This window comes from Calditrichia bacterium (assembly GCA_020634975.1).
In the GTDB taxonomy this organism is placed as follows: Bacteria; Calditrichota; Calditrichia; order RBG-13-44-9; family J075; genus JACKAQ01.
The window spans coordinates 1-57,671 of the sequence record JACKAQ010000005.1; the positions used below are offsets into that span (position 1 = coordinate 1).

Here is a 57,671-nt window from a genome sequence, read left to right on the forward strand (position 1 = left end):
GGGTGGGCAATTCCCCGGTATCACACACAATTGCCGGGGTTGAAGCAAATTTTTTTCGAAAACCCCTAACTTTTTGCTAAACATTCCGCGCCAGCTTCCGAATACTTGATTCACATACACAAATATTATAATCTAACACGGAGGTTTCACCATGGATATTCATCGCTTATTCAAGAACCCGTTTTCGGCTGCGCATATTACCCATCCGAAAATATTCAAGTTTGGTGAGGATCACATTCAGCGATTAAACGCCAACAATGTAGCGGCGGATTTGGCAGATACCATCACTGCCACCACAAACCTGTTCGATGATTTTGCAGCGGCGTTATCGGTTGAAGATAAAAGCTTCATCCGTCAGCAGGCGCTTACCCAAACAATGAACCAGACACTTGTCGATTTCAAAAATGAGATTCGCCGTGAAGAGGGGTTGGTTCGTTCAATCTGGAGCGCCAATTCACCGGTGTATAAAGAGTTCTTTCCGCGCGGGATTACGGAGTATAACACCGCAAAGCTGTCCAATGCAGAAGTGCTGATGTCCCGTTTTGTCGCGACCGCAACGGATTATGTTGCCACATTGGGTCAACCATTTGTGGATAAGTTCACTCAATTGCAAACGACATTCGTAGATGCCCGCAAAGCCCAGTTGCAGCAGTTTGGTGAGGTTGCCGAGGCGAAATCCGCCACCCGCGAAAAGCGGCAGGTGCTGGAAACCCAACTGGTTCAAAACATTTATACATTGGGCATGAAATATCCCGCCAACCCGGATCGTGGCAAGGATTTTTTTGATATGTCCATCCTTCGCCGCCCGAAGCGTGTGAAAAATGAAGCCGGTGAGGTGTAATTGAGGTTCATTGCGAAATTGGGGATTCCTGCCTTCGCGACGAGTGCGCTCCTTCGGAGCAGGAATGACGGTGTAAACAGAAAAGGCAGATCAAACGATCTGCCTTTTTTTATTCGAAAATTGTCAAATGTGTGTTAAACGGAAAAGCCGTTGGCGTGGTAGTGCCCGTTCAGTGTGCCGACGGTGCGGAGCAGCTCCTGCCGGATTTTATCCATATTAAACGGTTTTTTGATGATCCCGTCGATGTGTCCGTTGGTTTTCAAAAATCCGTTGTCGATCTGGTTCCAGCCGGTAACGATAAACACCGGAATCGCCGGGTTAATGTCTTTCAGCTTCGCGGCGAGTTCCACGCCGTTGACGTTCGGCATACTCAAATCGGCAAAAACCACATCGCAGCGGTGTTTCTGGAATTTCAGCACGGCTTCGTGGGCGCTGGCGGCGGTAATCACTTCGCAGCCTTCGTCTTCCAGCATTTCCGCGAGCGTTTCCCGAACGATGCCTTTGTCTTCAACCAGCAGTATCTTGTAGGATAGCGGCTGGAAGAATTCCGGTTTATCGTGTTGCGGCAAAATTTCATCGCCGGCGCAGGGCAGTTCAATCATAAAAATAGCGCCTTTACCGGGCGAAGAATCCACATGAATTGAGCCATGGTGTTTCTGGATGATTTCCCATGCGATGCTCAAACCCAGTCCGTTGCCGCGAGTGCCTTTGGTGGTAAAAAACGGTTCGAATACTTTGTCCTGAACTTCGTGGGGAATACCGCTGCCGGTATCGCTGACGAAAATAACCACTTTGCCGTCTTTTACGGTGGTCTGGATGTTCAGTTTGCCGCCGTGCGGCATGGCGTCCAGCGCATTGTTGATGAGGTTGAGCATCACTTCGCGCAATGTGGTTGCGTCGCCTTTTACCGGTTTGATGCTGCCCAAATCCAGTTTCAGATGATAGTGAATGCCCTGCGATTGCGCTTCTTCCTCAAATCGCGGACGGGCAATTTCTACCACTTCCTGCACCAATGTGTTGATGTTCAGCGTTTGCGCCACATCTTCCGCATCTTTCGCAATTGAGTAGTTTTGGAGTCGCAAAATGCTGTTTGCGCCGTCTTTTGCGGTTTGCAGCAGCAATTCCAGATCGCGCTGGTGCGATGTGCCTTCCAGCTTTTTCTGCAATAACTGGGTTTTACCGATGATCACGCTGAGCAGGTTGTTCAAATTGTGCATGGTGCCGCTGGCCAGTTCGCCGAGCACTTTCATGCGTTCGAGGTGTTTGGTGTAATTCTGGTATTTGCGATTCTGTTCCGCCAGCGCTTTTTTCTCGATCAACTGGGTCATCACGTAAAAAATAAATTGATACATTTGCAGCTCATCCCGGTTAGGCTCGGTTGCGCGTTTGAGCAACACCACCCACGCGCCGAGATAGGCATCGTTCACCACAAACGGGAACAGCAGCAGCGATTTTGCGGATAGTTGATCGAGTTGTTTGCCAAAACTGTCATACAAAAAATGGGCGACATGATGCTGCGGGATAAACAGCGGCGGCGTTTCGTTGAACACGTCGTCTTCCAGTGTTTCCAGCGCGGTTTGCAGCACAATGCCCGCTTCGTTGTAGGCGGGTTTGCCGTATTCTTCGGCGAGCAGCCGCCATTTTTTGGCGCGTTTTGCGCCCATGAACATGGCGGTGTACACCACGTCTTTCTGCTGCAATACGGCGTGTTGCAACTGCGTCAGCACATTTTTGACAGAGTTGCGGGCGTTACCTTTCGGCAACAGACCTTCGAATATTTTGTAATTGTCGCTTTTTTCGAGAATGTAATCGTGCAGATAGATATTTTCGGCGGCAAAGCTCATCATTCCCGCCATGCTGGTGAGAAATTGTTTGTCGTGCAGCCGGAAAAACTGACCGTCGCGATCGTCCCAAATAATCATCGCGCCCAGCGGTTTGCCGCGCACCAGCATCGGCACGCCAATCCAGGCGTGGGCGGGCGTTCCGTTGGCCAGCACACCCAAATCCCGGCAAAAATTGGGGTAATCGTTGGTGAGCACCGCTTGGCGTTTGGTCAATAAATAATGATATAATGTATTTTTCTGAACAAATTCGCCGGTCGGCGCCATGCGCTTTCCGGATTCATCATATTGAAATTTGGCGATGCGCTGAGGATTTTGGGTGAGAATAAATTCGATATGCTGCTCCCGGTACACCTTTCGCAACTCGTTGTAAAAGGTGTTGAGCGCAGATTTGAAATCTTTGCAATTGAACAACGCTTTGCTGAATTGCTCGAAATAGCTTAACAGTGTATCCGAGCCTTCTTTTTGCTTCAGCAAATGGTTGAGCGATGTAAACAGATCATTTTTCATGATACGTCTGCCGTTTCCCTCAAAATTAGATAACTCCGCACTAATAAATAAATTATAGCGCAAATTTCGGGTGAATGCAAGGCATATCTATTCGCCAAATTAAATTGAAATCAGTAGCCGACTGCGCCGCCATCGGGACTGCGGGGATCGGACGCGCCGATGCGCAAGCCGCTTTCCGGATCGATAATGATGCCCATCGCGCGACCCTGCGTGCGATACCAACTGATCTCGTGTCCCATCGCTTCCAGTTTTTCGATGGCATCTGCACCAACGCCCCATTTTTCGATGCGGATGGTTGCCGGCAACCATTGGTGGTGAAACCGCGGTGCGTCGATCGCTTCAAAAATATTCATATCGAAATCGACAACGTTTAAAATGGTCTGCAAAACGGTGTTGATAATGGTGCGTCCGCCCGGACTGCCGGTAACCATAAAATTTTTGCCGTCTTTGGAAACGATGGTCGGGGTCATGCTGGAGAGCATGCGTTTTTCCGGCTGGACGAGGTTGGGATTTGTGCCGATCAATCCGCGGCTGTTGGTTAATCCGGGAACGGGATTAAAATCCCCCATTTCGTTGTTTAGCAGAAAACCGGCACCGTTCAAAACGATGCGCGAGCCGTAATAATATTCCAGCGTGTAGGTGTTGGAAACGGCGTTGCCCTGCGCATCCACCACCGAGTAATGGGTGGTCTCTTCCGATTCGTAATCCCATTCAAAGCTGCTGGAATCGCTGACACTGGCTTTGTCCGCAGCGATGCTTTTGCGCAACTCGTCGGCAAATGCCTGCGAAATGAGTTTGTCCACGGGCATATCCGGGTTGAAATCCGGGTCACCGAGATGCGCGGCACGCTGGTTGAATCCCCGGCGCATTGCTTCGGTTACGGTGTGCACATATTGGGCGGAGTTGTGCCCCATCGATTGCAAATCGTAGCCTTCCAGAATGTTCAGCATGATGCCCAGGGTAATGCCGCCGGAACTGGGCGGGCTCATCGAATGAATGGTGTAGCCGCGATAGTCAACCTCAATCAAATCAAGAAGTTGTGCTTCGTAATCCGCCAGATCCGCTTTGGTGATCATCCCGCCGTTGGCTTTCATTTCGCGCTCAAAAATGTCTGCGGTTTCACCTTTGTAAAATCCGTCCCGACCGTGTTTGGCAATGCGTTTCAGTGTTTTTGCCAAATCCGGCTGTTTCCAGGTATCGCCCATGCGATAATATGTGCCGTCTTTTTTGTAAAATTGTTTTTCGGAGCCGGGATATTTGCGGAAATCATCTTCGAGATTGATGAAATTACGTTCCAGTCCGTAGCTGAGGGTGAAACCTTTTTCCGCCAGTTCGATAGCGGGTTTGATGACATCCTTCAGTTTCATGGTGCCGTATTTTTCCAGAGCGAGGGTTAATCCGGCAACGGTTCCGGGCACGCCAACCGCCAGATAGCCGTCGTGGTTCAACCCGCGAATGAGTTCGCCGTTTTCATCGAGATACATTTTTTCGTGCGCAGCCTTCGGCGCTTTTTCGCGATAATTGACGCCAACGCTGGTGCCGTCTGCCATGCGGATCACCATAAATCCACCGCCGCCAATGTTCCCGGCGCCGGGATTGACCACCGCCAGTGCAAAACCGGTTGCGACGGCTGCATCTATCGCATTACCGCCCTTTTTGAGGATTTCCATTCCCACATTCGATGCGATAGCGTGGGTGGAAACCACCATGCCGTGTTTGGCATAAACCGGCCACTTTTGGGCGAATGCCGGATGGCTGTTCACGGTTATCAGCGCAATAAAAGTGAACGTTATATTTAAATACAATGCCCGATTTTTCATCTTTACTCCTGCGTCGCTATTTTCAATATTTTTTTCAATAAGGATTGTAAACAATCCGGATAAAACAAACAAATGCATTATTAGCTGAAATGCCAATTTTGTGGACAACCCGGGCATCTGAATAAATTTTTACATATTTTTAAATTAAATTCATTTTACCAATTGATGCATTTCACCTTTTGAATGCAAAATTATCCTTATTATTGACCGGATGTTCAGACGATGTGAAATTTTTTGTAAATCAATATCAGATTATAACTTGTATTGATGAAAATGGCGGTTATTTTGGTGGTGTATTTTCGTCGCGGAAAATGACATCAAATGCAAAAAATCGATTAACGGTAGCCAAAAAACATTTCACTTTCGCGAAAATTTATCCTATATTTCGCGCTCATTTCAACAAACAGGTGCAATTTTTAATGACCTCTCGGCTGCAAAAGCACAAACAAATAGTGTCAATGTTGAACTCCCGGCACGATGCACCTTTCCCAGAATCTGAGCAGCCACCGGCAAATGTTGCAGAAAATCCCGCGAATTCTTCATTGTTACGACAGGTTTTTGAATTCCACCGCAGCATGGTTCAAAACCTCAATTCGGGATTGTTGACCATCGATTTGGCAGGTGAAATTATTTTCGCCAACAAAGTTGCTGCCCGGCTATTGGGGCTGGAAGTTAGTGATTTGCTCGGCAAAAAAGTGGTGGATCTGTTCAATAAAAGTGAAGATGGCGAAGCTTTTTTGCGCGAATGCACCCGCCGCGGCCAGCGCATTGACGAGTGGGAAGCGCAGCTGTTTCATCCGCAATATCGGCAAATCACCGTTGGCATCGATGCCGCATATATGGAAGATACGCGCAATAGTTTTCAAGGTATCGTGTTATTATTGCGTAACTTAACAGAAGTAATGGAAATGCGCAATCAGGTGAAGCGCATGGAGCAACTGGCGTTGCTCGGCGAAATGGCAGCCGGTTTGGCGCACGAAGTTCGCAATCCCCTGGCTGGCATTAAAGCCACCGCGCAATTGCTGGAAGAAGATGACGAACTCGACGCGATGAAACGCGAAACGCTGAAACGGCTGATCCGCGAAGTGGACAAAGCCAATCATCGCGTTAGCGAATTTCTGAAATTCGCCAGACCCAATCGCGCAAAAGCGGATTTTCATCAGGTTCGAGAAATTGTGGAAAATACCCTGCACTTTCTCGATGCCAAAATGCAATGGCAAAAAATAACCGCAACAACTGCCGTGCCCGAAACGCTGGCACCGGTTTTTGTGGATAAAACGCAAATTGAACAGGTGCTGCTTAACCTGTTTATCAACGCAATGGACGCCATGCCGAATGGCGGGCAGTTACACATTTCCGCCAAACCGCGGGCGATACGGGCCGGGAAACGGGCCAATCGCCACGGGGTTGTGGCGCAACAGCAGCAAAGTTTCATTGAAATTTCGGTCCGGGATTCCGGCGAGGGAATCGCCAAAGAAAATCTCGGACAAATTTTTCGTCCGTTTTTCACAACCAAAATTACCGGCGTTGGATTGGGATTAGCCATCTGCAGCCGGCTGGTTGAAGAAAATCGCGGTAAAATAGATGTTCTCAGTCACATCGGAAAAGGCACAACGATTATATTAGCGTTGCCGGCTTTTGCAGCCGGCTGATGTGTATCCGGTTGTGGCAGAACAAAAATATAAACGCAGCGCGTGCGCAATCATTCGCCTGCAATGAAAATTGATGCAAAACGAAAGTTTTTCCATGAATCCGGGTAAACGGTTATTGATCGTAGATGATGAAGAAACGCTGACATTCAGTTTGTATCAGGCGTTCATCAAAGCGCCGATCGAATGCGAAGTGCTCACAGCTTCATCCGGCGAAGAAGCGTTGGAAAAAGTTCAGGATAACCCATTTGATCTGGTTATTACCGATTTGGCAATGCCGGGACTCAACGGTTTGGAACTGCTGCGCTGGCTGAAAAAACACCAGCCTGCAACGCAAGTGGTGATCATCACCGCGTACGGAACCGATGAACGCCGGGATGCCGCAATGGAATTGGGCGCCGAAGGATATAAGGAAAAACCATTTGATATTCATGAAATGCGCACAATGGTGATCAACATGCTCAGGGAATAAATGGCTTTAGTTGGAAACCTGAAAGACTTGAAGCTGGCAAATATTATCCAGATCAATTGTATCGAACGTAATACTGCCCGCGTCGTCGTCAGATCAAAAGAATTGAATGGCCTGATTTATTTCGCAGATGGCGGAATTGTTCATGCCGAATACGGATTGTTTATCGGTGAACGCGCCGTGCACGAAATGCTTGCGCTTTCGACCGGTGATTTCAAGGTTGAATCCGATGTGGAAGCGCCGCGCCGCTCTATCCAGCAACCCTGGAATTCTATTGTGCTGGAAGGATTGCGGCTGCTGGATGAAAAACGGGAATTTGGCGAACCGTTGCCGCGGCAACTGCTGGATACCCTTTCGGGAATCAAAAATATCAATAATTTTTTTGTGCTGAATTACAACGGACAAATTATTGAAGGCAGTGCGCAACGACCGATACATCCCATAACGTTGACTTTTGTGTGGTATAAACTGAAGAAAATGCTGAACCTGTTTTATACGGATAAATTTCAATATGTCGCATTAACCAAACCGGACGGCTATTATTTTGTGTTCGAACATCGCCCGAATCTGGTGGTTATCGAAACCAATTTTCATGTGATCATCCCGGATTTTGCGCAGGATATTCGCAAAATCATACAAAAAATGCAAAATGGCAACAAATAACACCGGAGTACGCCAAACACGTGATACGCCAATTTTTTCTACAGGTTATCGAGCAAAAAGGCACCGAAGCCATCGGCATATTCAGTCACGATGGCAAAATGCTCGATAGCTGGCTTGCCTCCGGAAGCAGCGATAACGTGTTGAAAGATTTGGGTGAAACATTTTTACATATTTACAGCGTGCTCAGTCGACCGGATATGGCGGAATTAAAAGAAATCCAGATTTCTTTTGACAAAGGAATGGTGTTTGCGCGCGCGTCCGAACGATTTTATCTGCTGGTTATTCAGCGCCATAATGCCAATCCCAATCTGATTCGCATGGCTGCCAATTGCGGCATTCATGAACTGGAAAATCATCGAAAAGGGCAGCGGATGATTCGCAAATTGCCCGAACAGTCGTTATCAAAAAAACATTTCAACGAACTGGATGAAGTTGAAAAAATTATGCTGGATCATATAATGAGGTAAGCGATGCAGGAAAGCAGATTACAAACGATCGAACCGGATATGGTGTTTGAAATGTCCGTTGAAAAACCGACAGAAACCTTACCTTTAAAAACGTATGAATGGGCGATTATTACCCAATTAAACGGCGAAAAAACGGTTGGGCAAATCGGGGAAATACTATCGCTAACTTCTGAAGAAACAAAAGCTTATTTTGACAGATTGACCGCTTACGGATTGTTGAAGCTGGTCGGTAAACCACTTGAGCAACAACCCATTCCGGCAGAATGGTTTGAGGAGTTGACGTACGAATTAACCCTTGCTGTCGGTCCGGTTGCCGAGTTTATTATTGAAGAATGTTTGATGGAAATGCGACGTTCCCAACGCAATCTCGAACAAAACCTTTTTATTACACTGGTCGATTGGGTCAGCAGGGAAATTTCAAATGAAAACCGGCGATATGAATTTTTGAGAAAATTGATCGGTTTTATCAATCATCATCAACAAGAATTGAAAAGCAGGAAATAAACACAGGGAACGCGCAAATGAAATCGAAAGGTTTTACATCGAGCCTCCGCTTTAAAGTGATGGCATTTATATTGCTTGGCGGATTGGTGCAGTGTGCTGTCATCATGTTTGTCACTTATCGGTATTTTAATGTGACACTCGTGGAGGCGTTGCAGGAACAAGGATTGATTGTCGCAGAAAGCATTGAGGAACAAGCTGCCGCATTAATGATTGAAGAAGATCCGGTCGGATTAACAAAAATTGTAGAAAATTATCGACATCAAAAAAGTAATGAATATATTATAATTGTCGATGCTGATTATAATATAGTCACGGATACCTACGGCGGAGCAGTGCCGGCTGTTTTAAAGCTCAACGAGGTTTATGAAAATTACGACCTGGCGAGCAGGGAACGCTATGAATTAGCCGAAATCGAAATTGCCGGACAGGCAGTTTATGACATCCGGATGCCCATTAAAGAAGGTTTCCTCGGTTTTGTTCGGGTTGGGTTGAAAAAATCCTATGTCAGTTCCCGGGTAAATGAAGCGGTTTTGTATATCGGATTAATAATTGTGGCTGGTATGCTGTTGGCGTCTGTTATTGCATTGTGGGTAATAACCAGCCAGGTTGCCCGCCCGATTGATCAACTGATTACCGCTGCAAAAGAAATCAGTTTGGGTAATTTTAATACGCCGGTTCAGGTGCAGGTGCAAAACGAATTGCAGGAACTGGCAGCCGCAATTGAGCGAATGAAAGAAAGTTTAAAAACCAGCCTCGAACGGCTGAGATCCAGATCGACGATTGGTCGATTTTAATCAACTATCTGGGAGATAGGTCAATGGTACAAGTTAAAAAACTGAAAGATGGCAGTCGCCAGATTATCCTAACGGCAATACAGTTTGATGAAATCACAAAAGTGCTTTCGGAACTGGCGTCAAAAACCAAGGCATCAACCATTTTATTGGCGGATATCAGTGGTCAGTTGATCACCCAGCGTGGCAATACCGACGATATGAACACCCAGATTCTCTCTGCACTTGCCGCCAGCGATTTTGCGGCTACCGCAGAAATGGCTAAATTGGTCGGGGAAGATGCAAAGTTCAAACTGCTATTCCATGAAGGTGAAAAACGAAACGTATATTTGTCCAATGTTGGCGACAATTTTTTTCTGGTTGTTGTTTTCGATGTTAGCGTAACATTAGGTTTGGTAAGGATTTACACCAAAAAGGCGATCCAAAGTCTGTTGAATGTCTTCGAAACAACCGAACCGGGAGAAGATGCTACTACCATTATGGATTCCGATTTCAGCAGTATGCTTGGTGATATGTTGGACGAGTCGTTCAAATAAAAAATGCGAGAAATTTTCGCATCAGTGAAAAAAATTAATACAACTGTAGCAAAAAATACAGGTGTTCAAGGGTTGAGTTTGATCAAACGAACGAGGCAAGCGATCAATGTTTATTAACTGGGCATTACAGGAAATCAATCTCAAAATCGTTTATTACGGTCCGGGGATGAGCGGCAAAACAACGAACCTGGAATATATTCACTCGAAATTAGATCCTTCATTAACGGGTGAATTGGTCACGCTGAAAACCAAAGAAGACCGGACGATTTTTTTTGATTTCATGCAGATTGAAGTCGGTCGGATTAAGGGCAAAAAGCCAAAATTTAATCTGTATACCGTTCCGGGGCAGGTGTATTATGCATCCAGCCGCAAAATTATTTTGAACGGTGTGGATGGCGTGGTATTTGTTGCCGATTCCCAAAAGGATCGTATGGAAGGCAACATCGAAACACTGCTGGATCTGGAAAGCAACCTGATGTCGATGGGCTATTCGCTGGAAACATTTCCGTGGGTAATCCAATACAACAAACGCGATCTGCCAAATACGGAATCGCTGGAATTGCTACAGAAAAAGCTCAACTTTTTTGATGTTCCGTTTTTCGAAGGCGTTGCTATCAAAGGCACCGGCGTTTTCGATACATTAAAATCGATCATCAATCTGGTTGTGCGTCACGTTCAAAAACAGCTTTAAAAAACCGCTGTTACAGCTGCGGAATGGCAGGTTTGCCTGCCATTCCCGATTGTTGTTCTCACCGAACCGGAGGCTCCACACCGCATGTCTCTTCCTTCCCGATTGTTCAAATTAAATAAATCTGTTTACGGTTGGGCAATGTATGATTGGGCAAATTCTGCCTTTGCAACTACCGTTATGGCCGGATTTTTTCCGGTGTTTTTCAAAAATTACTGGAGTTACGGGACGGACCCGAACATCAGTACCGCACAGTTGGGATTGGGCAATTCGCTGGGCGGATTGATCGTTTCGCTGATGGCGCCAATTTTGGGTGCGATTGCCGATCGCGGCGGCATTCGTAAAAAGATGCTCATTTTTTTCGCCTATTTCGGTTCGCTGATGACGGCAGGTCTGTTTCTCGTCGAAAAAGGCGATTGGCAAATGGCTGTGATGGTTTACATCCTGGGTGTGGTCGGCTTCAGCGGTGCCAATATTTTTTACGATTCGCTGCTGTCCGATGTGTCCAACAGTTTCAGCGAGGATTATGTTTCCGGATTCGGATATGCGCTGGGCTATCTCGGCGGCGGCGTGCTGTTCCTCGTTAATGTGCTGATGACGTTAAACCCCGAATCGTTCGGATTACCGGATGCGGCAACGGCGGTTCGCTACTCATTTCTGTCCGTTGCGGTTTGGTGGGCTGGCTTCACTATTTTTACAATCGTATGGGTCAAAGAAAAACCCAAACAGGTGGATAAAAGTCAAAGTGCCGTTCGCGAAGGATTCCGGCAATTGGTGAACACGTTCAAAAAAGTGAATTATTTAAAAACTTTGGGCACTTTTTTGATTGCCTACTGGCTTTACATTGATGGCGTGCATACGATTATCCGAATGGCGGTGGATTATGGCATGTCCATCGGTTTTAAAGATTCCGACCTGATTACTGCGCTGTTGCTTGTGCAGTTTATCGGTTTTCCCGCTGCGATTATTTATGCGAAATTGGGCGAGCGATTTGGTGTCCGGAAATCGTTGCTTTTCGGCATCGTCGCATACATCGGCATTACCATTGCCGGAATGTTGATGAACCAGACCATTCATTTTTATATGATCGCAATTGCTGTCGGTTGCTGTCAGGGGGGGATTCAGGCGCTCAGCCGGTCCTATTTTAACCGGCTCATCCCGCTTTCCCAAGCCGGTGAATTTTTTGGATTTTACAACATGGTTGGCAAATTTGCGGTTATTTTGGGCCCGATTCTCATTGGCGGAGCCGGATTGCTGGTAAAGGCTTTGCTGACGCAGGATGGCATGTCGCCGGAAGAATTGCAGTTTGTCGGGCAGACCGCATCGCGATGGGGATTGGGTGCGGTGATCATCCTTTTTGCGATCGGATTGTTGTTGCTTTCGCGAGTGAATGAAGAACGCGGTCGCGAGGAAATTCAGCAATATCTGGCTGCCCAAAAGTCTGAAAATTAATATTCTTTGAAATAATAAATCTGCTCAACCACCTGTTTTTAATTGAATTATGAATTGTCTTAGAACAAGGCTTCTGCAATTATGTGTTGCGATGCTGTCAATTGTTGGCAGTGTCTGTTTTGCTGTGCAGGAGATTGAAATACCCGAGCATCGCATTCGTATTCGATTTTCTGCAGATGAGCAAGCCACAGCAGAGAACGTGCAAAAGCTGCTCAACCACCATTTGCCGAGGCTTACGGCCTTTTTTGATCAACCGGTAGATTCGATTGTCATCGACCTCGTTTCCGAAGCAGAGGGTTGGGATGAATACCGCGAACGCGGTGCACCGGAATGGGCAAAAGGGCTGTATTTTCCCGCTGAAAAATTGCTGGTTGTAAATCTGACAGATCATTCCACTCCGTTAAACCGGCTGGAAAGTGTCATCATTCATGAGCTGGTTCATGCCTGTTTTTATTCAACTTATGGTGAAAGCCACGCGCCTGTTTGGTTTAACGAAGGTTTGGCAGAATATTTGAGTGGTGGAATTTTTGAAATGGATCCGGTGTTGCTGGCCAATGCCCGGGCTGCCGGCACGTTGCCGGCGTTAGAAGACCTGCAGGATATGCACCGTTTTCCCCGCAACAAAGCGCAACTGGCATATGTACAAAGTCTTTCCGCTGTTCAATTTTTGTTTGAGCAGCTGGGCGATAACCGAGAGCTGTTTTTGCAAACACTGAAAACCCAAAGCTGGACAGTAGCGCTGGCCAAACATCTGAATACGGACGATATCGGTTTTGAAATCGACTGGTACGAGGATGTTAAAAACCGATATCGCTGGTTCGTGATTTTTAACCTCGAAAATTTACTCTGGGCATCGGGCGCACTGTTGATTATTTTGGCATTCTTCTGGAAATTGGTGCGAAACCGACGAAAAATCCGACAATGGGAACGCGAAGCAAAGCGTTTCGAACCACCGGATTCCGAAAATTCTGACCCTCACGTGACTTAGCTCAACATTCAAACCGCCGCCATCTTATTAGTTGACTTTTTGGGTATTGTTTCCTATCCTCAAATGGGGAATAATCTGAACCGTCAGTCGTTAGTGTTCACAACTTAAAAAATGGATTTTTTATTTCTGGAGGTTTTTGCATGCTGAGACGTTATAACCGCACAACAATCTGGGTTCTATCTACAATAGCTATCGCATTGTTTAGCATGGGTTTAAGCTATGGCGCATTTGCCGGAATCCAAAAGGATCTGGAAAAACACATTCGCAAAATGGTGCGTGTTGCGCAATTGTTGCAAATGTATTATGTAGAAGATGTGGAATGGGATTCTGCGGTTGAAGGTGCGGTTAGCGGAATGCTTCAAAAAATGGACCCGCATTCGGTGTATATCTCTCCGGAAAAAGCTCAGGAAAATGAAGAAAATTTTAACGGCGAATACGAAGGTATCGGTATTCAATATGATATTCTGGATGGATACATAACCGTGATTTCCCCGATGCCGGGTTCGCCTTCGGAACGGTCGGGCATCGTTGCCGGTGATCGCATCGTAAAAATAGAAGGCGACAACGCGATTGGCATTTCCCGGGATGAAATCACCCCAAAATTGAAAGGACCGAAAGGCACTTCTGTTCAATTGACGGTGCAGCGTGAAAATGTTGCTGAGCCGCTGGAAATATCGGTAATGCGTGATGTGATTCCGATACACACGGTTTCCGCCAGTTTTATGGTTGACGACTCGACCGGCTATATTTTGGTGAATCGTTTTGCCGCTATCACCGCCAGCGAGGTGGAAGATAGTTTGCGTGTGTTGGAAATACAGGGCATGCGTCGGCTGGTGCTCGATTTGCGGGGAAATTCGGGCGGCTATTTGCACGAATCCGTAAAATTAGCCGGGAAATTTATCGCCGGGCATCAAATGGTTGTTTACACTCAGGGGCGTTCGGAAGGTGTTGATGAGGAGTATTATTCCGACCAATACGGACGACGGGTTGTTCGCGATTATCCACTGGTCGTATTGGTCGATCGCGGTTCCGCATCCGCTTCGGAAATCGTTGCCGGAGCAATCCAGGATTATGACCGAGGGTTGATTGTCGGTGAAAATAGTTTTGGCAAAGGATTGGTTCAAAAAGAATTTCCGCTGGATGACGGTTCCGCTGTTCGTATCACAACTGCAAAATATTACACGCCATCCGGTCGTTGTATTCAGCGCGATTATAAAGGTAAATCTACCGAAGAATATTATGATGAAATTCCCGATTCGAGCTGGTTTACAGAAAATCAATTGAATAGCCGCCCGATGTTTTACACCCAAAAAGGGCGTGCTGTTTATGGCGGCGGCGGCATTCAGCCGGATTTGTTTGTGAAGAATACAAATATTTCCAAATCGCCGGATTTGACCAACCAAATGTTGCAAAAACGCATCTTTTTTGAGATTGCCAATGAATATGTTTATCAGGAAATGCAATCAAAACCGGATTTGGTTACATTTAAAAATAGAACTGAAATTGGGCAGCGCTGGATGCAACGCCTTCAGCAGCACTGTTCCGAAAAAGGGATTGCTGTTACCGATAGCGATTTTAACAAAGACCGAAAGTGGATTCAACTGCGTTTTAAAGCAGAAATTGCCCGCCGTATTTGGGATAATAATGGTTATCACTTCGTCTGGCTCGGTTCGGATTCTCAATTTGCCAAAGCATTACAGTCATTTGATCAGGCTCGCCGGTTAGCTTCGCTAAACTGATGCCAGTGCCACAGATAAACGAAATGTTACGATTCGAATTAATTACGGTAAAACACCCGGCAAATTCGGGTTTACTATTGTTTATTTGATGAATTGAACCTAAATTGCGTCAGTATCGTTAAAAAAACACTGATAAGTTGTTTACAAATACTGTGATAAAAAAAATATTGACTTTTTTCGTGAGAGTCCGTAATATTTGCCAAATTTTGGCTTATTTATAAAAATCAAATGTAGCGAGGAGGCTCATTTTATGGTCGAGTTATATCTACAGGGTGGTGGTTTTATGCACCCGATTCTGGTGATGTGGGTTATTGGTCTTGCGATCGGTATAGCCAAGTTAATTTTGCTCTACAGAGCTGGTGTAAACAGCCGCAAATTTATGGGCGCCGTTCGTCAGGATATCAAGCAGGGCGGAATCCAGGCTGCAATGGAACGCTGCGAAAAAACCCGCGGTCCCGTTGCTTCAATTATGCATGCAGGTCTTAGCCGCGCTAAAGACGGTGTCGAAAGCGCAGAAAAAGCAATTACCAACGCCGGTTCTATCGAAATGGCATTTCTGGAACGCGGTATGATTTGGTTAGGCTTTATTATTGTTGTTGCACCGATGTTGGGCTTTACCGGAACAGTTTGGGGTATGGTTGCAGCATTCGATGCTATTAAAGAAGCCAACGACATTTCGCCGGCAGTTGTTGCGGGCGGTATCTCGCAGGCATTGTTAACAACATTGTTCGGTTTGATTGTGGCTATGACGGTTCAGTTGTTCCACAACCTGGCTACTTCTAAAATTGACAAATTGATCATCGACATGGAAGAAGCATCCGCAGACCTCGTCGATACATTGCTCGACATGCGGAGTTCCAAGTAATATCTGTTAAAATTTTGAGGCAAAAATTATGATTAAGAAACGTCCAAGAGAAGACGTCGAAATTCCTTCCTCATCTATGGCAGATATTGCATTCCTGTTGTTGGTGTTCTTTTTGGTCTGTACTACAATTGATGTGGATAAAGGACTCAGACTTGTCCTTCCGCCCACTGAGGTTGACACACAGGAAATCAACAAAAAGAATATCTCCAACATTCTCATTAATGATGCCGGGCAGGTGTTGTTTGATAATGAAATGGTTCAGGTGCGCGATGTTGAACGAATTGTTCGCCAAAAAATTGCCGACAATCCGTTGTTGATCGTTTCGCTGAAAACCACCCGTGGCACTAAATATGAAGTTTATATTAAAGTGCTCGACCAACTCAAACGCGCCAATGCAACACGGATATCAATTGCAGATCCGGATGAAGCATAACGGTAATACGACGGGAATCTGTTTTCCAGGATCAACATTTCGACGTGGTAAGGAGTATAAATGGCTGTAAATATTCAACGTAAATCAAATATGAAAATTGGCATTCCGACGTCATCAATGCCGGATATTATTTTCCAATTATTGATTTTTTTCATGGTAACCACTGTGTTGCGTCAGTATTCCGGATTGCAAGTCAAATTACCTGATGCAAAAATGATTGAAAAACTGGAAAGTAAACGGAACGTCTCCACCATTTGGGTGGACGACAAAAACCGGATTGTCATTGATGATGTTACGATCAATCAAATGAATGAACTGAGAAATATTGCCTATCAGAAATTGATTGAAAATCCGCGTTTGGTTATGTCTTTGCGGGTGGATAAGCAGGCTGATATGGGAATTATTATCGATGTTCAACAGGAGTTGAGACAAGCCAACACCTTGAAGGTGAACTACTCTGCATTGCAGAGTGCAAACTAAGGGAGCTGTACAATGGCCCATAATAGCTTAATGCACAAAGAACCGGAAGTAGATTTACGGTTGAAATATCCCAAATGGTTTGAATTTGCCATGATTGCCGCTTTGGGATTGACAATCGCAATTTTCTACGCTTTCAAACGGTTCGAAAACCCGGTCGGTCTGCAAAAGACCGTCGATGTTGAAATTCAGGTGGAGCAAATTCCGCCCACACAGCAAATAAAGAAACCACCACCACCGGCCCGTCCCAAGATTCCAATTGAATCTGAAGACGAAGATATCCCGGAAGATTTGACCATTCAAGAAGAAACCTTCGATTTCGAGCAAGAAGTTGAAGATCTTCCGCCGCCTCCTCCGGAAGAAGAAGAACCGATTGTGCCGTTTTATGCGCTATCGGACAAACCGGTCGAAATCAAGCGGGTAAATCCGGTATATCCGGAACTTGCGAAAAAAGCCGGGATCGAAGGCACAGTGGTAGTGAAAGTGCTGGTTAATACGAAAGGTGATGTTGAGCAAGTTGAAATTCTGAAATCTCACCCGTTATTGGACGAATCAGCGATTGAAGCTGCGCGCCAATTCAAATTTAAGCCCGGAAAGCAGCGGGATAAATTTGTAAAAGTTTGGGTGAGCATTCCTTTCAACTTCAAACTCAAATCATAGTTTTTCAAATTCGTGATGTAAAATTGAAAGCTGTGCCGTTTTGGCACAGCTTTTTTTATAATGGTTACCATTGTGGAATGTTGGGAGCATACCATGAAACTAATCTTGTTTGAAGACCTCGGCTATCGCGATCTGTTACCGCTAACTTATTTTCGTCCGGTATGGGATCTGAGATGCGGCGCTTTAACGCTTGCTGAAAAAACTGCCTTTCTTTCAAAATCTCCGCTGTATGGACTATCCAGAACATATTTAATGAAATCCTTTCAAAAAAATGTCAGTGCATTTGACACAATCGGTGATGATGAAACGGCGCTTTTTCTAAACGGGCGTTGGTTGCCGGATGCCGGATCGATTCAAAAAATAGAACAGTTATCTTCAGGGCAAACAATTGTTTATGAAGATTCAGCATTGGCGTTTTGTGCCACCATTGGCGAAGCAAAAAAAGTGCTTTCAGATGATGGAACGGTTGATGTTGCCCGATTGGCGGAGCGTTTTCAACCGCTATCGCATGAAACAATCATGTCTGGCAAGCCAATGCTTTTTCGCTATCCCTGGGATTTAATTCGTTTGAACGCAGAGCAAATCACGTTGGATGCAAAAAATTATGCACAACTGGGAACGGTTGAAGGAACGCTGCGTGCCGGTGTCCACATTTTGGCGCCAGAAAATGTAGCGATCGCCAAAGGTGCAACAATCCAGCCGGGCGTTGTGATCAACGCGGAAAATGGTCCGGTCTGGATTGACGAAGGTGCAACCATTATGGCAAATAGTGTTCTGGTTGGGCCGCTGTATATCGGGAAAAAATCGACGATAAAAATCGCGGCAAAAATTTATGAAAATACCAGCATCGGACCCGTATGCAAGGTTGGCGGCGAGGTTGAAGGTTGCATCATTCACGGCTATTCCAACAAACAACATGACGGTTTTTTGGGTCACGCCTACCTTGCCGAATGGGTGAATTTGGGTGCGGACACCAATAATTCGGATTTGAAAAACAATTACGGGTCGGTCACGGTAAATATCAACGGACATCCGGTGAATACCGGCGAACGGTTTGTGGGATTGATTATGGGCGATCATTCCAAATGCGCGATCAACACAATGTTCAACACCGGAACAGTGGTTGGTGCCTGCTGCAATATTTTTGGCGCGGGCATGCCGCCAAAATTTGTGCCGTCATTTTCGTGGGGCGGTGCGGAAGAATTGGTCGCTTATAAATTTGAAAAAGCGATGGCTGTCGCTAAAATTGTGATGGAACGACGAAATGTAAATTTTACGGCTGAAACTGCATCCGTTTTTGAAACGGTGCAACATTTGGCAAAAGAAATAGAATCAGGGACACTACTTTGAGCTGGAAAATTTCGCCCGTAAAAAGCGGGCAAACAATTGGTTTGTGGACGCCGGCATCTTCCGTGAAGCCGGAGCAGGTGCAAAACGGATTGGCGCAACTCAAAGCGCGTGGTTTTAATTATCGATTGGGTGCGCATGCATTTTCCCACAATGGTATTACGGCGGCTTCGCCGGCGGCGCGGCTGAGTGATTTGCACGGTTTTTTGCGCGATCCGCAAATTTCAGCAATTTGGGCATTGCGCGGCGGTTACGGCACTGCGCAAATGCTCAACCAGATCGATTACGATTTGCTCCAAAAACATCCCAAATTATTGATCGGTTTCAGCGATGTAACGGCACTGGAGTGGGGCATTTTCGCCCAAACCGGAATACCAACGTTCAGTGGATTGACAATAACGACGCAGTTTTCTGATGAAAATCCATATCTGGATACGGCGTTGCGAATGCTCTCCGGTGAGAAAAACGCAATCGACGAATCTGATTTACCCCAAGGCACGCCGGTTATTCACCGCAAAGGCAGCGCGGAAGGGTTGCTGATCGGCGGTACGCTGTCGATGATCTGCTCGTTATACGGCACGCCATATTTCCCGGAATCGGAAAATCTGATTTTGTTTATCGAAGACGTTGACGAACCGCTGTATCGCATCGACCGGCTGCTCTGGCAACTGCATCTCGGCGGATTTTGGGAGCGGGTTTCTGCCGTTATTTTGGGAAAATTTGTTCTCGGCGAACAATTTCTGGAAGTATTTGATCAGCTCGAACCCATGCTGCCCGACGGAATTCCGGTTGTCAGCGGTTTCCCGTACGGACATTTTACACCCTGTTTACCGCTGCCGGTTGGTGTTCCGGCAAGCTTCGATGCATCACCTTTCCGGCTGGAATGGCAGCCGTTTTTGCAATCGGTTATTGCCTGATCAGGAAGCGTTTTGGTGATTGACAAAATTGCAGTTATGCCTTATATTTATTACCTGATTTGGAGAAGTTAAATTGATCAAAATAGCCGTTTTTGCTTCCGGACGAGGCAGTAATTTTCAAACAATTCATCGCAAAACCAGGGATGGTTACATCTCCGCAGAAATCGTTACGCTCATATCAGATTCAGAACAGGCAGGGGCACTCAGTTTCGCCCGGGAAAACCACATTTCGACCCACGTCGTCCGACCCAAAGATTTCCAGAATTCAACCGATTTCGGATCGAAACTGCTGGATATTCTCAATTCCCATCAAACAGATTTGGTCGTTTTGGCAGGGTATCTCCGGAAAATTCCCGAAAATGTGGTAACCGCATTTGAAAATCGCATCCTGAACATTCATCCGGCATTGCTACCCGCGTTTGGCGGAAAAGGCATGTATGGCATGCGGGTTCACGAAGCGGTGTTTCGCTCCGGCGTGCATTTTTCCGGTGTTACGGTTCATCTGGTGAATAACGAATACGATGCCGGACCGATTGTCCTGCAACGCGCGGTGAATATTGCAGATTGCGATTCGCCGGCGGCGATTGCCGAACGGGTGCTTGCGGAGGAACACATTGCATTTCCGGATGCGCTGAAACGGTTGATTGACAACGAATACACTGTCGATGGACAGCGCGTAATTCTCAAAGGGGCAAAATAATGATTCGCGTTAAACGCGCACTGATCAGTTGCTGGGACAAAACCGGATTGGCGGAGTTCGCCGGTGAACTGCACAAACATGGCGTCGAAATAATTTCCAGCGGCGGAACAGCCGCTTTTTTGGAGAAAAACAACATTCCGGTAACCGAAGTTGCAACGGTCACCGGTTATCCCGAAGTGCTCGGCGGACGGGTGAAAACCTTGCACCCGATGATCCACTCACCGATTTTGGCGAAACGAACACCGGATCATCTCGCTGATTTGCAAAAACTGAACGCCGAACCGATTGATCTGGTGGTGGTGAACCTCTATCCTTTCGTGAAAGAAGCAGTCGAAAAACAACTTCCGGTGGATGAAGCGATTGAATACATCGATATCGGCGGGCCGACGTTGTTGCGCGGCGCCGCGAAAAATTGCAAATATGTTGTTGCGCTTAACGATGCATCGCAATACGCCCCGTTTCTGAATATTTTTAGCGAAAATAAAGGCGAAATTCCCGAAGCCTGGTCGCAGCAACGCGCCCGGGAAATTTTCTTTTACACCTCGTGGTATGACAGCCAGATCACCGCATTTTTGGCAAAAGCCAATGGCGAAGATGAATTGTTGCCGGAATACAACACGTTGTTTTTACAGAAATTACAGCCACTTCGCTACGGCGAAAACCCTCACCAGTCGGCTGCGGTTTATAGCACGTTCGGGGAAAAACCGTCTGGTTTGGCAGCCGCAGAAGTGCTCTGGGGCAAACCGCTTTCGTTCAACAATTATGCAGATATTCACGCTGCGTACGCGCTTGCGCTGGATTTACCGGACATCGCCTGCGCGATCATCAAGCATACCAATCCTGCCGGCGCGGCCAGCAGCACCGATAATCTGGCAGATGCCTTCCAACGTGCGCTGCAGGGTGATCCGGTTTCGGCATTCGGTGGTATTGTGGCGTGCAACCGGAAAATCGATGTGGAAACGGCGGAACATATCTCCAAAATATTCTTTGAGTGCATTATTGCACCGGATTTTGATGCTGACGCGCAAAATTTATTACAGAAAAAGAAAAACTTACGATTATTGAAAATGGATCCGCAAATTTTTGCTGCGGATAACCGTGAAATTAAATATTTGAATCATACACTGCTCGTTCAGCAGGCTGATTTTCCGGTGGAAAATCCCCGGGAATGGCAAGTGGTAACGGAAAAGAAACCAACGGACACGGAATTGCGAGCGCTGGAATTTGCCTGGAAAATTTGCAAACATGTGAAATCCAACGCGATTGTTCTCACGAAAGACCGGGAAATTTACGGCGTTGGCGCCGGACAAATGTCGCGCATCGATTCCACCCGGATCGCCCGCGAAAAAGCGCTGGCTGCCAATCGCACGCTGCAAGGCGTTGTGCTGGCATCGGATGCATTTTTCCCGTTCCGTGATGGCGTTGATGAAGCCGTGAAAGCCGGCGTAACCGCGATTGTCCAACCCGGCGGCTCTATCCGCGATGAAGAAGTTATTCAAGCTGCAAACGAACACGGTATTAGTATGGTTTTTACCGGAATCCGACACTTTAAGCATTAAGCAACTGAGGTACCGAATGGGATTTTTTGATTTTCTATCGAACGATATTGGCATCGATTTGGGCACAGCCAATACGCTTATTTATGTAAAAGGCAAAGGTATTGTTGTAAACGAACCTTCGATTGTTGCGTTTGAAGAACATACCAACAAAATTGTGGCAGTGGGGAAGGAAGCCCGGGAAATGCTCGGCCGCACCCACCGCGATATTATTACGATTCGTCCGTTGAAAGACGGCGTGATTGCGGATTTTGAAGCGACCGAAGCGATGATCCGCGAGTTTATCAAAAAGGCAAAAGTGAACCGCATAAGTATTGGAAAAATAGTGGTTTGCGTGCCATCTGGCGTTACCGAAGTTGAGAAACGTGCGGTGCGCGACAGCGCCGAACGTGCCGGTGCAAAAGAGGTTTATCTGGTTGCGGAAGCAATGGCATCGGCTATCGGCATCGGGCTGGAAATTGACAAGCCGATCGGTAGCATGATCGTCGATATCGGCGGCGGCACCTCGGAAATCGCGGTGATTTCGCTGAGCGGCATCGTGCAGCACACTTCCATCCGCGTTGGCGGCGATGAAATGAATGAGGCGATTGTCCAATATTTCAAGAAAAATTATAACTTGCTGATCGGTGAAAAAACCGCTGAAAATCTGAAATGCGAAGTCGGTTCAGCGCTGCCACTCGAAGAGGAAATCACCACTTCCGTGAAAGGGCGCGACCTGGTGGATGGCATCCCGAAAACCGTGGAGGTGAATTCCGTAGAAATCCGCGAGGCACTCAACGAGCCGATACACACAATTGTCGATACCATCAAAATAACGCTGGAACGCGTGCCGCCGGAACTGGCGTCGGATATTCTCGATCGCGGCATTATTCTCTCCGGTGGCGGTGCGCTGCTCCGCCGGCTGGATGACCGCGTGATGCAGGAAACCCGCCTGCCTGTAAACGTGGCGGAAGATTCCCTCAGTTGTGTTGTTCGCGGATGCGGAACAATTTTGGAAGATTACAATCGTTTCCAAACCGTATTGCTAAAAAGTAATCGCCGAATGTAAAATGAATGGTGCAATTATTCGCCGGTAAATGACTTCAAAACCCGAGTGGTATTGCGGACATTTACCGGTTTGATTTAACTGACATCCAATAAATTTACTCATATTGTAAATCAGAAGTTACCGGGATGAAGTTTTCTCGTTTAATATTTTTCCCAAATAAATCATTGTTTTTTCTCATTTTATACATCGTTCTATCTGCGATTATGATGAATTTTAGCGAGCCTGCAGCGTTGAGCGGAATCCGTTGGGTATTGTTGCAAGTCAGCGAGAAAACCAACGCGGTTGTCAGCTATTTTTCATTGCAAAGCGATCTCGAAGTGCAAAATGAATACCTCACAAAAGAGAATTTTGAGCTGCGGGTGCGGGATCAGCAACTTCGGGAAATGGTGTTGGAAAATGCCCGGCTGAAACGAATGTTAGGTTTTCGCGAAAGCGAACCCGGTGAATATGTTGCGGCGCAGGTTATCGCCAGCGGTCCGGAAAAAAATATCGGATCTGTTGTGATCGATGTTGGCGAAGATGACAGCGTAGCCGTGAATATGGCAGTTGTTAACGCGAACGGATTAGTGGGAAAAATATTCGAAGTTACATCATCACAGGCACTGGTGCAATTGTTGAAAGATCGCAACGCTTTTGTCAGCGCACGTTTGCAGGGCAGCCGGGAAATCGGCACAATCGCATGGACGGGCAGCGGCATCCAACTGGAAATGCAGCATATCCTCAAAAATATTCCGGTTGAAGAAGGCGAAATGGTGCTCACTTCCGGGATGGGCGGTGTGTATCCGGTTGGCATTCAGATCGGAATTGTGGTTAGCGTAAAAGACGATGAACGGGGTATGTTCCGGAAAATTTTAGTGCAGCCGAGCGTTAATTTCAACGCATTAGAAGAAGTATTTGTGGTGCGCAAAAAACAGGTGGAGACAGAAACGGATTGATCCAATTTTATACACGGTACATTTTCGCATTCCTGGTTGCATTGATGATGCAGGCTGTTGTCAGTAACGCGATACAAATTTTTGGCTGGAAACCGGATCTCGTGTTGATCATCCTGGTGATGTTTTCGCTCCAGCACGGCAAAATTGCCGGCAGCACCGCAGGTTTTTTTGCCGGAACCCTGAGTGATCTGATGAGTTGGAATTTGTTAGGGGTTGGCGCACTCAGTAAATCCGTGACCGGTTATACCGCTGCGGCTGTTGGAAAAATGATGCAGGAACGCAACCGCTTTTTGCTCACACTCTTCGTGAGTGGCTTAATCCACGATATTATTTTTAACTACATTAACACCCTCGGCAAAGAAATTCATTGGTGGGCATTACTCATTTTGCAAATTATCCCGAACCTGCTTTACACTGCCATTGTGGGTGTTGTCATTTATTATTTTTTAGATCGATGGCTATCTGGCTATGAATAATCTGAATTTTAGATCCGGTAACCGGCGACGCATGACATTTTATGTCATGATAATTGCCGCTATGCTGATCCTGACTGTGCGATTTTATAATCTGCAGGTGCTGGATGAGGATATCTACCGTCAAAAATCAGAAGCGAACAGCGTAAAAAAAGAAACACAAATTCCCATTCGCGGATTGATTTACGACCGCGATGGCCGCCTGATTACCGATAATCGCCCGGCGTTTTCGATTTACGTTGTTCCGGCGATGATCAATAAAAATGAATCTGCGCTCGATCTTCTCGCCTCATTGCTCGATTTGGATCCCGTAAAAATTAAACGTAATTTTTTTACATCGCGTCGATTTCAACCGGTGAAAATTGCCCGTTATGTATCGCAACAAACGTTGGCAACTATTCAGGCAAACAAACTCTCTTTGCCGGGAGTTGAATGGCGGGTGGAACCCAAACGCAATTATAACTACAACCGCAGTTTTGCACATGTTTTGGGCACGCTTGGCGAAATTACCGAATCCGAGTTAGAAGCCATGGATCAGTATGAACCTGGCGATCTGATCGGAAAAAAAGGGTTGGAACGCTTTTTTGATAACCAATTGCGCGGTCAGAAAGGTTTTCGGTTTGTGCAGGTAGATGCGCTCGGACGAACCGTAAGCGAACTGGAAACGGACGAAAGCCGCCCGCCATATCCGGGAAAAGATTTATACTTGACCATCGATGCCCGGTTACAATTGTTTGCCGATTCGTTATTTGGCGAATACAACGGAGCGTTAGTCGCCATTAATGTCCGCAATGGCGAAATTTTGACGCTGGTTTCGAAACCGGATTACGATTTGAACTGGTTCACTGAATCCGTAGATCCTGATATTTGGAAAGATCTCACCTCAAATCCCCGAAATCCATTGTATGACCGGGTTACTCAGGCAACTTATCCGCCGGGATCAACATACAAAATGGTTGCGGCAATTGCCGCACTGAACGAGGGAATTGTTAGTCCGCAATGGTCGGTTTTTTGCCCCGGATATTATCGGATTGGTCGCCGGGTGGTGCGCTGTTGGAATGCTGCCGGTCATGGTGAACAAAACCTGGTATCCGCAATAAAAAATTCCTGCAATGTTTATTTTTATCAATTGGGTTTAAAAATCGGTATCGACCAGTGGACAAAATACAGCCGGATGTTTCATTTCGGCGAAAAAACAGGTGTCGAACTGCGGGGTGAAAAAGATGGTTTAGTGCCCAGCAAGGCTTATTACGAACGCCGCTATGGCAAAGGCGGCGCAACTGCAGGGATGATGGCAAATATTGCCATTGGGCAGGGGGAGTTACTTACAACCCCTTTGCAAATGGCTCAGTTTGCGATGATTTTAGCCAACAGCGGCAAATATTATCAACTCCATTTATTCAAAGAAATGGTAGATAAATTATCCGGTGATAAAGAACGCCCGAAAATTATTGAAGGAAAAATTAACGACATCAAACCGGAAGTTTTTGAAACGGTTCGCGAAGGAATGCGACAAGTGGTTGCTGGCGGAACCGGTTGGCGTGCCAGCGTTTGGCGAATGACCGGTGCAGGCAAAACCGGAACAGCGCAAAATCCGCATGGAAAATCGCATGCCTGGTTTATCGGATTTGCACCATTTGAGGACCCGGAAATTGCCGTCGCCGTTATTTTGGAAAATGGTGGTTCTGGCAGCGGGATGGCAGCGCCGGTTATCGGGGAATATTTGCGACGATATTTTTATTATCAGGGCAAATTCAGTTACGAAGAAGAAAAATCGTTTCTTGTAAAATTATGGGCTGAGCAGCGCAAAAAAGCACAGCTCGATAGTTTGGTAAACCGCCCAATTCCGGAATTAGACGTTCGTCCCATCGACTAAAAGAAGTTGCGCTATGTTAAATCAAATCAAAAAGTTAGATATCACAATGCTGCTCAGCCTTACCGGGCTGTTGGCGATGGGGCTTGCAGCATTGTATTCCACATCGCAATCTTCAGGAATCAATTTTTTTAACAACCAATTGCAGTGGATCTTTTTGGGAACGATCACAATGCTGACGGTTGCATTTATGCCCAACCGCATCATTTATGATTTTGCATATATCGGTTATGCTATTTCTCTGGTTTTTTTAGTGTTGATATTTTTCATGGGAACGTCCGGATATGGCGCAACACGATGGCTGCGGATTGCCGGTGTCGGGTTTCAGCCATCGGAATTGGCAAAAATTGCGACGTTATTGGCAGTTGCCCGATATTTATCGGACGAACGGTTGGATATCAATCGTTTGAAACCATTTCTGATTGCCAGCTGTATTTTTCTTGTTCCGTTTGTGCTGGTTGCCAAACAACCGGACTTGGGAACAGCTCTCGTTTTTACGATCATGGTGTTGCCGATTTTTTATTGGGTTGGTTTGGGAACGGAAAAAATTATCCTGCTCGTTACGCCGGGAATTGTTCTGTTTGCGTCGTTCAATTATTTCACATTTTTGCTGGTGATGATATTTATTTTGGTTTTTATTTTCTATTATCTTCGCCCGAATGTAATTTTTGGAAGCATTTATTTTATTGTAAATATTGCAGTTGGATTGCTTACGCCACTGTTTTGGAATCAATTAAAAGATTATCAGAAAAAACGGATCACCACTTTTTGGAACCCGGAAGCGGACCGGCTGGGCTCCGGTTACCAGATTATTCAATCAAAAGTAGCTATCGGTTCTGGTGGTTTCACCGGCAAAGGATTTTTGCAAGGTTCACAAACCCAATTGCGCTATTTACCGGAGCAGCACAACGATTTTATTTTTGCCGTCATCGGCGAAGAATTCGGATTTATCGGTGTGATGCTCGGTTTTGCGTTGTTCACAATTTTTCTGATCCGTGTTGTGCAAATTGCCAATGCTTCGCGCAACCGATTTCGTAGTGTGGTTGCCATTGGCATTGGCGCGATTATCGGGTTTCACACCTTCGTTAACATTGGCATGACGGTCGGTATTTTTCCCGTGACCGGGTTGCCGCTGCCGTTTATCAGCTACGGCGGTACTGCTTTGCTCATCAACATGATAATGGTGGGATTGCTCCTCAATTTCTATCGCCACCGCTACGAATACTGATTCTGGAGAAACCTATGTACCCGGAATTATTCCGGATCGGACCCGTTGTGGTCAGCAGCTACGGCTTGATGCTGGCGACCGCCTTTATGGTTGGCATGTATTTGACCACGCGCCTGGTTCGTCAACGAAATATGGATGAAGATGCCGTTGTGAACCTCGCGTTCGGGATTATCATCAGTGCGATTGTCGGCTCGCGGCTGTTGTATGTGCTCACGCATCTCAGCGAATTTGAGGGACGCTGGCAATACACTTTTCTGCCGATTCAGCCGGATGGTAGTATTGGTTTAAGCGGTTTAATTTTTCTGGGTGGATTTATTGGCGCTGTGATCACCGGATATATTTACGTCCGCATGAAAAAATTGCCGGTCTGGAAAACAGCGGACAGCGTCGCGCCATCATTGGCACTCGGGCTGGCGTTCGGTCGAATTGGCTGTTTTCTCAACGGGTGCTGTTTTGGGAGAGCTTGCGATTTACCGTGGGGCGTGCAATTTCCGGTTGGCAGTCCGGCAACTGCGTTTATGGGCGATGTGCATTTACACCCAACCCAACTGTATTCATCCGCATATGCGCTGCTCATTTTTGCCCTACTGATATGGATGAATCACAAAAAAATGGCAGACGGCATTATGGCTGGAACGTTTTTGGTATTATACGGTTTATCGAGATTTACAGTAGATTTTTTTCGCTATTACGAAAGCCAGATGCAGGTCGGACCGTTGTATATGAATCAGGTGATCAGCATCATCTTAATTTTGGGTGGATTGCTTATAATTTGGCAATCGCGCCAAAAGGAATCTGCCAAAAGCGCAATAACTTCTTGACACGCGTTAATTTTTATTCATAAATTCTAAAATCAATATAAACATAAACATCGTATCATTTATAGGTAGACCAACAGCATCCTGCTAAAGCTATCAGAGTTGACTGTCAAAGAAAGGAAAGCTATGAAAACATTGATCAAGGCAATGGGGAAAACAATTTGGGTATTTGCCATTGTTGCGCTGATTGCATCATGCGCCGGTTCCAAAAAATCCAGTGCAAATTCCAATGATGCCAAACAGGCGGAAGACGATTACATTGCCGATCTATTGGGTATTTCTCAAACTGACAGTAATACAAACACCGGCGGCGGAACCCAAACGACCGGGCAACAAGACGACAATTTGCTGGAACTGCTTCAGGAAAACGAAACAGGCAACACCAATCGTACCGCAACCCCGGCAAGCAACCCGGTTGCAACCGGAACGACGGATCAGGTTGACAAATTAGAGAGCGAAGTTGACGATTTGCAACGCCGGATTGCCGAAAAAGACCGGACAATTGATGTGTTGAAAAATCAGGTTGATCAGTTGGAAAGCCAAACCCAAAAACGCACAGCCACACCAAGCTACACCAGCACCAACACCGGAATGAATTATTCGAGTGGTAGCGGTAGCTATAAACAAGATTATCAGGCAGCTTACAACTTGTTCCAAAGCCGTCGCTATCGCGATGCGATTAATGCTTTTGAAGCATTTTTGGCAGATGGCAGCACCAACAGCTTGTCCGACAATGCGCAATACTGGATCGGCGAAAGCCATTACGCGCTCGGCGATTACAGCGCCGCAATTGTTGCGTTTGAAAAGGTGTTCACTTATAAAAATTCCAACAAAAACGACTATTCCCAATACAAATTGGGGCAGTGCTATTACATGCTGAAAGACTACACACGCTCCCGTCAGGAATTTCAAACACTGATTGACAATTATAAAAATTCTTCTTTAATTAGCAGGGCTCAAGGATATTTGAGAAAAATGTAAACGGATTTTGGGCGATTAGCTCAGCTGGCTAGAGCGTTGCGCTCACATCGCAAAGGTCACAGGTTCAAGTCCTGTATCGCCCACTTCATCCTTTAATATCATCCGGGAGATGATGAAGGGATTGAAAAAATGTTAAAAATGAATAATATAAGTTGTTGTAAATATTGAACCTTTGGGGATTCTCCCAAAGGTTTTTTTTTGCCCGAAATATAAGGAGTCATTTATGTCTGAATCGATCAAAGCACAAATTTTGAGCAAACGCGACATGGACAGAATTATCACCCGGCTCGCCCACGAAATTTTGGAGAAAAATCGCGGAACGGAAAATCTGGTGATCATCGGGTTGCAAACGCGCGGTGCGTATCTCGCCGATCGCATCACAAAAAAGATTACTGAAATTGAAAATGCGGAAGTGCCCACCGGATTTCTGGATGTCACGCTGTATCGCGACGATTTTCGCACCCGGTTGAAACAACCCTCGGTGCAGGTGACCAACATCCCGTTCGCCATCGATGAAAAAAATATTGTGCTGGTGGACGATGTGCTTTACACCGGACGAACGGTTCGCGCGGCATTGGATGCGTTGATGGATTTCGGGCGACCCGCCAGAATTTATTTAACAGTTCTGGTCGATCGCGGACACCGCGAATTGCCCATCCGTGCCGATTTTGTGGGCAAAAATATCCCCACATCAATTGGCGAAGAAGTGCGTGTCAAAATGACAGAAATCGACGAAGACGACGCGGTTTTTCTGGTGGAAATATCGTAACGAATTGGATTTAAAATGTGTTCAAATCTAAAAATAACAACATATTAACAGCAAGGATAACATATGCTAAATTCCAGACATTTGCTGGGCTTGGATGGAATGCCGGCAGAACAAATTCAACTGATTTTGGACAGTGCCCGTTCCTTCCGGGAAATTTTGGATCGCCCGATAAAACGCGTGCCGACATTGCAGGGTAAAACGGTGGTCAACCTGTTTTACGAACCCTCAACCCGAACCCGTATTTCATTCGAACTGGCGCAAAAACGGATGTCCGCAGATATCGTTAATTTTTCTGCGAGTACCAGCTCGGTAAAAAAGGGCGAATCGCTGATCGATACCGTAAAAAATATTGAAGCGATGAAAATTGACATGGTGGTGGTTCGCCACTCATCACCCGGCGCGGCGTATTTGTTGACGCAGGTGCTGGATGCCAACATCATCAACGCTGGCGATGGCGGACACGAACACCCCACACAGGCGTTGCTGGATATGCTGACCATTCGCTCGAAGTTCGGAACGCTGGAAGGCTTAACTGTCGGTATTGTTGGGGATGTGTCGCATTCGCGTGTGGCGATGTCCAATATTTTTGGGCTGATTACGATGGGTGCCAAAGTGATTGTTTGCGGCCCGCCGACGCTCATTCCCCGCGATATCGAAAAACTGGGTGTGGAAGTGAGCTATCACATCGACGATATTATTCCGCGAGTGGACGTGCTCAACATTCTCCGTATCCAACTGGAGCGACAGAAAACCGGGCTGTTCCCATCTTTGCGGGAATACCACAACTTTTTTGGCATCACACAGGAACGGTTGGACAAAGCCGAGAAACCGGTGCTGATTATGCACCCCGGACCCATGAATCGCGGGTTGGAAATTTCCAGCGCAGTTGCGGATAGCGAACACTCCGTTATTTTGGAACAAGTTACCAACGGCATTGCCTTGCGCATGGCGGTGCTCTATTTATTAGGAGGAGGCAAAAGTGAATTATAATCATGAAGCACGAGAAAAAAGATCAACCAAATATCAGCCGTTGCCGGAAAAATTGTTGCTAAAAAACGCTCATGTGGTCGATGCCGCACTGGATATCGATGAAAAACAGGATGTGCTCATCCAAAACGGTGTGATCGAATCCGTCGGCAAAATTCCCGCAGATGGCTTCGATGGCATTGTGGAAGATCTGCAGGGCAAAGTGCTCTCACCCGGCTGGATGGACATGCACGTGCATCTCCGCGAACCCGGTCGGGAAGATGAAGAAACGGTGGAAAGCGGTTCGCTGGCTGCCGCAAATGGCGGTTTTACGGCAGTTTGCTGCATGCCCAACACCACGCCGGCAATCGATTCGCAGGAAATTATTCAATATATAATCGATCGCGCGAAAGGCTCGCTCGTCAATGTTCATCCGGTTGCGGCGATCACCAAACACCGTGATGGCAACGAATTGGCGGAAATTCTGGACCTTGTCGAACAGGGCGCCGTAGCCATTTCCGATGATGGCGATCCGGTGATGAGTGCCGGAATTATGCGCCGCGCGCTGGAATACAGCAAAATGGTCGATATCCCCATTCTCGGTCACGAAGAGGACAAAACGATGACCGAAGAAGGACACATGCACGAGGGATTTTGGTCAACGCGATGGGGCATCGGCGGGATTCCGTCGATTGCGGAAGATGTGATGATCGCCCGTGATATTATGTTGGCAGAATACACCGGCGGCAGATTTCACGTTCAGCATATTGCCACCAAAGGCGGCGTTGATCTGGTTCGGCAGGCAAAAGCAAAAGGCATTTCGGTAACCGCGGAAGCTTGCACCCATCACTTTACACTGACTGACGAAGCGGTGAAAAATTACGATACGAATGCCAAAATGAAGCCGCCGTTACGCGGCGCAGACGATGTCGCGGCAATTTTGGAAGGCTTGAAAGATGGCACAATCGATGTGATCGCCACGGACCATGCCCCGCATTCGTGGGAAGAAAAAGCCTCAGAATTTATTTACGCACCGTTCGGAATTGTGGGGCTGGAAACCGCAATGGGACTATCGATTACCCAACTGCTGAAACCCGGCATCCTGGATCTGAAATCGATGATTGCCAAATTAACGGTGCATCCGTATCGCATTTTGCGGTTGGAAGTGCCGGTTATCCAAAAAGGAAAGGCGGCAAACATTACCATTTTTGATCCCGCCGCAACCTGGAAATTTGATGTAAAACGCAGCCTCTCCAAAAGCACCAACACGCCTTTCAACGGCTGGGAACTGACCGGCAAACCGCACAAAGTGATTCACAACGGATTATTTTTTGAATCCGTGCTCTAAAAAATGAGACCATTTTCTTCAGCGCGGCTGGTGAAAATCCGGCCGCGCTTTTTTTCGCTCGTCACATGGTTTGTCATCATGGCATGCTAAAATGGCATACTGTCACATTGTCACTTAAAATACATTCCTTTTTTGATAAATCAATATTTTTCATAAACCCAATGAAAACAATCTTTTAAAGAATAGATGTGTTTTTGGCACTATTGTTGTATTAATACTGTGCGCGAATAAAAGTGTGAAGAAATGACAATAATTTATTACGAATAAAACGATCCACAAGGAGGAATAACATTATGGCAACAAAGAAAGTAATCGGCATCGATTTGGGAACAACCAACTCAGTCGTATCTGTGATGGAAGGTGGCGAGCCCACCGTAATTCCAAATTCCGAAGGTAGCAGAACCACCCCATCGATCGTCGGGTTTGCAAAATCCGGTGAAATTCTGGTTGGCGCAACAGCCAAACGCCAGATGATCACCAACCCGAGCAACACCGTTTACTCGATCAAACGCTTTATGGGACGCGGATTATCCGAAGCCACCGAAGAATGCAAAATGGTGCCCTATAAGCTGAAAGACGGTGTAAACAACCTCGCGGTTGTGGAAGCCGGCGGAAAAGAATACACGCCACAGGAAATTTCCGCAATGATTTTGCAGAAAATGAAACAAACTGCGGAAGATTATCTCGGTGACAAAGTGACCGACGCGGTCATTACCGTTCCGGCATATTTTAATGACAGCCAGCGTAAAGCAACTAAAGAAGCCGGTGAAATTGCCGGTTTGAACGTATTGCGCATCATTAACGAGCCAACCGCCGCAGCGCTTGCTTACGGTTTGGAAAAGAAAAGTAATCAAAAAATTGCGGTTTACGACCTCGGCGGTGGAACCTTCGATATTTCCATCCTGGAAATTGGCGACGGCGTTTTCGAAGTGAAATCGACCAACGGTGATACCCATCTCGGTGGTGATAATTTTGACCAGCGCGTTGTCGATCACATTGCCGAAGAATTCAAAAAAGAGAACGGCATCGATCTGCGGAAAGATCCGATGGCGTTACAACGTTTGCGCGAAGCGGCGGAAAAAGCCAAAATCGAGCTCAGCAGCACGCTGCAAACGGACATCAACTTGCCGTTTATTACCGCAGATGCATCCGGACCGAAGCACTTGCAAATGACCCTCACCCGTTCGAAATTTGAACAATTGGTTGAAGATCTGAGCCAGCGCACTCTGGTTCCGGTTCAAAAAGCGTTGGATGACGCCGGATTGTCCACCTCGGAAATTGACGAAGTGATTCTGGTTGGCGGCTCAACCCGCATTCCGCGAATCCAGCAGCTGGTAAAAGAAAAATTCAACAAAGAAACGCACAAAGGGTTGAATCCTGATGAGGTTGTGGCTGTTGGCGCAGCCATTCAAGGTGGCGTTTTGGCTGGCGAAGTGAAAGATGTGCTGTTGCTGGACGTAACCCCGCTTTCGCTGGGAATCGAAACGATGGGCGGCATTTTTACCCGCTTGATCGAACGCAACACCACCATTCCTACCCGCAAAAGCGAAGTGTTCACCACGGCGGCAGATAACCAACCTTCCGTAGAAGTGCATGTGCTGCAAGGCGAGCGCGAACTGGCGCGTGATAACCGCACGCTCGGCCGCTTCATTTTGGATGGTATTCCGCCCGCACCGCGCGGCATTCCCAAAATCGAAGTTACGTTCGATATCGATGCAAACGGTATTCTAAACGTATCCGCCAAAGATTTGGCCAGTGGACGCGAACAGAAAATCCGCATCGAAGCGAGCAGCGGTTTGAGTGAAAACGAAATCGAAAAAATGGTGAAAGATGCCAAAGAAAACGCAGCGGAAGACCGCAAACGCCGCGAACTGGTAGATGCCCGAAACGCAGCAGACAGCCTCGTTTATCAAACCGAGAAGAATTTGAACGATTACGGCGATAAACTTGGTGCGGATGTAAAAAATAAAATCGAAGCCGCTGTCGGTCGCGTGAAAAGCGTGAAAGATTCCGAAAATGTTGGCGACATTCGCTCTGCAGTGGATGCCCTCAACCAAATCTGGAACGAAGCATCGACCAACCTGTATGGACAGGAAGGCGCACCCGGTGCTGCCCAAGCGCAAACAGATGCAGCAGGCGAAGCCGATAAAAAAGGTGGCGACTCTGTAGAAGAAGCTGATTTCGAAGTTGTTGACGACGACAAAGACAATAAATAATACTGCCTTTCAAACGGGCTGGTATCCAATCCAGCCCGTTTTTACTTTGCCAAAACAGATGACAACTGTTTGTAATAAATAACAGTTAAATCCTTTTTCAGGAAGGGGGTTCACTAAACAATGGAAAAAACAATTGAAACGGAAGATAAAATCAATGTTTCACCGGAAGCGGAAGAAAACCGGATGAACGATGATGAATCTTCTGAAAATAAAATGGATGAGCCGTCCGAATCTCCGGTGGATGAAATTGCTGATGCAACTGAAGCTGAATCCGAAGAAACGAAGTCGCCGGATCTGAATATCAAGTTTAGCGCTGATCAGCTCATGGAAAAATTACGGCTTTCCGATGAGCAAAATATTCGGTTGCGTGCGGAATTTGCAAATTACAAAAAACGCATCGAACGCGAGCAAATTGAATTTGCTGTTTATCTCAAAGGGGAAGTGCTCAAAGAGTTCATGCCTATTCTGGATGATTTCAAAATGATGCTCGAAACCGCCGAAAAAAAGGAGAACGAGGAAAGCGTTTTACAAGGTGCACGGATGATTTACGAAAAATTTCTCTCGTTGCTGAAAAAACAGGGTGTTCAGATAATCGAAGCAGTGGGAGAGGAGTTCGACCCAAATCTTCACGAAGCATTGATGATGCAACCCACAGAAGACAAGTCGAAACACAACCGTGTGCTTCAGGTATTTCAGGACGGATTTACGGTTGGTGACAAATTGCTGCGTCCGACCAAGGTAATTGTCGGGCAATATCAAGATGAGTAATATGTATAATTATACTGAATAATTTATCAAAAGGGGAGCCGTAAAGTTCCCCTTTTTTGTTGTATATCCAGCATAATCGAAAAAGACTTCAAATCCCCAACCTATCTGTAATGCTTGATAAATAATGAAATTAATTCAGAAAAAGTGAAAATAATCCATGTTTGCCTATTGATTATTATTTTTACCCGGTATATATTGATTAGCGATTGGCCACCTGTAAGTTTATGCGAATATTGATAAAATTTAACTATTGCTAAATTTACTGAATTGTGTTAAAATCTTCTAATAGGCTATATCATAAGCTATTTCGAATTGCAGAGATGAGAGATTTTGTTTACATTTATTAAACAAACTTGATGAGGTAAGTATATGCTAGTATTAACAAGGAGGTTAGGTGAGTCCATCAATATCGGTGATAATATTAAAATCACTGTTGTTGATATTGATGGAAAGCAGGTAAAGATTGGCATTGAAGCGCCAAAGGACATTTCCATTTTTCGTGAGGAAGTGTACGAGCGCATCAAAAAAGAAAATCTACGGGCTGCAGCCAGTGCGACATCTGACCAATTGAAAAAAGCTGCTCAAATCTTCAAAAAAGATTCCAAAGAAGACGAATAATTATTTTCGTCCCGTATTAAACTCACCCTTTCAGCCACTCCCAACAGTCATCATTTTAAATATAATATCCGGCGCGATTTAATTTATGTCGATCGCGCCCTTGCGTATTGTTAGTGAAACAGTCTACTGATGTTGCGTTTTGCAACTTCAATTGCAATTCACACATATTACATTTTGAAAAATAAATTGAATGCAATAAATTGAACCGATTTTATCGCAAGGGGTAAAAAGGTAAACTTTATTGGGGATTCTATGAAGCAAAATGCAGCGCTGAAAAGCGTAACGATACGTTTTTTGGGTGATTCCGGCGACGGGATGCAATTAACCGGAACCCAGTTTACGCGAACAACCGCTATTGCCGGAAATGATTTGAGTACAATGCCCGATTTTCCTGCAGAAATCCGGGCGCCTGCCGGCACATTGTATGGTGTATCCGGTTTTCAGATTCAGTTTAGCAGCGAAACCGTTTACACACCCGGAGACGAAGCTGATGTGATCGTCGCAATGAACCCTGCAGCTTTGAAAACAGGGCTGAATTATCTAAAAGAAAACGGCGTGATCATTTTAAATACAGATGCCTTCACCGAGCGCAATTTGCGATTAGCAAAATATGATGAAAATCCACTGGAAAATTCATCCCTAACGGGTTATCAGGTTTTTCCTGTAGAAATGACCCGCCTCACCAAAGATGCACTAGAAAACGTGACCCTAAGCCATAAAGAAAAAGACCGTTGCAAAAACTTTTTTGCACTCGGAATGATATACTGGCTTTACAATCGGTCGTTAGATACAACGCTCGAATGGATCAAAAGAAAATTTGCTGCACAGCCGGATTGGTCCGAAGCGAATAGTGTCGCGTTAATTGCCGGTAGAAATTTTGCGGATTCTAACGAGCTATTTCAAACGTCTTACGAAGTGCCGCATGCGACAATAGAGCCTGGCATTTACCGACGGATTACCGGTAACGAAGCATTGGCGTTGGGATTGGTTGCAGCCGGCACAGCCGCTGGCATTTCAATATTTTACGGTAGTTATCCCATTACGCCTGCCAGCGATGTCCTGCAATATTTGTCTGTTTATAAAAATTATGGCGTAAAAACTCTGCAGGCTGAGGACGAGATTGCGGCTGTCGGTGCTGCAATCGGTGCGTCGTTTGCCGGTAATATAGGCGTGACCGGCACCAGCGGTCCTGGAGTCGCGCTAAAATCTGAATTTTTGGGTTTGGCAGTGATGACAGAGTTGCCGTTGATTATTTTGAATATTCAGAGAAGCGGACCAAGCACGGGGATGCCCACCAAAACGGAACAATCGGATTTAATGCAGGCAATGTTCGGGCGAAGCGGCGAAGCGCCGATGCCGATTATTGCACCCTCCAGCCCGTCGGACTGTTTTTGGGCAGCTTACGAAGCGATACGCATTGCAACAACCTTTATGACACCGGTTATGGTGTTATCCGATCTGTATTTGGCTAACAGTGCGGAACCGTGGCGGGTGCCGCAAACAGATGCTTTGCCTAAAATTGATATAAAATTTGCAAAATCCACAGATGATTACGAGCCTTACAAACGAAACCCGGAAACGCTCGCACGCCAATGGGCAATTCCCGGAACAGCGGGTCTGGAGCACCGTTTAGGTGGACTGGAAAAACAGGATGTCACCGGAAATGTATCGTATGATCCGGATAATCATGAAAAAATGGTGCAGTATCGCGCAGATAAAGTGCAGCGCATTGCAGATGTTGTTGATGAGCCCAAATTGTTAGGGGATGAAAGCGGCGATGTTTTGATCGTCAGTTGGGGAAGCACATATGGTGCTGTTTTTACAGCATTTAACCAACTTCAGGATGCCGGGCATCGCGTTTCATTGCTCCATTTGCGATGGGTAAATCCATTGCCAAAATCTCTGGAAACGCATCTACGGAATTACAAAAAAGTAGTAGTGCCGGAACTCAATGCCGGTCAGTTATTATCTTTGATTCGGAGTAAATATTTGGTGGATGCAATTGGCATTAATAAAATAAAGGGATCGCCGTTTACAGTTCGCGAGCTGAAAACGGCAATCCTCAAACAGATCGGAGGGGATAAATGAGTGACAATATTCCGGTCGTCAATGGCGACATTCAAAAAATAGATTTCGGTTCGGATCAGGATGTGCGGTGGTGTCCCGGTTGCGGTGATTATGCCATTTTGGCACAAATGAAAAAAGTGCTGCCGGATCTCGGCGTCCCGCATGAAAAAGTTGTGGTAATTTCGGGAATCGGTTGTTCCAGTCGCTTTCCATATTATGTAAACGCATATGGTTTTCACACCATTCACGGACGTGCGCCCACGGTGGCAACCGGTGTAAAGCTGGCAAACCCGGATCTTTCGGTGTGGGTTATCACCGGAGATGGCGATGCACTGAGCATTGGCGGTAACCATTTGATGCACATTTGCCGTCGCAATATCGATGTCAATATTGTTCTGTTTAATAATCAGATTTACGGATTGACCAAAGGACAGTATTCGCCGACATCGCCAGTCGGAAGAGTAACAAAAACAACGCCTTATGGCTCGCTGGATCAACCGTTTAATCCGTTGTCACTGGTGTTGAGCGCCGGTGCCACATTTGTTGCCCGCACAATTGATCGGGACACAAAACATATGGCATCGATTTTCCAGAAAGCAGCCGAACACAAAGGCACTTCATTTGTGGAAGTTTATCAGAACTGTAACATTTTTAATGACGGCGCATTTGAAACGTTGACGAATCCAAAAACGAAGTTCGAACATCTGATTTATCTCGAAGATCAACAACCGTTGGCATATGGAAAATTACAGAAATTCGCATTTCGACAGGCTGGCTTTGGGTTGGAAAAAGTAGCTACAGATGATTCGATGCCGGAAGATGTGCTTACACATGATATTCAAAACAGGGATGATGCATATTATCATGCGCTTGCTAAAATGAATGAATTGCCGGAAATGCCAACGCCGGTGGGCGTTTTACGAGATGTCAAACGACCGGTTTATGATGAAGAGTTCTATAAACAAATTGATCAGGTCACAGCCAAAAAAGGCAAAGGTGACCTGAAGCAATTGCTGCTTTCAGGTGACACCTGGCAGGTAGATTAACGAATTTTGGGGTATGTGAAAAAAGCGGGTTAAGAAACCCGCTTTTTTTTTGCGGAGAAGGTGGGATTCGAACCCACGATACCCCAAGAGGTATACACGCTTTCCAAGCGTGCGCCTTCAGCCACTCGGCCACTTCTCCAATCGGGACTAATTTACATCCCGCAATTTTTTGAAAAAATCTTTCAAAATCATCGAACACTTGTTTTCCAAAACACCGCTAACAATCGATACGCGATGATTCAGTCTGTCTTCCTGCACTATGTTCATTACTGAGCCACAGGCACCCGTTTTTGGGTCCATCGTGCCGTAAACCAACATCGGAATTCGCGCCAGAACGATCGCACCGGCGCACATTGCGCAAGGTTCGAGCGTAACATACATGACAGTGTCCAACAATCTTCGCGAACCCAGATAATCAGCCGCCGCTGTTATAGCAATAATTTCCGCATGTGCGGTTGGATCTTGCAATTGCTCTATCTGATTATATCCACGACCGATAATTCTATTTTCATAAACCACAATCGCCCCAACGGGAACCTCTCTTGCCTGGTAAGCTTTCTCGGCTTCTCTGAAAGCTAATTCCATCCAATATTCGTGGTTTGCATCAAGCATGAGAAGCTACGTTGGGGCGACTGATTAAAATTCGTACGCCCGGGAGGACTCGAACCCCCAACCTCTTGATCCGTAGTCAAGCGTTCTATCCAATTGAACTACGGGCGCATCAAAGTGTAAATTCCAACTGTCGTTAACAGCGAGGCAAATATATTATCCTTAATATCGGTTTCAAAGAAAATTTTCATTTTTTTACATATTGATTTCGCGAGTTGACCGGGCAATTAAATAGCTGGTTAAACTGACGGATGAATTCGAAAAATATCAACACTGCGTTATTTCGTTCCGGATAAAAGTGAAAAAACACCAAAATTCTCCTGTCCGTTTGTATGATTAAAATAGATTGATATATTTTTTGATATTGTTTATTAAGCTGTATGTGTTGCCTAGACGAGCTATCATCTATTTCAATGTAGTATTTGTATCGCTAAAGTGTTATATTTGTTGTTATATTTTTCGATGATTGACATCCACCGTGGGCAAATTCAAATACCGATCAATTTAAAATATTTTTTAAAGTTGTCGTAAATGGATGTGTTGATTTTTGGTGATACCCCTTTTCATTCGTACAAAAACCTGTTGTTTATATTGATCGGGAAATAATATTTAAGCAAATCCAAAAGGTTTACGGAGACCGAATTATGCATGAGCTGGAAAACAAATGTGCAAACTTGCTCCATTTTATGAAGCAAAATGACAACTATCTGGTGACGGCTCATCTGGGTGCAGATGGTGATGCGTATGGGGCTGCGCTGGCTATCGCCTACTTTTTGGAGCAATCCGGTAAAAAATATGAAATTGTTTTTCATGATCAGAAACTGGATGAAAAATACGAATTTTTGTGGGGGTGGCAACGTATTAAAAGCTACGATTCGAATATGACCCAAAAATATGATGCAGCGATTGTAGTGGATGTGCCATCCCGTGCCCGGATTGGTGATCCTGCTAAATTGCTGCCGGATGCACCGTTTTGCCTGAAAATTGATCACCATCCCGTCGAAGACCATTTTACGGATTTTAGTTTTGTGGATACAAAAGCCAGTTCCACATGCCAATTGATTTACGAAATAATTTCGCGTAGCAGCGCAACGATGGATGCAACAATGGCCGATTTGTTGCTGAGTGGAATAATGTATGATACCGGGCGATTTTCCTTCGCAAACACCCGTACACGGGATTTCGAAATTGCTGCACATCTGACCTCATTGGGTATCAGCAGCAATATTATTGCGGGGAATTTATTTTTCAGTAACACTTTTGATGCGCTTAAAATTGTGGGTTACGGTCTGGCAAATATGCAGAATCATTTGAACGGTCAATTGTGCATAATTTATTTACCGTTGGAAATTATGCAGCAAGCCAATGGAGAAGATATCGACGAATTGGCAAATTACAGTTTGTCTATTCGTGGTGTCGAAGTGGGGTTGTATGTTCGCCACGCTGCATCGGATCTCACAAAAATCAGCTTTCGCTCCAAAGGAAAGGTTGATGTCAACAAAGTTGCCCGAATGTTTGGCGGTGGCGGGCATGTTCATGCTGCAGGTTGCCGAATTTCCACAGGCCCGGAAGATGTTTTGCCAAAAATCATTTCTGAAATTGAACGGCAGCTTGCGGAAAATTCTGTGGAGCCTAAATGATATATCTCCCTGTTTTGGCTGCGCTTATCAAAAATGATGATGGCGAAATATTATTGGCAAAACGTCGTGAAGATTTGTCAAATGGCGGGATGTGGGAATTTCCCGGCGGCAAATTGCACGTCGATGAATCACCCGAAACCGGTCTGATTAGAGAAATCAGGGAAGAACTCGGTGTGGATATTGAAGTAAATTTTCCGTTTCACATCGTTAGCCAACGGGACGGTGAGCGTGTTATTTTGTTGATGTCCTATTGGTGTAAGTTGATCAGCGGTCAATTCCATCTGCTGGATCACACAGAAATCCGGTGGGTTCAGCCGGAACAAATGTCGGCTTTACAGTTTAGCCCGGCAGATGTGGATATTGTACGTAAATTGCTGTCATAACATACAGTTCGTTCGCTTTTCGTATCCTTCCGAATAAATATAAAACTTAAATTATCACTCAACCTTTGAACCAATCCTGCCGAAATAATTACTGACAGGAATACGGTTTTTACTTGTGTATAACTTGATATTTAAAATTGAATTGAATTAGTTCCGTAAAATTACCAAAAGGAGTTTGTAATGGAATTTAAGTATGGCCAGCAAAATGGAACGCTTAACGTTTCAATTATCGGTGCTGTTGACAATGAAAATGCAGAAGAGCTGAAGTCCAAATTTCAGGATTTGATGCATAAAGATTTCGATTTGGCAATTTTCGATTTCACTTATGTGCCGTTTATTACCTCATCCGGCATTGGCAAATTGCTGATTTTTTACAAGAATGTAGTCGCAAAAGGCAAAAAAATGCGCATCAAAGGCATTAATGAAAATCTGTTGGAATTGTTTAAATCGATAAAATTGGATCAGCTGTTTCCCATAGAAAAATAATAGTTTATGGCGATGGAACATATTCAAAAACATATTCTGATCATCGATGATGAGCGGGAAGTTGTTGAAATCCTGGCTGAGTATTTCGAGGCGCAGGGTTACAAGGTTTCCAAAGCTTTTGAGGCAAAAGCCGGCATCGATTTGTTGGACAAAGTTCCCGATATATCGTTGGTAATTAGTGACATAGGTATGCCGGGAATGTCCGGTCTGGATTTCCTCAAAATTGTGAGCGAAACGAAAGAAGAAATCCCGATTATTATGATTACCGGTTTGAAAACGCTGGATCATGTCATTACAGCTATTCGATACGGGGCGAAAGATTATATCATCAAACCTTTTAAGCTGGATGAAGTGCGCAAAGTAGTGGAAAAAGTATTGCGGTATCGCATCAAATCTGAAAAGAAAGCGCGCATACTGGAATATGCTGATGCACTAAACGTTAGCTACACTTTTCCGACCAACAAAGCCGATCCCGGGGTAATTGCTTTCCATCTCGCAAATTATTTGCTGAATTCCGGATTTTGTAATAAAGAGCAATTCAATCAATATCATGTTGCATTTCTCGAAACATTGATTAATGCCATTGAACACGGCAATCTGGAGTTGCCGTCTGCAATGAAGGGCAATGATTTTGACAAATTGATGATGTTTGAGGAATTGCGGGAAAACCGGTTAGCCGATGCAAAATTCGGCGAACGTTTGTTAAAAATCAATCTGGTTTATAACGAGCGGTGTTTTTCACTTACCATTGCGGATGAAGGCCCCGGTTTTGATTGGAAAAGCTATATCCGAAACTCTGAAAATGGTGAAATCAATACAAAGCCTTATGGCAGAGGTTTTATGCTGATTCACCACATCATCGATGAGATATATTTTAATGAGCAGGGTAATGCCATTACGTTGGTCAAATCGCGAAAAAATCAACAGAATCTCACCTCAATGGCTTTAGTATCCTGAAATTAATATATTTTGGATGGTGAAAATCGTTGAATTAGATTCAATTCAACCTCACTTTTTGCTTTTGCTGTGTGCATAATTGAGAAATAATTCTTTATAGATCAGATTATTTTCCCGATAAATAACATTTTTTTTACCGACCGGGTTCTGGTTATTTCTGTAAGATTTGACACACCACCGAGATGTTGTGTTAATAGTATGGTCACAGCTTATTTTTTGGCAAATGTGACTTGACTCGAAATTTGCAATTATTTATTGTATTATTTTTGTTCTGCGACTATCTTATCGGCGTATCCGGAGAAAATATGGTTCCTTATCGAATACTTGTTGTTGATGACGATTATGCCAGCCGACTGATGCTGAAAAAAGCCCTTGAGCATGAACGATATGATGTTACGCTTTGTAGCAATGGTTCCGATGCGCTAAGCTTGTTGAAAGAAAACAAATTCGATCTCGTCTTAACAGATTTGATAATGCAAGGCATTAGCGGTATCGAATTGCTCCGGGAAGTGAAAGAGCTGGATAAAGACATCGCAACTATTTTGCTCACCGGGCATGCTTCAATTGAAACAGCAATTCAAGCTGTTCGGTTGGGGGCTAATGATTACATGCTCAAGCCAATCAATCTCGAAGAATTGCAGATTCGTGTCCGACGTGCTTTCGAGCGTGTTGAGCTGGAAAAACGATTGTACGAAGCAGAACGAAAATTAACTTTTCACGCCACAATTGCAACAACCAACCATGAAATCAATCAGCCGCTGACGGTTATAATTTCTGCTATCGATATGATTAAAATGGAGTTACAGAAATATAATATCGATAACAAACGGTTGACAAATTACCTTCAGTTGATGCAAAAATCGTCCATGCGCATCGCCAATATTCTCAAAAAACTCCGGGAAATTAACCATCCCAAAATTCAGGATGTTCCTTTGGGAATGAAAATGATCGAAATTCAGGACGAAGATGTCAGTATCTTTTCCAAGCCGATGAAAAATCGCTATGTTTTGGTTATCGAAGATGAAGAGAATTTGCGTCACATTCTAAAGGACGTGCTCACGCAGGATGCATTTAAAGTGATTGTTGCCAGAAATGCCCGGGAAGGTTTGGCGTTATATAATAAAGAACAGGGAATGATCGAAACTGTAATTCTCGATTTTAACTTGCCCGATCAAAACGGGTTGGTAACTTTCAACCAATTGAAAGAAATAAACCCCGTTGTAAAAGTTATCCTAACTTCAGGTTTTGATGTTGACGAATCCGTTGAGCAAGCCCTTAACGATGGTGCGCTTCAGTTTGTACGGAAGCCATTTAACCGGCAGCAAATTCTGGAAGCTGTCAAAAAAGTCTATTCCTACCGGGTCAATTCCTAATCCAACCGTAAAAAATTATGCTTCAAATTTTTCAAGACATTGATGTGTATCTGTTTTTTTTAATCAATGTTAAACTCGCCAATGCTTTTCTTGATAAGCTAATGGTTGCAGTAACTCTCAAAGAAAATATGTACTTACCGGGTGGATTGTTGTGGCTTTGGCTGATGATTGGCTGCGGCAAAAAAGGACGCGTTCTGGGAGTGCTGATAATTTTTGCAATTCTGCTTTCCGATCAAATATCCAGTTCGGTGCTCAAACCCCTGACCGGTAGATTACGCCCCTGCAAGTTTTTGGAAGGATTTCGGCTATTGGTGCACTGCGGTAGCAAATATGGATTTCCATCGTCCCATGCAACAAATGTTGCCGCAATCGGTACGGTTTTCATCGGATTTTACAAAAAATGGGCACCCTTTTGGATTGTGTTAATTTTTCTGGTCGGCATATCAAGAGTAGTTGTCGGTGTCCATTTCCCGTTTGATGTGCTCGCCGGCTGGCTTTTAGGTATTGGTATCGGAATACTATTGTTGAAAGGATTGGCACAGCTTCAACAAAAGTATCCGTTACTTCAGTTCCCGGAAAAGCTATAATTTGTTGTTAATATTGTATTTGGGTAAGCGCTGGAAAAATCGGTTTCGGATCAATCAGTCAGGATCAGGCAATCTGGTTTTCTTTTGTTTCTACTGTTCGTTGCAGCCGCAAAATGGTTGTATGATCTTTCTCTGTCAATCGGCGAACAAATTCCTGAAACGTAACATGACCTTCATTTTCATGAACGCCGGTTCTCTTCCACAATTCCTCAGGAACATTGTATAGAAATTTGCTCAATTCACGTCGCTGATTGATAAATGTCCGGCTGATTTCGTATAATGAATATTTGCGATACGGTGTATTTTCCTGTATGCGGTCGACATGAATCATCGGTAAATAGGGATGTTCTTCTTTCAATATTTTTTTGAGCCGCAAATCAACAACTTCATCTTGAATCTCAGTGAGCGTTTGCAAAAAACGCGTTAAACGATGCACAATTGTGCCTTCGATTTCATGAACATTCTCCAACAGGCTGGAATACTGCCGTGAAGAATTTTCAACCATCTGTATGAGTTCTCTATTTTGCATAACTTTTCGTTTTTTGGTGTTCCCGGATTAATTTTGAAATTGATAATTCTATCGTTAAATTTATTGAAGATAATCAATAAATCGCGACAAATGAGGTGACCATTATCACAGAAAATGTGGAATATTTGGTCGATAGAATGGTTAGGAGAAGGCTTTGAACACATCAAATTTGGAAAAAGTAATTCAGCAGATTGCGTCGCTCGAAGCTGAGATGATCCAGTTTCAGCAAAAAATCACCGCAATCCCGGCGCTAAGCCCCGTTAACGATGGCAATGGCGAATGGGATAAGGCGATGTTCATCAAGAATTTTTTGATGGGGCGCGGCGTAACAGATATCCTGCAAATTGATGCGCCGGATGAACGCGCAAAAAATGGTGTCCGACCCAATTTAATTGCCAGAATCAAAGGTCAATCATCGGCAAAAACGATTTGGTTGATGGGGCATATGGATGTGGTGCCGGCAGGTGATTTGAGCAAATGGGATAACGACCCATGGGATGCTGTGGTGAAAGACGGCAAAATTTTCGGCAGAGGAACAGAAGACAATCAACAAGGTGTAACCAGCAGTATTTTCACACTGTTAGCGTTTCTGGATACGGGCGTTCAGCCATAAACCGGCATTTGATTTAGCGGTAATTATCGCTGCGGATGAGGAAACCGGCTCCGAATTTGGGTTGGATTATCTGATGGAACAGCACAAAGATTTATTTCGCACCGAAGATATTATTATCGTGCCGGACGCCGGCGAGCCGGACAGCCGAATGATAGAAGTAGCCGAAAAATCCATTGTGTGGTTCCGGTTTCGGATAAAAGGTATCCAGTGCCATGCCAGTTTACCGGCGCAGGGGAACAACGCGTTCAGGGCTGGTGCGCATCTCGTAACGCGATTGGAGCAATTATACGACATTTTTGATGCGCAAAATACAGTATTTAATCCGCCAACCAGCACTTTCGAACCCACAAAAAAGGAAGCAAATGTGCCAAATGTAAACACAATTCCCGGTGAAGATGTGTTTCATTTGGATTGCCGGTTGCTGCCGGACTATTCGATTGATGAACTTTTTGTTGCTGTTCAAAATATTTGCAATGGCGTTGAAAACGATTTCGATGTGCAAATTGAAATCGGTACAACCCAGTCTGCTGAGGCTGCGCCCCCAACGCCAAACGATGCGGAAGTCGTTAAAAAACTGCAGGTTGCGATCAAAAATATATACAATGTTGATGCTATCCCAATGGGTATTGGCGGCGGAACTGTGGCCACGACATTCCGGCGTGAGGGATTGCCCGCAGCCGTTTGGTCAACTTTGGCGGATGTTTGCCATCAGCCCAACGAATATTGCGTGATCGAATTTATGGTTAACGATGCAAAAGTGTTTGCACATGTGTGTTTGCAAGACGATTGATTGCCGGTTGCATTCCGGTCAAAAAATCGAGTGTTAAATTTCAATATTCACATCGCATCAAATTGATAATATTCAATTTAATTCGGATACTTTTGTATGATTTATGGTTTGCGAAAAGATCACATTTGTGTATATTAACGGGTGGCAGATGAGTTGATATGTCATTGAAAAAATTGTAGTTGTCTCACCAGGGATAGAGGTCAGAGAATGAAGAAGCGCAGTATTTTCTGCATGTTGGGAATCATTGGATGGTTAATGGCCGGTTGCGCCACAACGGTTCCGTACAATAGCCAACCTGCAAATTCAACCAAACCTCAAACGTCTCATGTGGACACCGGTGAATCGGTGCCCAACACGCCGCTGGCACTTCATGCGACCATCAAAAACAGCGCCGATGCAATAATTGAGGCGTATTTATCGCAACAATATGAGCAATCGAAATATGAATTTGAAACGCTGATCCGGACAATGGATCCGCTCCCGCTGGATAGCCGGGCGGCAAAAATCAACCATCTGGACAGGTATTACCCACCCATCGACCAATCCCTCACTTTTGCAATTATCGATGACGATTTGCGTTGGCGAAATGTGCAGCCGGTTAAACCGGTGGAAGTGCCGCCACCTGCCGCTGCCGCAGATTGGGAAAAAGCGGAAATGCCGGACAAATTATTTGCCGATAACCCATCTGGTGCTGACCGTGCATCTCTCGTTATTCCGGGATCTAAAAGCGGCTTCTATTTTGAAAAGGGATTGCACAAATTTATCCAGCAGGAAATCCGCGAAGTTGCCATCCACATGGGCGAGCCGGAAAATTTTAAATTGCCCGATGATTTTGTGAAAGAAATCGAATATTATATTCGCCGGTTTCAAAATGAGCCATACTATCGCAAATTTTTTGCGGAGACACTGCGTCGTTCGCGAAAATACATTCCCGCTCTGCGCGATATTTTTCTGGAAAAAGGATTCCCGGAAGAAATTATGTATCTGGCATTTATCGAATCGGGATTTAATCCGGTGGCGTACAGCCGGTCGCATGCGGCGGGATTGTTTCAGTTTATCAAATCCACCGGAACGCAATACGGTTTGAAAATAAATCGTTCAGTTGATGAGCGGTATTCGCCATACAAATCTGCGGTTGCCTGCCGGGAATACATGCATGATTTGCTGTTAGAATTGGGCAGTTTTACGATGGCGCTGAGTTCGTACAATTCCGGTGCCGGCAAAACCCGTCAGGCTTTGCGAAAATTGGACAGTTTTCGCGATCGCAGTTTTTGGGCTCTCCGCGAAAAAACCAACGTGCTGAAACACGAAACGAGGGAATACATTCCCCAGATTTTTGCTGTGATCGTAATGGCAAAACCGGGTAATCCGCTGCAATTCGGTTTTGATGATGTGCCGTTTCCGCGCAATTATGATACCGTAATTGTGCCTTCGCAGGTGAATCTGGAAAGCGTTGCCAGAAACGCCGGAATTAACATGCAAGAGCTGCTGGCGCTGAACCCGGATTTGGCAGATAACGCCAAACAAACTCCCAAACGTGTGCTCGATTATCCGCTGTTTGTACCGCGCGGAACAAAAAATGCGGTGGACAATGCCGTCAGCCGTCAGGTGAGCAGCAAAATATCCTATTCTGGCAGTAACAGCGGTTCCGGCGGTTCCGGTTCGCAAACCTATCACAGGGTGCAAAAAGGCGAATCGCTGTGGCTGATCGCCCGGAAATACCGGGTTACTGTCAACCAGTTAAAGCAGTGGAACGGACTGAGCGGCAATACGATTTCGTACGGAAAGAAACTGGTTGTTTATCCGGGCAGTACCGGCACGACAGCCGCAGCCCCGCAACGCACCGAACGGGCGGCAGCTAAAACGCCGCAATCGGCTGTATCCGGCTCAAATGTGCTGGTTCAGCAAAATATCTCCCGTGGTGAAAGCTTTAATTATGCCGTCACTGCCGGAAATAATCTCGGTGAAATTGCCGGTGTTTTTGGTGTGTCCGTATCGCAATTGAAGAGCTGGAATAACCTACGTTCGAACACAATTCGCGTCGGGCAACGGCTGAGAATAGTTGCGCAAACGGGCATCCGGTATTACCAATATCGTGTGCAATCTGGTGATACCATTAGCGAAATTGCCAGCCGTTTCAACGCACGGGACAGCATTATTCGCTTTGCAAATGGCAAAAGCAACAATTTGTTGACTGTCGGTGAAGTGCTGAAAATTTTCAGTTTCTGACAGTATTTTCCGGCGAATCAGTGAGCGCCAACGCTTCACGAATAACTTCCGGCAGCCGCATCGGGCGCCCCGCCGCATTAATTACTGTCCACGTAACATCCGCTTCTGCAACCAACACATCGTCAGATTCCCGGAAAATTTCCTGATGAAACGTGCATGTCACCCGGCTAAATGACGCAACAGTGGTGCAAATCCGTAACATGTCGTTAATTTTCGCGGGCGATCGATAAGTAATTTCCACCCGCCGCAACACAATCGAAATACCTTCTTCTTTCAATTTTGGCAGCGATAATCCTGCTTCAATCAACAGTTCCCCTCGGGCATATTCGAGATAATTCAGGTAGGTTGCGTTGTTCGCGTGTCCGTAAAAATCGCATTCGTAACCGCGAACTTTGTGATAGGCGTTAAATTCAGTTTTCTGCAAAGCGACTTCCTCAAACTATAGATTTTTAAATTCACGAATGTTGCGCTTTCGCAGATTCTCCGTCCGCAAATTTCGTAAATTTGATGAAAATAATGATCCGGCACTGTGCAAACTTTGATCAATTTTGCCGTCCCGGTTCAATTTATAAAAACAGGACATTTTCTCCAAACGGGTAATCATGTATAATTATTTCTCAAATATCTGGATTTTATTGCTGTTTACGGAGTTGTTAATCGGCGCAGCGGGATTGGTATGGATTTTGTGGAAACAACGCATAGTTAAACAAAAAATGGAGTTTGGAACGATGCGTTTTTTATGGATTTTATTGATGTTAACCACATTTTTTCTCTACTCATCCCAGGCTGCGGAAATTTATGTGGATGATGTTGCGAGCAATGGCAACGGCACGTTGAACAGCCCGTTCAACAGCATTTCCTCGGCGTTGAACGCTGCCAATCCCGGGGATATTATTCGGGTGTTGCCCGGCAATTACGCCCAAAAAATTACCAGCCAAATCAGCGGAACCTCCGGTTCGCCAATTACGATCCGGGCGCATGATCCGGGAAACCGTCCGGTATTTTCGCTATCCGGAACGGTGATGGACATTTCGCACGATAATATCGTAATTGATGGTATTGTGCTGGATGCGCAATTTTCCGGCAATGATATCGTGCGGATTGACAACGCGGAGAATCTGACGATCCGTAACAGCGAAATTCGCAATGCCACAAAAGACGGCATCGATATGGAGCAATCCAATAATGTGCTCATCGAAAACACAAAAATTCACCACTGTTTGGCGGGAACAATAAACAGCCAGCAGGACGCGCACGGCGTTGTTGCGGTAACTTCCACTAATATTACCATCCGCGACTGCGAAATTTATTACGTTTCCGGGGATTGTTTTCAGGCTGACCCGAGTCGTGGAACACCGGTTTGGGACAACGTGCTCATCGAAAACAGCAAGTTGTGGACCGGTCCGCTGCCCGCCGATGCCGCAGGGTGGAATGCCGGTGAAGTTCCCGGCGAAAACGCCATCGACACCAAAGTGAACGGCAGCTCCGGCAATGCTAACTATCGGGCAAAGCTGACCTTACGGCATGTGGAAGCCTATGGGTTTGTCCCGGGTTACATCAGCAATCGTGCGGCGTTCAATATTAAAGAAAAAGTAGATTGTTTTATGGATGGCGTTATCGCACACAATAACGAAATCGGTTTCCGGTTGCGGGGACCCGGCAGTAACGGCGGTGCGCACATCACCATAATTAACAGTATTGCGTATGATAACGAAACAACTTTCCGAACGGAAGATGATCTGGAAAAATTGCTGATTTACAACAGCACTTTCGATATTGGTACCGGAAATCGCTATTTCCAGAATGCTAGCGGCGGATACGATCCGGCGGGATTCGATTTGCGAAACTCGCTGTTTCTCGGCACAAAACCAAGTGATGCGTCGCAGCCGTCCAATCTTTCGGCGAACGCGTCGTTTTTTGTCAACCGTTCGTCAAACGATTACCGGCTGAGCGGCAGCAGTCCCGCCATCGATGCCGGGGAAACTATCGCGATTGTGACCCACGATTTTGCGGGAAATTCGCGAACGGCGGGGCAATATGATGTTGGCGCATTTGAAGGCAATCCTGCCACCGGTATCGATGACGATGCCGCGCCGCTGGAAGGATTTCGGCTGCAGCAAAATTACCCGAATCCCTTCAATCCGGAAACGACCATCGAATTTTCGATGGCATCCGCCGGACGCGTAACGTTGGAAATTTTTGATGTGCTCGGGCGAAAAGTGCGTACGCTGGTTTCCGATTTTCTGCCATCCGGCAGCTATTCCCAGCGCTGGAACGGGCGAAATGATGTTGGTGATCTGGTGGAAAGCGGCGTTTACGTGTATCGGTTGCAGGCGGGCAATTTTAGCCGCATTCGCAAAATGCAATTGATTCAATAAAAAAAGGGCGAATAAAAAAACTTCGCCCAAACAATGAAAAAACAAGATGTTGAGAGCTGCCATAAAAATGCGGCGGGACGGGAGGAACCCAACTCGCCGTATTTTTTTTGTCAACGATTTCTGCCATATTGTTCGTGGCTGGAAACCCAGTCCGATGATGAAATAGCGGAAGCCAGCGACAACTCGCCAGCCAGCACAACGCCCGCCACAATTTCCGCAAATTTTTTGACTTTCCCGCGACCGTAACAGCCGAGCATTTCGAGGCACTCTTTTTGGGTCGCCAATCCGACACCGCCGCCGTAAGTCGCTACAATCAGCGATGGAATGGTGATGGAAATATACAGATCTTTTTCCGGTGTAATTTCAGTATAAATAATGCCGGCGGAGGATTCCGAAACGTTGGCGACATCCTGTCCGGTGGCGATAAACATCGCGGTAATGGCGTTCGCGGAATGCAATCCGTTGTTGTTCACGCCCGACAAAAAGCTGCCGATTCCCGCCACACCGGCGTGATAAGCCAGGCTTTCCGGCTCAACGCGCATCACCTGAACTAGCACATCGCGTTTAATCAGCGCTTCCGCGGTTACGCGTTTGCCGCGCGTGCGCATAATGTTCACCTGCGATGCTTTTTTGTCTGTCGCAAAGTTCGATTCGAGGAAAAATCGTTTGATACCTTTGTAGTGATCGAGAATCCAGCTGCATGCGGCAAATGTTGCTCGCCCAACCATATTTTGACCTGCGGCATCGCCGGTGGTGTAATTGAAACGCAGATAGGCAAACTTGCTCGCGAGGTAAGGGTCAATATATTGTAGCTTGGCGACGCTGGATGTCGTTTCCGCATGTTCCGCTATCGTTTTGAAATTTTCCTGCACCCATTTTACAAATTCGCGGGCTTCGCGGGCATCGTCGAAAACGAACACCGGTGCACGTTGCATCAGGTCGTCCACAACGCTGCATTTTACGCCGCCGCAGGAGTTGATCAATTTGATCCCGCGATTATACGACGCCACCAACGTGCCTTCCGCAGTTGCCATCGGGATCAAAAAATCGCCTTTGGCGTGCTCGCCGTGAACCGTCAACGGACCGGCAATGCCCATTGGCACCTGCGCCACGCCGGTAAAATGTTCGCAATTGCCCTGGGTAATGTGCGGGTCGAACGAGTATTTCGCAGAGTGTTTCAGCGAAACACCGGTAATTTTCTCAACAAATTTTTGGCGGGTCTGGATGGCTTCTTCGGAGTAATCATCGGCGTCATTCCGGGGAATGCGCACGGTGGTTTCTTTGATATCCGAGATGCTGTCTTCGACATTTAACTTCAGTTTGCCAAAGGGTTTGGTGTCGAAAACCAGCAATATCTGATGTTTGCCTTTTTCCAACGGGCTGCTTTTTGCCCGGATGTCGATGGATCTGCGCAGCGGAAAATCGAGTGGATTTTTGCTCAACGTTGCGGGATCCACCGCGTTTTCGCCGCCCAAATCCAGTGAAATATCGGATACTGAAATGGATTTTCCATCGATTTCGAGACTGCGAAACCCGGTGAGCGTTGCATCACTCAAACGGTTTTTGAGAGAAAAACGGATGCCATCCGTTGTGTTTTCCAAACTGCCGAACGTGTACAATTGTTTAAGCAACAAGCTGGGAACAAGTGCCATTAAAATGTCCTCCTGAAAACAGTGATGTTAATATATCAGCAATAGATTGGTGTCGCAATCAGCCGTAAAACCCGGAATAGTAAAATATTAGGTTCATATTATTTAGCGAATATTTTCCAAAAAAACACGAAAAATTCTTACAAATTTTACAGCGGCTGCGCAGGAAATATCTTTTTTATTGCATTTTTTAGCGGTTTTACCGTAACCTGTTACCTCAAGCCCGAACATTTTCCGACTCCGGTTCCGCACATTGGATGTGCGGCATTCTGCTATTTGCCAATCGGGCTGATATATCATTGAAACACCGGATAAAATCGCATGGCAATGATTACCTTAACCTGGCTGTGGGACGGTGCAACGGGAACCCTGGTTCTGGTGACGTTGGTGATTCTTGTTATCTCGCTGTTAATTTGGGCAATGGAGCTTTTTTGGAAACGGTATTTTGCAACAGATTTTATCTATCAGCCGGGTGAAATTTTTCCGCAATCCTATCAAACCTACGATCCGCTGAAGCCGGAACTCGCTGAAAAATATAATATTTATCTCCACCAAAATCTGGAAAAATTTATTGCAGGAGAGGAACGCTGGCAACCGGTTATCGATCCGTTTGCGGAATTTGACGAGCTGCTTAAATCACCGGATTCTGAACGATACGTAATGATTCTGGCTGCGCCGGGAATGGGAAAAACCGCTTTTGTGAAAGGCTGCAAACGGTGGCAGCAAAAAAAATTGCATCATCGATTGAAAGTGGCACATCTGCCGTTATCCCGGAGGGAGGCACGATTGCGACTGGTGCGGCTGCCCAATCCGCGCCAAACCATCCTCATTTTGGACAATCTCGAATCACTGTTTCTGCCCGGTGTTTTCCCGGACAAAAAGCTAAAACGCTGGATGGATAAAACCCGAAAATTTCCGTTGGTGATGTTGATCGGGCGGATGGAAGGTTTGCCGCCAATCAGCAGTGTGCCCGAAAAAAAGGGGCTTTGCAAAATCGATAGTCAGCCGTTTCACGAATATGAATTTATCCTGTACCGGATTGCACTTCCCGATACACCCGACCGCAAGGAATGGGTGAACAGCACCGTGCCGTTTTATCAATTTCGCAAACGAAGAGCATACGAAGAATGGCTGGAACGTAATCCAAAATTTGTGAACAAACCGTTGTTTTTACATTATTTACCATATATTGCAAATGAAACGTTGGTGAACCATCGGGAAGGTTACCGGTTGATTTGTGAGCACGCTGCAACCGCTACGGCTGCGCAGATGAAGCCGCAAATTGAGCCGCATCAGCTGCTGGATTTTTGGGAATCACTGGCGGAAATTTGTTATCGTCAGCGCATGAGCGGCGCCGGTGGTGCTGTTTCACAGGAAAAATTTGAGGATTGCTGCCGTAATTGCCATATCGATTTGCATCAGTGGAAACCCGGAAATTTGTCTTTGGTGAAAAAAGACCAGCTTGGCAAATGGTTGTTTGCAGAACAAAGTGTTGAAGAATATCTGGTGTCGCGGCGATTTTTGGCGCTGCCGGAGACATTTGACGGATTGCGTTTTACCAAACAACTCCAAACTTTTTTGTGGGATACATTTTCCGATGAAATCACTGCCGGGCGCGAGCTCTCCGGCGATTGGCTGCGACACGGCGATTTCTCCGCGTTTCGGGTGCGCCTGCCAAATCAGCCATCGCATGAGTTGGAAATGGATGACATTCGCCCCAAGATGATTACCGAAGTTTTGGAGCGATACCCGTTTTTTGATCGCGTTCACCAGCCGAATGCTCGCGGATTGCATCATTTGTTCGAGCCGAAAGTGGTGAATGGCAGCAAAGTTGTTGTCGATCACTGCACCAATTTAATGTGGGACCAAAGCGATCCGTTCCCGAAAATACCGATCCGCGAATTTGAAAATCGCCTGAAAATTGTCCGTTACGCCGGATTTTCTGACTGGCGATTGCCAACTCTGGAAGAAGGGTTATCCCTGTTGCATCCGCAAACCGGCGATTCAGCATACATTCATCCGGCGCTGAGCGATCCGCGAACGGAAATCTGGCTTGCGGAACGGGATGCGCCGGATAGCCAATGGGTGGCATTTTTCGCCGAAGGCACCTGTCGCCCGGCGCACGTTTCCGATCGCCATTTTGTGCGGCTGGTTCGAAATTGCTAATTGATATTTTTTTTGAAAGATTTACCGCCGACAACTGTCTAACTTGTTGAATGATCGAATTTCCGGCGCAGATCGTTCCCGGAAATCAACGGATGCGGACGAAGCAAAAGAGAGAATCTGGATGACATTTGAGGCGATTTATCGTGAATATGGCGATAAAATAATGAATCTGGCCTACCGGATGACCGGAAGCAAAGAATCCGCACGCGATATGACGCAGGAAATTTTCATCAAGGTTTACGAAAATATGGACAGTTTTCGGGGAGATTCTCAGGTATTTACCTGGCTGTATCGCATCGCTACCAACCATATTTTTAATTTCCTGAAAAAAGAGCGACGCCGTAAGTGGTTGAATTTAATGGACAAACCGCTGTCCGAAGTGCTGCAGGAAGATCAGATCGATCCGTTATTCTGGAGTCGCAGCGCACCGCAGCCGGACCGGCAAATGGAAAAATCGGAGCGCGAAAAACGTGTGTGGCAGTCGATTCAGCAACTGTCGCCAAAATACCGGGTGCCGCTGGTACTCAATCGATATGAGGATATGAGCTATCAGGAAATCGCTGAAACCATGCAACTCAGCCTCAGTGCGGTTGAATCCCGGATTCATCGCGCCAAAAAAGAGCTGGTCAAATTGTTGGAGCCATATATTATGGATTTGTAAAAAATAACCCGAACGGGTCAAAAAAAATGATTTTTTTTGAAAGATTTGGTTTAAAGAATGGTCTAATCCATTGAAAGCAAAAACGAAGGATGTAAAAATGAGCAACCATGTGACATCAAAATTTCTGGATTGGTCCGAAGGCAAACTGAGCCGCGAAGCGCAGTCCGCCATCGAAAGCCATCTGTTGAAATGCCCGAAATGCAAAGCCTATTTCGAGCAGATGAGCGATATGATGGACGTGGTTGACCGGAGTGCGTTACCGATGCTGGAAGCCGATCCGTTTTTACCAACCCGTATAGCCGCGCTGGCACGGGAAAAACAGCAGCTTTCGCGTCGCCAATTGCTCAATCCGGCGCGCCAGTTACGCATTGCATTTTCTACGTTGATGTTGGTTGGCGCAATGGGTATCGGCATTTTTTTGGGAAAAGATTTGGCGACAACAACCCAAACATCCCAAAGCGAGCAGTTGAGCGATTATTCCACGGTTATTTGGGATAACGGCATCGTTGAAAACATGGATGCGGTTATCGAATACACCCTCGAGGATGGGAAATGAAACCGAAAATTCTGATTGGCATTCTGCTGTTTCTGATCGTCGTCAATGTGGCAACCATCGGCAGTTTTTTCTACTTTCGCATGCAACATATGCCACCGTTGGATGAACGCCCACCGTTGGGGGCGCTGCTGACACCCGAAAAAAGAGAACAATTGCACACAATGATGCGCGGGTTTCAGGAAGAAATTCACCCCATCCGGCAAGAATTGCAGGTCAATGAAAATGAATTGTATCAATTATTAATCAGCGAATCACCCGATCGCGAAATGATCGATCAGAAAATGAATGACATCAGCCGGCTGCGTCAGGAAATTGCTCAAAAAGCAATCGACCGGATGCTGGTTGCCAAAGAATTTATGAACGAAAAAGAGCAAAGAATATTTTTTCAACACTTGCTGGAGAACCGGATGGGCCCGAGGGAATTCGGCAAGCAACGATTCCGTGGCAAACAACCGCCCCCATTTATGCGGGATCGGGATAATCCCCCGCCACGGGGTAATTAACAAAAAACCGATAGAAAATTTGTAAAAAGGAGATTTAAAATGAAACGATTCACCCAAACTTCGATGATTGCGATGTTGATTGCACTGTTCAGTTTTGCAGCGTTGGCACAGCCGGGTGGCGGCGGATTTCGTGGACCCCGCGGTGGCGACGACGATGATTTTGGCCCGCAGCGCGGCGCACGAATGGCAAAATTTCTGGATCTCACAGAAGAGCAGAAAACCAAAGTTGAGGATATGCGATTGAATCACCAGCGCGAAATGCTGCCGCTGCGTTCCGAAATGCAAGGCTTGCACACAGAGCTGAAACTGGTTGAAACCACCGAAACATACAATGCCGCAAAAGCGGAAAGCCTGGTGAAAAAAATGGGCGAACTGCGCACAAAAATGCACCTGCAGCGGTTGAAAAATCATCAGGAAATGCGCAGCTTGCTGACGACGGAACAGCGCAAAAAACTTGATTCGATGATGCTTTCCCGTGGCGATGGTAACGGACGC

General features: G+C 45.8%; 54 protein-coding genes, 3 tRNA genes and 1 pseudogene (1 of these 58 running past the window's edge). 50 read left to right on the forward strand and 8 right to left on the reverse strand.

Annotation, left to right across the window (positions count from 1 at the left end; genetic code table 11):
• The first annotated feature begins 151 nt into the window (after nt 1-151).
• Nucleotides 152-841: a hypothetical protein gene (locus H6629_21575; protein ID MCB9070375.1), complete on the forward strand. Its 690-nt coding sequence runs from the start codon at nt 152-154 to the stop codon at nt 839-841.
• Between the two features lie 134 nt (nt 842-975).
• Here H6629_21575 and H6629_21580 read toward each other — a convergent pair whose 3' ends face one another.
• Both H6629_21580 and ggt read right to left on the reverse strand, forming a co-directional pair.
• Nucleotides 976-3,192 (reverse strand): response regulator, encoded by a 2,217-nt coding sequence (locus tag H6629_21580; GenBank protein ID MCB9070376.1) that lies wholly within the window; start codon nt 3,190-3,192, stop codon nt 976-978.
• Nucleotides 3,193-3,302: 110 nt separating this feature from the next.
• Nucleotides 3,303-5,012 (reverse strand): gamma-glutamyltransferase, encoded by a 1,710-nt coding sequence (ggt, locus tag H6629_21585; GenBank protein MCB9070377.1) that lies wholly within the window; start codon nt 5,010-5,012, stop codon nt 3,303-3,305.
• A gap of 419 nt (nt 5,013-5,431) precedes the next feature.
• Between ggt and H6629_21590 the strand changes: the two genes are divergently transcribed.
• The 35 genes from H6629_21590 to H6629_21760 all read left to right on the forward strand — a co-directional run bounded on the left by H6629_21590 (nt 5,432) and on the right by H6629_21760 (nt 39,067).
• Nucleotides 5,432-6,664, forward strand: coding sequence for a PAS domain-containing protein (locus H6629_21590; protein MCB9070378.1), 1,233 nt, complete (start codon nt 5,432-5,434; stop codon nt 6,662-6,664).
• Nucleotides 6,665-6,758: 94 nt separating this feature from the next.
• Nucleotides 6,759-7,133 (forward strand): response regulator, encoded by a 375-nt coding sequence (locus H6629_21595; protein MCB9070379.1) that lies wholly within the window; start codon nt 6,759-6,761, stop codon nt 7,131-7,133.
• A complete protein-coding gene (locus H6629_21600) occupies nt 7,134-7,793 on the forward strand; it encodes a DUF4388 domain-containing protein (GenBank protein ID MCB9070380.1) in 660 nt (219 codons plus the stop codon). It begins immediately after the preceding gene.
• Nucleotides 7,794-7,813: 20 nt separating this feature from the next.
• Complete coding sequence (locus tag H6629_21605) at nt 7,814-8,260, forward strand: hypothetical protein (protein MCB9070381.1); 447 nt, start codon at nt 7,814-7,816, stop codon at nt 8,258-8,260.
• A 3-nt stretch (nt 8,261-8,263) separates the two neighbouring features.
• The gene (locus tag H6629_21610) at nt 8,264-8,764 is read left to right on the forward strand and encodes a hypothetical protein (protein ID MCB9070382.1); all 501 of its coding nucleotides are present in this window, start codon (nt 8,264-8,266) and stop codon (nt 8,762-8,764) included.
• A 17-nt stretch (nt 8,765-8,781) separates the two neighbouring features.
• A complete protein-coding gene (locus H6629_21615) occupies nt 8,782-9,558 on the forward strand; it encodes a HAMP domain-containing protein (protein ID MCB9070383.1) in 777 nt (258 codons plus the stop codon).
• Between the two features lie 23 nt (nt 9,559-9,581).
• Nucleotides 9,582-10,091, forward strand: a complete 510-nt coding sequence (locus H6629_21620) for a roadblock/LC7 domain-containing protein (protein MCB9070384.1) — start codon at nt 9,582-9,584, stop codon at nt 10,089-10,091.
• Between the two features lie 106 nt (nt 10,092-10,197).
• On the forward strand, nt 10,198-10,782 hold the full coding sequence (locus H6629_21625; GenBank protein MCB9070385.1) for a GTPase domain-containing protein: 585 nt from the start codon (nt 10,198-10,200) through the stop codon (nt 10,780-10,782).
• A gap of 84 nt (nt 10,783-10,866) precedes the next feature.
• A complete protein-coding gene (locus H6629_21630; GenBank protein ID MCB9070386.1) occupies nt 10,867-12,231 on the forward strand; it encodes an MFS transporter in 1,365 nt (454 codons plus the stop codon).
• A 91-nt stretch (nt 12,232-12,322) separates the two neighbouring features.
• Complete coding sequence (locus H6629_21635) at nt 12,323-13,219, forward strand: hypothetical protein (protein ID MCB9070387.1); 897 nt, start codon at nt 12,323-12,325, stop codon at nt 13,217-13,219.
• Between the two features lie 140 nt (nt 13,220-13,359).
• Nucleotides 13,360-14,958, forward strand: a complete 1,599-nt coding sequence (locus H6629_21640) for a S41 family peptidase (GenBank protein MCB9070388.1) — start codon at nt 13,360-13,362, stop codon at nt 14,956-14,958.
• 250 nt (nt 14,959-15,208) lie between these two features.
• Entirely contained in the window at nt 15,209-15,823 is a 615-nt protein-coding gene (locus H6629_21645; protein MCB9070389.1) for a MotA/TolQ/ExbB proton channel family protein, read from the forward strand.
• A gap of 28 nt (nt 15,824-15,851) precedes the next feature.
• Nucleotides 15,852-16,256 (forward strand): biopolymer transporter ExbD, encoded by a 405-nt coding sequence (locus H6629_21650; protein ID MCB9070390.1) that lies wholly within the window; start codon nt 15,852-15,854, stop codon nt 16,254-16,256.
• A 60-nt stretch (nt 16,257-16,316) separates the two neighbouring features.
• Entirely contained in the window at nt 16,317-16,736 is a 420-nt protein-coding gene (locus tag H6629_21655; protein MCB9070391.1) for a biopolymer transporter ExbD, read from the forward strand.
• A gap of 30 nt (nt 16,737-16,766) precedes the next feature.
• Entirely contained in the window at nt 16,767-17,393 is a 627-nt protein-coding gene (locus H6629_21660; GenBank protein ID MCB9070392.1) for a TonB family protein, read from the forward strand.
• A gap of 93 nt (nt 17,394-17,486) precedes the next feature.
• Nucleotides 17,487-18,743 (forward strand): hypothetical protein, encoded by a 1,257-nt coding sequence (locus tag H6629_21665; protein MCB9070393.1) that lies wholly within the window; start codon nt 17,487-17,489, stop codon nt 18,741-18,743.
• The gene (locus H6629_21670) at nt 18,740-19,657 is read left to right on the forward strand and encodes an LD-carboxypeptidase (GenBank protein ID MCB9070394.1); all 918 of its coding nucleotides are present in this window, start codon (nt 18,740-18,742) and stop codon (nt 19,655-19,657) included. Before H6629_21665 ends, H6629_21670 begins: the two co-directional genes overlap by 4 nt.
• 73 nt (nt 19,658-19,730) lie before the next feature.
• The gene (locus H6629_21675) at nt 19,731-20,357 is read left to right on the forward strand and encodes a phosphoribosylglycinamide formyltransferase (protein ID MCB9070395.1); all 627 of its coding nucleotides are present in this window, start codon (nt 19,731-19,733) and stop codon (nt 20,355-20,357) included.
• Complete coding sequence (gene purH / locus H6629_21680; protein ID MCB9070396.1) at nt 20,357-21,916, forward strand: bifunctional phosphoribosylaminoimidazolecarboxamide formyltransferase/IMP cyclohydrolase; 1,560 nt, start codon at nt 20,357-20,359, stop codon at nt 21,914-21,916. The genes H6629_21675 and purH overlap by 1 nt, the downstream gene beginning before the upstream one ends.
• 16 nt (nt 21,917-21,932) lie before the next feature.
• The gene (locus tag H6629_21685; GenBank protein ID MCB9070397.1) at nt 21,933-22,961 is read left to right on the forward strand and encodes a rod shape-determining protein; all 1,029 of its coding nucleotides are present in this window, start codon (nt 21,933-21,935) and stop codon (nt 22,959-22,961) included.
• Between the two features lie 203 nt (nt 22,962-23,164).
• Nucleotides 23,165-23,896: a rod shape-determining protein MreC gene (mreC, locus tag H6629_21690; GenBank protein ID MCB9070398.1), complete on the forward strand. Its 732-nt coding sequence runs from the start codon at nt 23,165-23,167 to the stop codon at nt 23,894-23,896.
• Nucleotides 23,897-23,940: 44 nt separating this feature from the next.
• Nucleotides 23,941-24,372, forward strand: a complete 432-nt coding sequence (gene mreD / locus H6629_21695) for a rod shape-determining protein MreD (protein ID MCB9070399.1) — start codon at nt 23,941-23,943, stop codon at nt 24,370-24,372.
• Nucleotides 24,373-24,403: 31 nt separating this feature from the next.
• Entirely contained in the window at nt 24,404-26,245 is a 1,842-nt protein-coding gene (gene mrdA / locus H6629_21700) for a penicillin-binding protein 2 (protein ID MCB9070400.1), read from the forward strand.
• Between the two features lie 13 nt (nt 26,246-26,258).
• Nucleotides 26,259-27,470 (forward strand): rod shape-determining protein RodA, encoded by a 1,212-nt coding sequence (gene rodA / locus H6629_21705; protein ID MCB9070401.1) that lies wholly within the window; start codon nt 26,259-26,261, stop codon nt 27,468-27,470.
• 14 nt (nt 27,471-27,484) lie between these two features.
• Nucleotides 27,485-28,291, forward strand: a complete 807-nt coding sequence (gene lgt, locus H6629_21710) for a prolipoprotein diacylglyceryl transferase (GenBank protein MCB9070402.1) — start codon at nt 27,485-27,487, stop codon at nt 28,289-28,291.
• A 123-nt stretch (nt 28,292-28,414) separates the two neighbouring features.
• Nucleotides 28,415-29,269, forward strand: a complete 855-nt coding sequence (locus H6629_21715; GenBank protein MCB9070403.1) for a tetratricopeptide repeat protein — start codon at nt 28,415-28,417, stop codon at nt 29,267-29,269.
• 9 nt (nt 29,270-29,278) lie between these two features.
• A tRNA-Val gene (locus tag H6629_21720) sits at nt 29,279-29,352 on the forward strand.
• Nucleotides 29,353-29,492: 140 nt separating this feature from the next.
• Nucleotides 29,493-30,038, forward strand: a complete 546-nt coding sequence (gene pyrR / locus H6629_21725; GenBank protein ID MCB9070404.1) for a bifunctional pyr operon transcriptional regulator/uracil phosphoribosyltransferase PyrR — start codon at nt 29,493-29,495, stop codon at nt 30,036-30,038.
• 63 nt (nt 30,039-30,101) lie between these two features.
• Nucleotides 30,102-31,028 carry an aspartate carbamoyltransferase catalytic subunit gene (locus H6629_21730; GenBank protein ID MCB9070405.1) on the forward strand — a complete coding sequence of 309 codons (927 nt, stop codon included), beginning with the start codon at nt 30,102-30,104 and terminating at the stop codon, nt 31,026-31,028.
• A 40-nt stretch (nt 31,029-31,068) separates the two neighbouring features.
• The gene (locus H6629_21735) at nt 31,069-32,352 is read left to right on the forward strand and encodes a dihydroorotase (protein ID MCB9070406.1); all 1,284 of its coding nucleotides are present in this window, start codon (nt 31,069-31,071) and stop codon (nt 32,350-32,352) included.
• 293 nt (nt 32,353-32,645) lie between these two features.
• Nucleotides 32,646-34,568, forward strand: coding sequence for a molecular chaperone DnaK (gene dnaK / locus H6629_21740; protein ID MCB9070407.1), 1,923 nt, complete (start codon nt 32,646-32,648; stop codon nt 34,566-34,568).
• 120 nt (nt 34,569-34,688) lie between these two features.
• The gene (locus H6629_21745) at nt 34,689-35,336 is read left to right on the forward strand and encodes a nucleotide exchange factor GrpE (GenBank protein MCB9070408.1); all 648 of its coding nucleotides are present in this window, start codon (nt 34,689-34,691) and stop codon (nt 35,334-35,336) included.
• A 369-nt stretch (nt 35,337-35,705) separates the two neighbouring features.
• Nucleotides 35,706-35,954, forward strand: coding sequence for a carbon storage regulator CsrA (gene csrA / locus H6629_21750; GenBank protein ID MCB9070409.1), 249 nt, complete (start codon nt 35,706-35,708; stop codon nt 35,952-35,954).
• A gap of 252 nt (nt 35,955-36,206) precedes the next feature.
• Nucleotides 36,207-38,042 carry a 2-oxoacid:acceptor oxidoreductase subunit alpha gene (locus H6629_21755; protein MCB9070410.1) on the forward strand — a complete coding sequence of 612 codons (1,836 nt, stop codon included), beginning with the start codon at nt 36,207-36,209 and terminating at the stop codon, nt 38,040-38,042.
• Nucleotides 38,039-39,067: a 2-oxoacid:ferredoxin oxidoreductase subunit beta gene (locus tag H6629_21760; GenBank protein ID MCB9070411.1), complete on the forward strand. Its 1,029-nt coding sequence runs from the start codon at nt 38,039-38,041 to the stop codon at nt 39,065-39,067. Before H6629_21755 ends, H6629_21760 begins: the two co-directional genes overlap by 4 nt.
• Nucleotides 39,068-39,119: 52 nt before the next feature.
• Here the strand turns inward: H6629_21760 and H6629_21765 are convergent.
• The 3 genes from H6629_21765 to H6629_21775 all read right to left on the reverse strand — a co-directional run bounded on the left by H6629_21765 (nt 39,120) and on the right by H6629_21775 (nt 39,787).
• Nucleotides 39,120-39,206: transfer RNA gene (locus H6629_21765), tRNA-Ser, on the reverse strand.
• Nucleotides 39,207-39,214: 8 nt separating this feature from the next.
• Nucleotides 39,215-39,679 (reverse strand): tRNA adenosine(34) deaminase TadA, encoded by a 465-nt coding sequence (tadA, locus tag H6629_21770; protein ID MCB9070412.1) that lies wholly within the window; start codon nt 39,677-39,679, stop codon nt 39,215-39,217.
• A gap of 34 nt (nt 39,680-39,713) precedes the next feature.
• A tRNA-Arg gene (locus H6629_21775) sits at nt 39,714-39,787 on the reverse strand.
• A gap of 533 nt (nt 39,788-40,320) precedes the next feature.
• On the opposite strand from H6629_21775, the gene H6629_21780 reads away from it, so the two are divergent.
• The 6 genes from H6629_21780 to H6629_21805 all read left to right on the forward strand — a co-directional run bounded on the left by H6629_21780 (nt 40,321) and on the right by H6629_21805 (nt 45,102).
• Nucleotides 40,321-41,316 carry a bifunctional oligoribonuclease/PAP phosphatase NrnA gene (locus tag H6629_21780; GenBank protein MCB9070413.1) on the forward strand — a complete coding sequence of 332 codons (996 nt, stop codon included), beginning with the start codon at nt 40,321-40,323 and terminating at the stop codon, nt 41,314-41,316.
• Nucleotides 41,313-41,699 (forward strand): (deoxy)nucleoside triphosphate pyrophosphohydrolase, encoded by a 387-nt coding sequence (locus H6629_21785; protein ID MCB9070414.1) that lies wholly within the window; start codon nt 41,313-41,315, stop codon nt 41,697-41,699. Before H6629_21780 ends, H6629_21785 begins: the two co-directional genes overlap by 4 nt.
• Nucleotides 41,700-41,879: 180 nt before the next feature.
• On the forward strand, nt 41,880-42,185 hold the full coding sequence (locus H6629_21790) for an STAS domain-containing protein (GenBank protein ID MCB9070415.1): 306 nt from the start codon (nt 41,880-41,882) through the stop codon (nt 42,183-42,185).
• A 12-nt stretch (nt 42,186-42,197) separates the two neighbouring features.
• The gene (locus H6629_21795) at nt 42,198-43,142 is read left to right on the forward strand and encodes a response regulator (GenBank protein MCB9070416.1); all 945 of its coding nucleotides are present in this window, start codon (nt 42,198-42,200) and stop codon (nt 43,140-43,142) included.
• A gap of 305 nt (nt 43,143-43,447) precedes the next feature.
• On the forward strand, nt 43,448-44,515 hold the full coding sequence (locus tag H6629_21800) for a response regulator (GenBank protein MCB9070417.1): 1,068 nt from the start codon (nt 43,448-43,450) through the stop codon (nt 44,513-44,515).
• A gap of 17 nt (nt 44,516-44,532) precedes the next feature.
• The gene (locus tag H6629_21805) at nt 44,533-45,102 is read left to right on the forward strand and encodes a phosphatase PAP2 family protein (protein ID MCB9070418.1); all 570 of its coding nucleotides are present in this window, start codon (nt 44,533-44,535) and stop codon (nt 45,100-45,102) included.
• Nucleotides 45,103-45,166: 64 nt separating this feature from the next.
• Here the strand turns inward: H6629_21805 and H6629_21810 are convergent, their stop codons facing one another.
• Entirely contained in the window at nt 45,167-45,631 is a 465-nt protein-coding gene (locus H6629_21810; GenBank protein MCB9070419.1) for a hypothetical protein, read from the reverse strand.
• Nucleotides 45,632-45,842: 211 nt separating this feature from the next.
• On the opposite strand from H6629_21810, the pseudogene H6629_21815 reads away from it, so the two are divergent.
• Together H6629_21815 and H6629_21820 are read left to right on the forward strand one after the other, a co-directional pair.
• Nucleotides 45,843-47,034, forward strand: a pseudogene (locus tag H6629_21815) (M20 family metallo-hydrolase).
• A 207-nt stretch (nt 47,035-47,241) separates the two neighbouring features.
• Nucleotides 47,242-49,263 (forward strand): LysM peptidoglycan-binding domain-containing protein, encoded by a 2,022-nt coding sequence (locus tag H6629_21820; GenBank protein MCB9070420.1) that lies wholly within the window; start codon nt 47,242-47,244, stop codon nt 49,261-49,263.
• Here the strand turns inward: H6629_21820 and H6629_21825 are convergent.
• Nucleotides 49,253-49,687: an acyl-CoA thioesterase gene (locus tag H6629_21825; protein ID MCB9070421.1), complete on the reverse strand. Its 435-nt coding sequence runs from the start codon at nt 49,685-49,687 to the stop codon at nt 49,253-49,255. The genes H6629_21820 and H6629_21825 overlap by 11 nt on opposite strands.
• 304 nt (nt 49,688-49,991) lie before the next feature.
• Here H6629_21825 and H6629_21830 point away from each other — a divergent pair, with 304 nt between their 5' ends.
• A complete protein-coding gene (locus H6629_21830) occupies nt 49,992-51,641 on the forward strand; it encodes a right-handed parallel beta-helix repeat-containing protein (GenBank protein ID MCB9070422.1) in 1,650 nt (549 codons plus the stop codon).
• Between the two features lie 110 nt (nt 51,642-51,751).
• On the opposite strand, the gene H6629_21835 is transcribed toward H6629_21830, so the two are convergent.
• Entirely contained in the window at nt 51,752-53,293 is a 1,542-nt protein-coding gene (locus H6629_21835) for a hydroxymethylglutaryl-CoA reductase (protein MCB9070423.1), read from the reverse strand.
• A gap of 318 nt (nt 53,294-53,611) precedes the next feature.
• Between H6629_21835 and H6629_21840 the strand changes: the two genes are divergently transcribed.
• The 5 genes from H6629_21840 to H6629_21860 all read left to right on the forward strand — a co-directional run.
• Nucleotides 53,612-55,456 carry a DUF1566 domain-containing protein gene (locus tag H6629_21840; protein MCB9070424.1) on the forward strand — a complete coding sequence of 615 codons (1,845 nt, stop codon included), beginning with the start codon at nt 53,612-53,614 and terminating at the stop codon, nt 55,454-55,456.
• 46 nt (nt 55,457-55,502) lie between these two features.
• A complete protein-coding gene (locus H6629_21845; protein ID MCB9070425.1) occupies nt 55,503-56,117 on the forward strand; it encodes a sigma-70 family RNA polymerase sigma factor in 615 nt (204 codons plus the stop codon).
• A gap of 97 nt (nt 56,118-56,214) precedes the next feature.
• The gene (locus tag H6629_21850; protein MCB9070426.1) at nt 56,215-56,673 is read left to right on the forward strand and encodes a hypothetical protein; all 459 of its coding nucleotides are present in this window, start codon (nt 56,215-56,217) and stop codon (nt 56,671-56,673) included.
• Nucleotides 56,670-57,176 (forward strand): periplasmic heavy metal sensor, encoded by a 507-nt coding sequence (locus H6629_21855; GenBank protein MCB9070427.1) that lies wholly within the window; start codon nt 56,670-56,672, stop codon nt 57,174-57,176. Before H6629_21850 ends, H6629_21855 begins: the two co-directional genes overlap by 4 nt.
• A 39-nt stretch (nt 57,177-57,215) precedes the next feature.
• Nucleotides 57,216-57,671 carry the 5' portion of a Spy/CpxP family protein refolding chaperone gene (locus H6629_21860; protein ID MCB9070428.1) on the forward strand. 72 nt of this gene lie beyond the right edge of the window, so 456 of the gene's 528 nt are visible here — the first part of the coding sequence; it begins with the start codon at nt 57,216-57,218; its stop codon lies off the right edge, out of view.

Bases quoted from the DNA above. Each gene is read 5' to 3' on its own strand.
- ggt (MCB9070377.1), bottom strand. From the start codon at position 5,012: ATGAAAAATCGGGCATTGTATTTAAATATAACGTTCACTTTTATTGCG.
- H6629_21755 (MCB9070410.1), top strand. From the start codon at position 36,207: ATGAAGCAAAATGCAGCGCTGAAAAGCGTAACGATACGTTTTTTGGGT.
- H6629_21820 (MCB9070420.1), top strand. From the start codon at position 47,242: ATGAAGAAGCGCAGTATTTTCTGCATGTTGGGAATCATTGGATGGTTA.
- H6629_21685 (MCB9070397.1), top strand. From the start codon at position 21,933: ATGGGATTTTTTGATTTTCTATCGAACGATATTGGCATCGATTTGGGC.
- H6629_21730 (MCB9070405.1), top strand. From the start codon at position 30,102: ATGCTAAATTCCAGACATTTGCTGGGCTTGGATGGAATGCCGGCAGAA.
- H6629_21575 (MCB9070375.1), top strand. From the start codon at position 152: ATGGATATTCATCGCTTATTCAAGAACCCGTTTTCGGCTGCGCATATT.
- H6629_21645 (MCB9070389.1), top strand. From the start codon at position 15,209: ATGGTCGAGTTATATCTACAGGGTGGTGGTTTTATGCACCCGATTCTG.
- H6629_21615 (MCB9070383.1), top strand. From the start codon at position 8,782: ATGAAATCGAAAGGTTTTACATCGAGCCTCCGCTTTAAAGTGATGGCA.
- H6629_21665 (MCB9070393.1), top strand. From the start codon at position 17,487: ATGAAACTAATCTTGTTTGAAGACCTCGGCTATCGCGATCTGTTACCG.
- H6629_21595 (MCB9070379.1), top strand. From the start codon at position 6,759: ATGAATCCGGGTAAACGGTTATTGATCGTAGATGATGAAGAAACGCTG.
- H6629_21580 (MCB9070376.1), bottom strand. From the start codon at position 3,192: ATGAAAAATGATCTGTTTACATCGCTCAACCATTTGCTGAAGCAAAAA.
- rodA (MCB9070401.1), top strand. From the start codon at position 26,259: ATGTTAAATCAAATCAAAAAGTTAGATATCACAATGCTGCTCAGCCTT.
- tadA (MCB9070412.1), bottom strand. From the start codon at position 39,679: ATGCTTGATGCAAACCACGAATATTGGATGGAATTAGCTTTCAGAGAA.
- H6629_21590 (MCB9070378.1), top strand. From the start codon at position 5,432: ATGACCTCTCGGCTGCAAAAGCACAAACAAATAGTGTCAATGTTGAAC.
- mreC (MCB9070398.1), top strand. From the start codon at position 23,165: ATGATGAATTTTAGCGAGCCTGCAGCGTTGAGCGGAATCCGTTGGGTA.
- dnaK (MCB9070407.1), top strand. From the start codon at position 32,646: ATGGCAACAAAGAAAGTAATCGGCATCGATTTGGGAACAACCAACTCA.
- H6629_21795 (MCB9070416.1), top strand. From the start codon at position 42,198: ATGGAACATATTCAAAAACATATTCTGATCATCGATGATGAGCGGGAA.
- purH (MCB9070396.1), top strand. From the start codon at position 20,357: ATGATTCGCGTTAAACGCGCACTGATCAGTTGCTGGGACAAAACCGGA.
- H6629_21650 (MCB9070390.1), top strand. From the start codon at position 15,852: ATGATTAAGAAACGTCCAAGAGAAGACGTCGAAATTCCTTCCTCATCT.
- H6629_21640 (MCB9070388.1), top strand. From the start codon at position 13,360: ATGCTGAGACGTTATAACCGCACAACAATCTGGGTTCTATCTACAATA.
- mreD (MCB9070399.1), top strand. From the start codon at position 23,941: ATGATGCAGGCTGTTGTCAGTAACGCGATACAAATTTTTGGCTGGAAA.
- H6629_21855 (MCB9070427.1), top strand. From the start codon at position 56,670: ATGAAACCGAAAATTCTGATTGGCATTCTGCTGTTTCTGATCGTCGTC.
- pyrR (MCB9070404.1), top strand. From the start codon at position 29,493: ATGTCTGAATCGATCAAAGCACAAATTTTGAGCAAACGCGACATGGAC.
- H6629_21840 (MCB9070424.1), top strand. From the start codon at position 53,612: ATGGCAATGATTACCTTAACCTGGCTGTGGGACGGTGCAACGGGAACC.
- csrA (MCB9070409.1), top strand. From the start codon at position 35,706: ATGCTAGTATTAACAAGGAGGTTAGGTGAGTCCATCAATATCGGTGAT.
- H6629_21800 (MCB9070417.1), top strand. From the start codon at position 43,448: ATGGTTCCTTATCGAATACTTGTTGTTGATGACGATTATGCCAGCCGA.
- H6629_21630 (MCB9070386.1), top strand. From the start codon at position 10,867: ATGTCTCTTCCTTCCCGATTGTTCAAATTAAATAAATCTGTTTACGGT.
- H6629_21715 (MCB9070403.1), top strand. From the start codon at position 28,415: ATGAAAACATTGATCAAGGCAATGGGGAAAACAATTTGGGTATTTGCC.
- H6629_21600 (MCB9070380.1), top strand. From the start codon at position 7,134: ATGGCTTTAGTTGGAAACCTGAAAGACTTGAAGCTGGCAAATATTATC.
- H6629_21625 (MCB9070385.1), top strand. From the start codon at position 10,198: ATGTTTATTAACTGGGCATTACAGGAAATCAATCTCAAAATCGTTTAT.
- H6629_21790 (MCB9070415.1), top strand. From the start codon at position 41,880: ATGGAATTTAAGTATGGCCAGCAAAATGGAACGCTTAACGTTTCAATT.
- H6629_21745 (MCB9070408.1), top strand. From the start codon at position 34,689: ATGGAAAAAACAATTGAAACGGAAGATAAAATCAATGTTTCACCGGAA.
- H6629_21760 (MCB9070411.1), top strand. From the start codon at position 38,039: ATGAGTGACAATATTCCGGTCGTCAATGGCGACATTCAAAAAATAGAT.
- H6629_21620 (MCB9070384.1), top strand. From the start codon at position 9,582: ATGGTACAAGTTAAAAAACTGAAAGATGGCAGTCGCCAGATTATCCTA.
- H6629_21805 (MCB9070418.1), top strand. From the start codon at position 44,533: ATGCTTCAAATTTTTCAAGACATTGATGTGTATCTGTTTTTTTTAATC.
- H6629_21850 (MCB9070426.1), top strand. From the start codon at position 56,215: ATGAGCAACCATGTGACATCAAAATTTCTGGATTGGTCCGAAGGCAAA.
- mrdA (MCB9070400.1), top strand. From the start codon at position 24,404: ATGACATTTTATGTCATGATAATTGCCGCTATGCTGATCCTGACTGTG.
- H6629_21780 (MCB9070413.1), top strand. From the start codon at position 40,321: ATGCATGAGCTGGAAAACAAATGTGCAAACTTGCTCCATTTTATGAAG.
- H6629_21810 (MCB9070419.1), bottom strand. From the start codon at position 45,631: ATGCAAAATAGAGAACTCATACAGATGGTTGAAAATTCTTCACGGCAG.
- H6629_21635 (MCB9070387.1), top strand. From the start codon at position 12,323: ATGCTGTCAATTGTTGGCAGTGTCTGTTTTGCTGTGCAGGAGATTGAA.
- H6629_21835 (MCB9070423.1), bottom strand. From the start codon at position 53,293: ATGGCACTTGTTCCCAGCTTGTTGCTTAAACAATTGTACACGTTCGGC.
- H6629_21660 (MCB9070392.1), top strand. From the start codon at position 16,767: ATGCACAAAGAACCGGAAGTAGATTTACGGTTGAAATATCCCAAATGG.
- H6629_21655 (MCB9070391.1), top strand. From the start codon at position 16,317: ATGGCTGTAAATATTCAACGTAAATCAAATATGAAAATTGGCATTCCG.
- H6629_21610 (MCB9070382.1), top strand. From the start codon at position 8,264: ATGCAGGAAAGCAGATTACAAACGATCGAACCGGATATGGTGTTTGAA.
- lgt (MCB9070402.1), top strand. From the start codon at position 27,485: ATGTACCCGGAATTATTCCGGATCGGACCCGTTGTGGTCAGCAGCTAC.
- H6629_21785 (MCB9070414.1), top strand. From the start codon at position 41,313: ATGATATATCTCCCTGTTTTGGCTGCGCTTATCAAAAATGATGATGGC.
- H6629_21830 (MCB9070422.1), top strand. From the start codon at position 49,992: ATGCGTTTTTTATGGATTTTATTGATGTTAACCACATTTTTTCTCTAC.